The 57671-nt window shown below is 59.6% G+C and carries 49 protein-coding genes and 2 pseudogenes; 30 read left to right on the top strand and 21 right to left on the bottom strand.

Annotated features, from left to right (window positions below):
- Positions 1–275: pseudogene (locus tag GIW04_RS01565) on the top strand (hypothetical protein); the annotation flags it as partial.
- A 43-nt stretch (positions 276–318) separates the two neighbouring features.
- Here GIW04_RS01565 and GIW04_RS01570 read toward each other — a convergent pair.
- From GIW04_RS01570 to GIW04_RS01585, 4 genes are read right to left on the bottom strand one after another with little or no spacing between them, the layout of a single operon-like run.
- On the bottom strand, positions 319–1509 hold the full coding sequence (locus GIW04_RS01570; protein WP_003187734.1) for an LLM class flavin-dependent oxidoreductase: 1191 nt from the start codon (positions 1507–1509) through the stop codon (positions 319–321).
- 17 nt (positions 1510–1526) lie between these two features.
- A complete protein-coding gene (locus tag GIW04_RS01575) occupies positions 1527–2765 on the bottom strand; it encodes an MFS transporter (RefSeq protein ID WP_232964610.1) in 1239 nt (412 codons plus the stop codon).
- The gene (locus tag GIW04_RS01580) at positions 2758–3732 is read right to left on the bottom strand and encodes an LLM class oxidoreductase (protein ID WP_236301286.1); all 975 of its coding nucleotides are present in this window, start codon (positions 3730–3732) and stop codon (positions 2758–2760) included. The genes GIW04_RS01575 and GIW04_RS01580 overlap by 8 nt, the downstream gene beginning before the upstream one ends.
- Before the next feature lie 8 nt (positions 3733–3740).
- Positions 3741–5300, bottom strand: coding sequence for an MFS transporter (locus GIW04_RS01585; RefSeq protein WP_003187730.1), 1560 nt, complete (start codon positions 5298–5300; stop codon positions 3741–3743).
- 159 nt (positions 5301–5459) lie between these two features.
- Between GIW04_RS01585 and GIW04_RS01590 the strand changes: the two genes are divergently transcribed.
- Complete coding sequence (locus GIW04_RS01590) at positions 5460–6359, top strand: LysR substrate-binding domain-containing protein (protein ID WP_120247835.1); 900 nt, start codon at positions 5460–5462, stop codon at positions 6357–6359.
- Between the two features lie 116 nt (positions 6360–6475).
- Here GIW04_RS01590 and GIW04_RS01595 read toward each other — a convergent pair whose 3' ends face one another.
- Positions 6476–7792, bottom strand: coding sequence for an OprD family porin (locus GIW04_RS01595; protein ID WP_034134672.1), 1317 nt, complete (start codon positions 7790–7792; stop codon positions 6476–6478).
- Between the two features lie 408 nt (positions 7793–8200).
- On the opposite strand from GIW04_RS01595, the gene GIW04_RS01600 reads away from it, so the two are divergent.
- Complete coding sequence (locus GIW04_RS01600) at positions 8201–10276, top strand: TonB-dependent receptor (protein ID WP_057709552.1); 2076 nt, start codon at positions 8201–8203, stop codon at positions 10274–10276.
- 317 nt (positions 10277–10593) lie between these two features.
- Here the strand turns inward: GIW04_RS01600 and GIW04_RS01605 are convergent, their stop codons facing one another.
- The 3 genes from GIW04_RS01605 to GIW04_RS01615 form a co-directional block, all read right to left on the bottom strand.
- Positions 10594–10809, bottom strand: coding sequence for a hypothetical protein (locus GIW04_RS01605; RefSeq protein WP_003187725.1), 216 nt, complete (start codon positions 10807–10809; stop codon positions 10594–10596).
- Positions 10810–11044: 235 nt separating this feature from the next.
- Positions 11045–12151, bottom strand: a complete 1107-nt coding sequence (aguA, locus tag GIW04_RS01610; RefSeq protein ID WP_120247834.1) for an agmatine deiminase — start codon at positions 12149–12151, stop codon at positions 11045–11047.
- A 121-nt stretch (positions 12152–12272) separates the two neighbouring features.
- Entirely contained in the window at positions 12273–15182 is a 2910-nt protein-coding gene (locus tag GIW04_RS01615) for an aminotransferase (protein WP_120247833.1), read from the bottom strand.
- 151 nt (positions 15183–15333) lie between these two features.
- Here GIW04_RS01615 and rfbB point away from each other — a divergent pair, with 151 nt between their 5' ends.
- From rfbB to GIW04_RS01650, 7 genes are read left to right on the top strand one after another with little or no spacing between them, the layout of a single operon-like run.
- Positions 15334–16416 (top strand): dTDP-glucose 4,6-dehydratase, encoded by a 1083-nt coding sequence (gene rfbB, locus GIW04_RS01620; RefSeq protein WP_057709549.1) that lies wholly within the window; start codon positions 15334–15336, stop codon positions 16414–16416.
- The gene (rfbA, locus tag GIW04_RS01625) at positions 16413–17288 is read left to right on the top strand and encodes a glucose-1-phosphate thymidylyltransferase RfbA (protein WP_120247832.1); all 876 of its coding nucleotides are present in this window, start codon (positions 16413–16415) and stop codon (positions 17286–17288) included. Before rfbB ends, rfbA begins: the two co-directional genes overlap by 4 nt.
- The gene (gene rfbC, locus GIW04_RS01630; protein WP_120247831.1) at positions 17285–17830 is read left to right on the top strand and encodes a dTDP-4-dehydrorhamnose 3,5-epimerase; all 546 of its coding nucleotides are present in this window, start codon (positions 17285–17287) and stop codon (positions 17828–17830) included. The genes rfbA and rfbC overlap by 4 nt, the downstream gene beginning before the upstream one ends.
- An 8-nt stretch (positions 17831–17838) precedes the next feature.
- Complete coding sequence (gene rfbD / locus GIW04_RS01635; protein WP_169856575.1) at positions 17839–18708, top strand: dTDP-4-dehydrorhamnose reductase; 870 nt, start codon at positions 17839–17841, stop codon at positions 18706–18708.
- Positions 18709–18742: 34 nt separating this feature from the next.
- Positions 18743–20551, top strand: coding sequence for a sensor histidine kinase (locus tag GIW04_RS01640; protein ID WP_003187712.1), 1809 nt, complete (start codon positions 18743–18745; stop codon positions 20549–20551).
- A complete protein-coding gene (locus GIW04_RS01645) occupies positions 20548–21933 on the top strand; it encodes a sigma-54-dependent transcriptional regulator (protein WP_003187711.1) in 1386 nt (461 codons plus the stop codon). Before GIW04_RS01640 ends, GIW04_RS01645 begins: the two co-directional genes overlap by 4 nt.
- Positions 21934–21959: 26 nt before the next feature.
- Positions 21960–22415, top strand: a complete 456-nt coding sequence (locus tag GIW04_RS01650; RefSeq protein ID WP_003187710.1) for a thioesterase domain-containing protein — start codon at positions 21960–21962, stop codon at positions 22413–22415.
- A gap of 127 nt (positions 22416–22542) precedes the next feature.
- Here GIW04_RS01650 and cysQ read toward each other — a convergent pair whose 3' ends face one another.
- Together cysQ and nudE are read right to left on the bottom strand one after the other, a co-directional pair.
- Positions 22543–23379, bottom strand: coding sequence for a 3'(2'),5'-bisphosphate nucleotidase CysQ (cysQ, locus tag GIW04_RS01655; protein WP_057709548.1), 837 nt, complete (start codon positions 23377–23379; stop codon positions 22543–22545).
- The gene (nudE, locus tag GIW04_RS01660; RefSeq protein ID WP_032894100.1) at positions 23376–23942 is read right to left on the bottom strand and encodes an ADP compounds hydrolase NudE; all 567 of its coding nucleotides are present in this window, start codon (positions 23940–23942) and stop codon (positions 23376–23378) included. Before nudE ends, cysQ begins: the two co-directional genes overlap by 4 nt.
- 87 nt (positions 23943–24029) lie before the next feature.
- On the opposite strand from nudE, the gene yrfG reads away from it, so the two are divergent.
- Positions 24030–24695: a GMP/IMP nucleotidase gene (yrfG, locus tag GIW04_RS01665; protein WP_003187706.1), complete on the top strand. Its 666-nt coding sequence runs from the start codon at positions 24030–24032 to the stop codon at positions 24693–24695.
- A gap of 127 nt (positions 24696–24822) precedes the next feature.
- Here yrfG and lysM read toward each other — a convergent pair whose 3' ends face one another.
- Positions 24823–25263 (bottom strand): peptidoglycan-binding protein LysM, encoded by a 441-nt coding sequence (gene lysM / locus GIW04_RS01670; protein ID WP_003187704.1) that lies wholly within the window; start codon positions 25261–25263, stop codon positions 24823–24825.
- Positions 25264–25505: 242 nt separating this feature from the next.
- Between lysM and fdhD the strand changes: the two genes are divergently transcribed.
- The 3 genes and pseudogenes from fdhD to GIW04_RS01685 all read left to right on the top strand — a co-directional run bounded on the left by fdhD (position 25506) and on the right by GIW04_RS01685 (position 29513).
- Entirely contained in the window at positions 25506–26345 is an 840-nt protein-coding gene (gene fdhD / locus GIW04_RS01675; protein ID WP_003187702.1) for a formate dehydrogenase accessory sulfurtransferase FdhD, read from the top strand.
- Positions 26342–28690 carry an FdhF/YdeP family oxidoreductase gene (locus GIW04_RS01680; RefSeq protein ID WP_003187701.1) on the top strand — a complete coding sequence of 783 codons (2349 nt, stop codon included), beginning with the start codon at positions 26342–26344 and terminating at the stop codon, positions 28688–28690. Before fdhD ends, GIW04_RS01680 begins: the two co-directional genes overlap by 4 nt.
- 350 nt (positions 28691–29040) lie before the next feature.
- Positions 29041–29513 (top strand): annotated as a pseudogene (locus GIW04_RS01685) (glycine zipper domain-containing protein).
- Between the two features lie 146 nt (positions 29514–29659).
- Here the strand turns inward: GIW04_RS01685 and GIW04_RS01690 are convergent.
- From GIW04_RS01690 to GIW04_RS01700, 3 genes are all read right to left on the bottom strand, one after another.
- A complete protein-coding gene (locus tag GIW04_RS01690) occupies positions 29660–30091 on the bottom strand; it encodes an acyl-CoA thioesterase (protein ID WP_003187697.1) in 432 nt (143 codons plus the stop codon).
- 12 nt (positions 30092–30103) lie between these two features.
- Entirely contained in the window at positions 30104–32041 is a 1938-nt protein-coding gene (locus GIW04_RS01695) for a RecQ family ATP-dependent DNA helicase (protein WP_120247829.1), read from the bottom strand.
- Positions 32042–32266: 225 nt separating this feature from the next.
- The gene (locus GIW04_RS01700; protein WP_057709545.1) at positions 32267–33442 is read right to left on the bottom strand and encodes a tetratricopeptide repeat protein; all 1176 of its coding nucleotides are present in this window, start codon (positions 33440–33442) and stop codon (positions 32267–32269) included.
- 175 nt (positions 33443–33617) lie between these two features.
- Between GIW04_RS01700 and GIW04_RS01705 the strand changes: the two genes are divergently transcribed.
- From GIW04_RS01705 to GIW04_RS01725, 5 genes are all read left to right on the top strand, one after another.
- On the top strand, positions 33618–33788 hold the full coding sequence (locus tag GIW04_RS01705) for a YhfG family protein (protein ID WP_120247828.1): 171 nt from the start codon (positions 33618–33620) through the stop codon (positions 33786–33788).
- Positions 33788–34387, top strand: a complete 600-nt coding sequence (locus tag GIW04_RS01710; protein WP_034134658.1) for a putative adenosine monophosphate-protein transferase Fic — start codon at positions 33788–33790, stop codon at positions 34385–34387. The genes GIW04_RS01705 and GIW04_RS01710 overlap by 1 nt, the downstream gene beginning before the upstream one ends.
- A 300-nt stretch (positions 34388–34687) precedes the next feature.
- Complete coding sequence (locus GIW04_RS01715) at positions 34688–34984, top strand: hypothetical protein (RefSeq protein ID WP_034134657.1); 297 nt, start codon at positions 34688–34690, stop codon at positions 34982–34984.
- Positions 34985–35661: 677 nt separating this feature from the next.
- Positions 35662–36018 carry a DUF1493 family protein gene (locus GIW04_RS01720; RefSeq protein WP_003187689.1) on the top strand — a complete coding sequence of 119 codons (357 nt, stop codon included), beginning with the start codon at positions 35662–35664 and terminating at the stop codon, positions 36016–36018.
- Between the two features lie 159 nt (positions 36019–36177).
- Positions 36178–37041, top strand: a complete 864-nt coding sequence (locus GIW04_RS01725; protein WP_232964609.1) for a DMT family transporter — start codon at positions 36178–36180, stop codon at positions 37039–37041.
- 59 nt (positions 37042–37100) lie between these two features.
- Here GIW04_RS01725 and GIW04_RS01730 read toward each other — a convergent pair whose 3' ends face one another.
- Positions 37101–38642 carry a phosphoenolpyruvate carboxykinase gene (locus GIW04_RS01730; protein WP_003187687.1) on the bottom strand — a complete coding sequence of 514 codons (1542 nt, stop codon included), beginning with the start codon at positions 38640–38642 and terminating at the stop codon, positions 37101–37103.
- 179 nt (positions 38643–38821) lie between these two features.
- Positions 38822–39724 (bottom strand): Hsp33 family molecular chaperone HslO, encoded by a 903-nt coding sequence (gene hslO / locus GIW04_RS01735; RefSeq protein ID WP_003187686.1) that lies wholly within the window; start codon positions 39722–39724, stop codon positions 38822–38824.
- A 124-nt stretch (positions 39725–39848) separates the two neighbouring features.
- On the opposite strand from hslO, the gene GIW04_RS01740 reads away from it, so the two are divergent.
- Positions 39849–40652, top strand: coding sequence for a phosphatase PAP2 family protein (locus GIW04_RS01740; protein WP_094775498.1), 804 nt, complete (start codon positions 39849–39851; stop codon positions 40650–40652).
- 75 nt (positions 40653–40727) lie between these two features.
- Here the strand turns inward: GIW04_RS01740 and GIW04_RS01745 are convergent, their stop codons facing one another.
- A complete protein-coding gene (locus GIW04_RS01745; protein WP_120247826.1) occupies positions 40728–41135 on the bottom strand; it encodes an RNA-binding S4 domain-containing protein in 408 nt (135 codons plus the stop codon).
- Positions 41136–41251: 116 nt separating this feature from the next.
- On the opposite strand from GIW04_RS01745, the gene rimA reads away from it, so the two are divergent.
- The 3 genes from rimA to rimK are packed head-to-tail and all read left to right on the top strand — an operon-like array spanning position 41252 to position 43429.
- Positions 41252–42031 carry a S6 modification regulatory phosphodiesterase RimA gene (gene rimA / locus GIW04_RS01750; RefSeq protein ID WP_003187678.1) on the top strand — a complete coding sequence of 260 codons (780 nt, stop codon included), beginning with the start codon at positions 41252–41254 and terminating at the stop codon, positions 42029–42031.
- A gap of 13 nt (positions 42032–42044) precedes the next feature.
- On the top strand, positions 42045–42527 hold the full coding sequence (rimB, locus tag GIW04_RS01755; protein WP_003187676.1) for a retropepsin-like aspartic endopeptidase RimB: 483 nt from the start codon (positions 42045–42047) through the stop codon (positions 42525–42527).
- Positions 42524–43429 (top strand): 30S ribosomal protein S6--L-glutamate ligase, encoded by a 906-nt coding sequence (gene rimK, locus GIW04_RS01760; RefSeq protein ID WP_003187674.1) that lies wholly within the window; start codon positions 42524–42526, stop codon positions 43427–43429. The genes rimB and rimK overlap by 4 nt, the downstream gene beginning before the upstream one ends.
- A gap of 141 nt (positions 43430–43570) precedes the next feature.
- Here the strand turns inward: rimK and GIW04_RS01765 are convergent, their stop codons facing one another.
- Positions 43571–44884 carry an ATP-binding protein gene (locus GIW04_RS01765; RefSeq protein ID WP_003187671.1) on the bottom strand — a complete coding sequence of 438 codons (1314 nt, stop codon included), beginning with the start codon at positions 44882–44884 and terminating at the stop codon, positions 43571–43573.
- A gap of 117 nt (positions 44885–45001) precedes the next feature.
- Positions 45002–45742 (bottom strand): osmolarity response regulator transcription factor OmpR, encoded by a 741-nt coding sequence (gene ompR / locus GIW04_RS01770; protein WP_003187669.1) that lies wholly within the window; start codon positions 45740–45742, stop codon positions 45002–45004.
- A gap of 356 nt (positions 45743–46098) precedes the next feature.
- Here ompR and GIW04_RS01775 point away from each other — a divergent pair, with 356 nt between their 5' ends.
- The 7 genes from GIW04_RS01775 to tauD all read left to right on the top strand — a co-directional run bounded on the left by GIW04_RS01775 (position 46099) and on the right by tauD (position 54322).
- Complete coding sequence (locus GIW04_RS01775; protein WP_003187667.1) at positions 46099–48423, top strand: Tex family protein; 2325 nt, start codon at positions 46099–46101, stop codon at positions 48421–48423.
- Positions 48423–48806 carry a PaaI family thioesterase gene (locus tag GIW04_RS01780; RefSeq protein ID WP_003187664.1) on the top strand — a complete coding sequence of 128 codons (384 nt, stop codon included), beginning with the start codon at positions 48423–48425 and terminating at the stop codon, positions 48804–48806. Before GIW04_RS01775 ends, GIW04_RS01780 begins: the two co-directional genes overlap by 1 nt.
- Positions 48807–49020: 214 nt before the next feature.
- Complete coding sequence (gshA, locus tag GIW04_RS01785) at positions 49021–50604, top strand: glutamate--cysteine ligase (RefSeq protein WP_120247825.1); 1584 nt, start codon at positions 49021–49023, stop codon at positions 50602–50604.
- A 259-nt stretch (positions 50605–50863) separates the two neighbouring features.
- Positions 50864–51841, top strand: coding sequence for a taurine ABC transporter substrate-binding protein (gene tauA, locus GIW04_RS01790; RefSeq protein ID WP_120247824.1), 978 nt, complete (start codon positions 50864–50866; stop codon positions 51839–51841).
- A 17-nt stretch (positions 51842–51858) separates the two neighbouring features.
- Entirely contained in the window at positions 51859–52638 is a 780-nt protein-coding gene (tauB, locus tag GIW04_RS01795) for a taurine ABC transporter ATP-binding subunit (RefSeq protein WP_120247823.1), read from the top strand.
- A complete protein-coding gene (tauC, locus tag GIW04_RS01800) occupies positions 52635–53471 on the top strand; it encodes a taurine ABC transporter permease TauC (RefSeq protein ID WP_003187657.1) in 837 nt (278 codons plus the stop codon). Before tauB ends, tauC begins: the two co-directional genes overlap by 4 nt.
- Before the next feature lie 14 nt (positions 53472–53485).
- The gene (gene tauD / locus GIW04_RS01805) at positions 53486–54322 is read left to right on the top strand and encodes a taurine dioxygenase (RefSeq protein WP_094774347.1); all 837 of its coding nucleotides are present in this window, start codon (positions 53486–53488) and stop codon (positions 54320–54322) included.
- Positions 54323–54466: 144 nt separating this feature from the next.
- On the opposite strand, the gene mgrA is transcribed toward tauD, so the two are convergent.
- Both mgrA and betT read right to left on the bottom strand, forming a co-directional pair.
- A complete protein-coding gene (gene mgrA, locus GIW04_RS01810) occupies positions 54467–55504 on the bottom strand; it encodes an L-glyceraldehyde 3-phosphate reductase (protein WP_120247822.1) in 1038 nt (345 codons plus the stop codon).
- Between the two features lie 127 nt (positions 55505–55631).
- Complete coding sequence (gene betT, locus GIW04_RS01815; RefSeq protein WP_169856569.1) at positions 55632–57593, bottom strand: choline transporter BetT; 1962 nt, start codon at positions 57591–57593, stop codon at positions 55632–55634.
- Positions 57594–57671: the final 78 nt, after the last annotated feature.

Genomic DNA, 57671 nt, shown 5'->3' on the forward strand with positions numbered 1-57671 from the left:
GCCTGGACATGCCTGGCCCAGGACTCGCGCCGCGCGTGCATCGTTTCCATGTGAATCCCCTGCTGAAAAATACAGAGGATGCGGGCAGGGGTGCTCGAGGAGAAGGTGGGCGGGCTGGACGCTTACTCTACAGCTCAGATTTGGGCCAAACGAGCCAGATGGACGTCAACGACTGGCTCGAACAAAGCCAGCGGTGGTTTGACACGTTTGAGCTGGATAACGCTCGCCGCGTGCAGGTGACCCTTGCCAATCCGCAGAAAATGTTGGAGCTCTAAACGGGAGTTGGGCCCCCAGGTGCATTCGCCTGGGGGCCAGCGATCACACCATTTCCACAGCTTCGCGCGCCTCGTTGAGCACGGGCGATGCATCACTGAGGAACGGCTCGCGCAAACCTGCCGCTTCCATGAGCGGTTGAACGCCCGCTACGAAGTCCTTGATGCCTTGGTGGTAGTCCAACCAGGTGAGAGCGATGCCATCAATGCCCCAGTCTGAATATTTCTTGAAGAGCTCTACAATCTGTTCTGGCGTGCCCACTAACGGTACGCCGGCAAAACCGGCCTTGAAGTGGAAACGGAACCGAACCGCATCCTCGGGAGTGAAAATCCCGGTCTGAATGCCCAACTCGGTCGTGATGATGTCACATCCTTCATCGTCGCCCATTTGGTTGGCGTAATAATCCAGGTACGCCTCAGCTTCTTCCTGAGTGTCTTTTTGAACAACGTAGCCATAGCACCAGATCTTGAGGTCTCTGCCGAACTCATTTTTGGCCAGATCCTTGTAGGACGCGATCTGTTCACGCACCGCCGCTTCGCCATCCAAATGCTTGATGATCAAGAACGCCGCATCACAATGTTCTGCACAAAACCTTTTTCCACGTGGGGAGCCGCCAGCGTTGATAAGGTAAGGCTTGTTGAGTGGCTGTGGCTGAGAGATCGCGTCGCAGATCGTGAAGTACTCACCTTTGAAATCAAAAGGCGTCTGCTGCTGCCAGGCGTTCTGCGCGATGTGCAACCATTCCTCAGCGTAGTCATATCGCTTGTCGTGTTCCATCATGTGACCGCTGAACATCCTCATCTCAGCGCCGTACCAGCCACACAAAATATTCAGGCCAAATCGTCCGCCGCTGATGTGGTCAATCGTAACCGCCTGTTTGGCGGCAAACAGAGGGTGCACAGTGGGTAAGTGCGAGGTGGTGAACACTGCGATCTGATCGGTCAATGCGGCAATGCCCGCCGCCCAAGTGTAAGTTTCGTAACACACGCCACCGGTGTTGTTGGCACCACCAAAGCCTTTCCAACGGCCTACCGGAATGAACGCTTCAAACCCTGCCCGGTCCGCGTCTTTTGCAATTTCCAGATTGCCCGCCCAGTCATCCCCGCGAATCCGCTCGGGCGCATTCGTCACCGTACAGCCGCCCTCGGTGTTCGTAGAAAATACCCCTAGTTGCATCTTGTTACGACTGACACGCATTGGATTAGGTTTTACAGGGGTGGACTTTGTCGTGCGCATGATGACCTCCCAGGTCGTCAGTAGTGGTGAACTTCTTGCTTATTTCTCGCAACAAACCAGGCGGCGAGCAGGGCACAGCTAGCGAGCAGACCCGCCAGCGTATAAGCGCCGAAGGCCAAGTCAGTTCGATCGATCAGGAAACCTGTTGCTACAGGCAGCAGACCTGCAGGGACATAGCCCCCCATATTGAGCAATGCGTTAGCCTGCGCTCGCTTGTTGTCCGATATCCTTAACGCGATTAACGTCAATCCTCCCAACTGCCCCAGCCCCTGACCCGCACCCGCTAGCAAGGCGGCGATAATCAGGACGACGGGAGAGGAAATTGCTATCGCAGTGCAGATACCCAGCATCGAGAAGAAGGTCGCAGTGGCACTGAAATAGAAGATATTTTCCACAGTGCGTCGGCGCAGCGCCATCTGGACGACGAAAGCCGAGATGAACATTAGAAACGCAGTGGCTCCTGCCATCAGCGGCGTCTTGATGTTAAGCAGACTTGCCAATAGCGATGGCCCTAACGACAAGACAAATGAGGTCGCTGTAATGCCAGGACCGAACAGCGCGATTCCTAACAGTATGTGAAGGCGATGATGTCGCTCGACCGAAGGGAACCTCCATTTCGCATGGCCTCGTGGCAGGGCCTTATTGGCTTCGTCTGGCATCGTCCAGGCGATCAGGAAAGCGAGTGCAAGTATCCCTAGCTCCAAGGTAAACACCTTTTCGATCGGCTGACTTGCAAACGTGGCAAAGCTGCCAGCCAGCAAGGGCCCGAGACCTGCTCCCAGCACCATTGACATCGAGGCCACTAGCGAAGATAACCTTCGCCGCGGTAGACCTCCTTGATCCACCACACTTGCCATCCCCGCCGAGACAATGATCCCTACGGCAATACCTGTAAGCAGCCTTGCGAACAGCAAACTCTCCACCGATTCGGCGGACTTGAATAACCATGCAGCCGACATCGCGCAGACCAGGCCCGGCAGGAGTACCACCCTGCGCCCGTAGCGGTCAGAGACTTGCCCGGCAACCAGCAAACTGAGCAATAGCCCCAGAATATAGGCCGCGAATATTAACGTGAGGGTCGAAGATGCAAACCCGAGTTGCCCCTGCCACACGACATAGAGCGGGGTCGCGGTATTGGACAGAATAAACACCGACACCACCATCCAACCTGCCAGCCACATACGTAGCGGACTGCGTGGGACAACCATGCTTTGATTCAACAAGTCCTGAGCTGACGGCGCGTTTTGTTCAGACAAGGTTTGCTCCCTGGGCTGGAAAATGCGGCAGCACATATTCTGCTAGCTCCTGTAAGACATCTTTGGCAGGGCGACGTAACGGCTTCAGGTTCAATGCGACATGTGAAACACCTTGCGCTTGTTGTCGCTCCCACAAATCAATAAGCGCATTGCGTCCGGTGCTTATGCCTCGCCCCACCTTCAACGGAGCGTCGGGATTTTCTTCCAGATTGAAGAATGTCGCATAACCATATGGCTTGAACGTTCCTGGCGCAGAACAAGACCTCCACTGCTCAATCAAATTGGGCAGGCTGCCAAAGTCACTCTGGTGCCAGAGCCATCCATCCATATTCGACGCCAACCACTTCATGTCTTGACCACAACGGCCAACGGCAAGCATCGGCATTGCCGTAGACCAGGGCTTTGGAAGCAAATCCAGGGTGCCGTCGAGCCTGCCATAGTGGCAAAACTCGTACGTGGGAAACGCCTGTTGGGTCGCTATACGCAGCACTTCGCAACCCTCCCTGAAACGCTCTGCACGATTGTCGAACTCCCGGCTGAACGCTGGGTATTCGCTGGGCCGATCACCCGTTGAGAGCCCAAGCAGAAAGCGCCCCTGCAGTAACACATCAAGGGTCGCGGCTTGCTTGGCAACCATCAAGGGATCGCGCAACGTCAACACCACGCCGGCAGTGCCGATGCAGATACGTTGAGTAACCACGCCTAAGTGAGCGGCGTACACCAGCGGATCGAACATCTGCCCCGCGTCCCCGAACTCCGGGTCCAGCAAGGGCACGTCGCGCAGCCATATCGCGGAGAAACCCGCGATGTCGGCTTGGCGCGCCAGATCGACATGATCCTGCATGGTGGGTGCCATGCGATCGGGATACCCTTCCAGCGGCGCGATCAGCCCAAACGTAAGATGGCCAGGCGCAAACACACGTGAAAACGCAGGGTGAGTTCGATTGGAGTCGTCGCTCGTTTGCATCTGGCCAATCATTCGCCGTCACCCACGATCACCGGGCGGACTGCTTCCGCCGGCTGATGATCATGCGCGCTGACTCGACCCAGTGTTGCGTACACAGCAATGGCCGTCAGCACGCTCCCAGCCCCAAGGATGAACAGCAGGTGCCGAAACCCTTTCGCATACTCGAGGCGCAACAGCTCCGACTGCCCTGGCAGCTGATTACCTGCGCTGTGCAGATCGCCGAGCGCTGCCCGGCTGGAGGCTCCCATAATCTGATCCACAGCAAAATGGGTAGCGGCGTCGAACAGCCCCCATTGAATAAACGTCGCCAGCAACGCACCAGCGATGGCGATCGCTATTCCGTCGGCGGACACACGAACAGCGTTGAAAATGCCAGTCGCCATTCCCGCACGTTCTTTCTCCACCACGCTGACGGCCATCCCATCCATCAACCCCCAAGGCAGGCCAATGCCGATACCGATCAGCGCCATGGGCATCACTGCATTGCTGGCGCCGCTATCCAGCACAACACCCAGCCAGAACAGCCCGGCAGCCACCAACACCAGCCCGACTGCCGAGAGCATCCCTGAGGTGTAGTGACGCGCGAGCTGGGCCGCTAGAAACGGTACAAACAACAACGGTGCAGCCAACGCAATCATCATTTTTCCGGTTTGCAGGGCACTGAGTCCATCGACCCCGATAAATCGTGCCGGCAGCATGATAATGAGCACGACAAAAAAGAACGCCGGGCTGGCTGCAAGAATCTGCACGCCTACGAATTTGGCTTGTTTGAACAATGAAAGGTCGAGCATCGGGCTACTGACACGACGCTCAATCGCCACGAAGATCATGAACAGAACGATCGCGCCAGCGACACAGCCCAACACGATGGGACTGGCCCAACCATCCTCTGGCGCGAGAAGGACGCCATAGGTAAACAACGTCAATGCGGCCGTAAAGCTCAGAGCTCCCGGCCAATCCATACCGTTGTTAGCCGGATCTTTAGAGTCCGTCGCACTCACGCACACGAGCACGAAGCCCGCGATGCCTATCAATGCAGTAGCATGGAACGTCCACTTCCAACCTGCCGAGTCGACTAATACTCCCGCGGCCAGCGGGCCGAAGGCTAGCCCAATGCCGAACGTCGTACCGAGCAGACTGAATACTTTGGTGCGCTCTGCGCCGTGGAACACCTGGGCCAATGACGACATGGCGCCAGCGAACGCCGCTGCTCCGCCCAACCCCTGCACAAGGCGCAGGATGTCGATCTGCAAAACAGTCGAAGAAAAGGGAATAGCGACGGTAGACAACACGAAGATGACCAGGCCAATCAGCCATACCCGCTTGCGTCCATAGATATCCGTCAGGCTCCCCGCCGCCATCATGGCGCTGCCATAAGTAAGGATATAAGCGTTGACCACCCAACTGAGCTCTACAGCAGATCCACCCATGGCAGCACTGATGGAAGAGAGCACTACGGCTGGCCCGGTAAAGCAAAGCGGAATGAGTACGCCTGTGAGGCAAGCTGCGAAAAGCTGCAGCCACTTCAATAACGGGGGAGCCGTCTGAGCGCTGTGTGTTGAGTTCATCTGAATGGTTCCTTCATTGATATGCGCAGGTGTCGGTCCTTCGCGCACAGTTGTCTGCGGTGATCGGCCCATCCAAAGGTTAGGGCTTGCGTCTCCAAACAAAAACAGGCCTATAATCCGAACATATCGGACTCTTGTGTCCGCAGTGAGGGCCATCCGTTGGAGTCGCTTGGCAGCATTTCATTATTTGTATTGGTGGCTGAGACTCGAAGCTTTACCCAGGCAGGGAAACGATTGGGCATCTCTTCGTCGGGCGTCGGTAAAAGTATCGGTCGGCTGGAGGACAGGCTCGGGGTACGTCTTTTCCAGCGCAACACGCGAAGCATCGCCCTGACGCTGGAAGGCTCACTGTTTCTTGAACGCTGTCGACGAATACTTTCAGAGCTTGAAGCTGCAGAAATGGAGCTGAGCAACGCACGTGAAAAACCGAGGGGCAAATTGCGAATCAGCCTGCCTCTCGTCAGCGGCCTCGTCATGCCGGCAATCATTGAGTTCATGCGCACCTACCCGGAAATAGAACTCGACATCGACTTTTCTGATCGCATGGTCGACGTTATCGAGGAAGGTTTTGACGCCGTGTTACGCACAGGCGAGCCCACTGATTCGCGGCTGATTTCTAAACGGCTGGGGGGCTTCCAGCTGCAGATTGTGGCGTCTGCAGCCTATCTCGCAGCGTATGGAGTACCCAAACGCCCAGCGGATCTGGCCATGCATTCATGCCTGCTGCACAAGTTTCCTTCGACGGGAAAAGTGGAACCTTGGCCTTTACGCGTTGCGGCTGGAGAGCCGGATTTCGAGCTGCCTCAAACAATGGTGTGCAACACGACTGAAGTGATTGTCGATGTGGCTCGTTCAGGTTTGGGCGTTGCCTGCCTGCCTGATTTCATGACGACCCAATCCATCAAGAACGGCGAATTGGTGCAAGTGCTGACGGACTATACGGTTCATACCGGAGTCTTTCGGCTTGTATGGCCTTCCAGCAAACACCTTTCACTGAGGCTGCGAGTCTTCATAGACTTTATGCACAGTCAGCTATTTAACAGCGCTTTGAACGAATAATAAGCAGGTGGCGTATGTGCACCTCCAGGTCACCCGCTTAGCCGGCGCGCAATAAAAAAAACCCCGAACCAGTCGGGGTTTTTTATTGCCTGGCATCAGGCACGACATTCGATCAATTAGAAAACGTTGATCGGGTAGTCGGCGAACAGACGGATTTCGTTACCGCCTGTGTTGTACCCGCTGGCGTTGTCGGAAACGCGCAACCACGAGGCGCGAGCACGCAGGCTCAGGTCTTTGGCTGGTCCGCTCTGTACCACGTACTTGAACTGGTTCCAGATTTCACGCTCGGTACCATCGCCACGGCCGCTGCCGTCGTCGATGTTGGTACCGCGCACGTAGGCAATGTTGTAGGTCAGGCCCGGTACGCCGAAGGTGGCGAAATCGATGCCGTAACCTGCTTGCCAGGAGCGCTCGTCCTTGCCGTTGAAGTCGGACCAGTAGGAGTTGGCCAGCAAGATGGTATTGCCGCCGTCGCCGATGCCGCCAGCGTTGCGGTAGCCGCCGTACAGGTAGCCGGTGTCACCGGTGCTGCGCTGGTGAGCGAGGGTGAAGCTGTGCGCGCCAACGGCCCAAGTAGCGCCCAGGCTCCAGATCTTGTTGTCGCGAGCGTCCGCATCACCTTGGTTTTCCAGGGCGAAGCTGCGGTCCAGCTTGGTTTTGTAGCCGTTGAAGTCAAACGTCAGCGACTGCTTCTCTGGCAGGGCCAGCACGTAGTTGACGTTGACGTACTGCTTCTTCAGCACGTCCTGCATGTCGGAGGCGTACAGGGCAGCCGACAGGCTTTCGGTGAATTTGTAGCTACCACCAATGTAGTCGATGCTTTTCAGGCGGCCGCTGTCGGTGCCTTCCATGCTCTTGCGCGCTTCTTTGGTGAAATGACCCGCGTCCAGTTGCAGACCGGCGATCTCTTTAGAGACGATCGAAGTACCGGTGTAGGTTTCCGACAACAGACGAGAGTTGTCGTACTGCAGCACAGGCACAGCCGGGAACTGATCACCGTACTTGAGTACAGTGTTGGAAACGCGGAACTTCACGGCAGCGCCGCCTTTGGCCAGGTCGTGTGGTGCCGAGCCTGGGTTTCGCTGGCCGTTCTCATCAACAGTGCCGTTGCCCTGCTTGAAGAAGTCGATGCCGCCGGCGCCAGCGCGACCTTTACCACCGTCCAGGCGGATAGCGTATTGGCCAATCACATCCACACCCACACCCACGGTGCCTTGGGTGAAGCCGGACTCGAACTTGCCGATGAAGCCTTGGCCCCATTCAGCCTTGTCCTTCTCGCCATTTTTTTTGTCACGGCTGATGTAGGCGTTACGTGCTGCGATGTTCAGGTGGCTGTCTTCAACAAACCCCTTGGATTGCTCCTGGTCGTTTGCCATTGCTGTCGATGCGCTCAAAATCCCCAGAGCGATCAGACTCATCCGTTGCTTCAACATTTTCTTATATTCCTTATTACGGGTTGAGTACGCGCTGTGACACCAGGCTCCTATTGCTTTTTCTGGTGTCGACTTTGCCGGCAAAAAGAAGGCCCGCGGACGACTGAACTGCCGCGGGCCTTTTTTTATTGGATTAGTCATGGTGGTTAGCCACAGGCGTTGGGCGCAATCCTATGCGGGCGTTGAACTATGTGTCAATTTCGTGAATCGTCTGTATTTAGGCGATATTCGTCTAAGCGGCGAGCGAAGGCGCGGGGATGAAAGCCTGAAAAGCGCCTTGAAACCCCCTCGAAACACATTAAGTAACAAATCCTACAGGGTAGGCATTAGGGAATAGATAACGCGCGCAAATGCAAAGCATTACCATTCGCGCACAATTTTCCTGCCACGTCATTTGGATACACTCCCATGCCTGCCCCTCGCCTGACGCCCCTCTCCCTTGGGCTCTCTGTTCTGCTGTCTGCCGGTTTTGCCGGTGCGGCCACAGTCTTGCCTGAAACCTCGATCAGTGTGGAAGCAGACGAAGACGACCCACGGGTCAAGGAAACCAGCACCGCCACACGTACCGCGACGGCCGTTCGCTATGTGCCCCAGGCGATCGACTCAGTCAAAACCGAAAGCCTGCGCTCCTATGGCACCAACGACCTGGGCCAGGCCTTGAGCGGTATCCCCAACGTCAGCAGCGGCGCCGATACACGCTTTGACAGCCTGCGCATACGCGGCTTCGACGCCAGCAATGACTTCTATCTGGATGGCATTCGCGACGACAGCCAGTACGTGCGCGACCTGCATAACATCGAGCGTATCGAAGTGCTCAAGGGGCCGGCCGCCGTGCTTTACGGGCGAGGCGGCCAGGGCGGGATCGTCAACCGGGTGAGCAAAATGCCCACCCCAGGGCAAAAGTCCAGTATCGAAGCCCAAGGCGGCAGCAACGATTTGCGCAGCCTGTATGCCGACCTGAGCACCGACCCCACCGACAACATCAGCCTGCGCCTGAACATGGGCAACCAGGACAACAACAGCTTTCGCGATGGCGTCAGCGGCAACCGCCAGTTGTTCGCGCCATCGATGAGCTGGCAGCTCACTCCAGAGCTGAACTGGCTGGTGCAATACGAATACAGCCGCTACAACCGCACCCCAGACCGTGGCATTCCGGGCGTCAACGGGCGCCCGGCGGATGTGAGCCGCAGCACCACTTACTTTGATCACGGCGATTACATCGACGATAAGTCCCAGTCCCTGCGTTCCAAACTCGCCTACGAGCTCAATGCCGACTGGCAACTGCGCCATACCCTCGGCGTGTTCAAGCTCGACAGTGATTTCGACAATACCTACCAGACCGGTTACGAGCCGAAAACCAACAGCGTCACCCGCCAACACTGGCAGCAGGACCTGACCACCCGCAACGTGTTCAACAACCTGGAGCTGGAAGGCGGTTTCGACACCTTTGGCCTGGAACACCGCCTGCTCACCGGTATTGAGCTGGGCAGCCAGCGCCGCGATCCGAAGCTGTACTCCGCTCGGGATGGCAGAACAGTGCCGAGCCTGGACCTCAACCAGCCTAATCGCCGCCTGAGCCACACCGGGAGCATGCGACTGTCGAGTAACAACCACACCGAAGTCGAAAGCCGCGCCCTGTATGTGCAGGACCAACTGCGCCTGAACGACCAGTGGCAACTGCTGGGCGGGCTGCGTTACGACCGTTTCGAAGTGGACACCACCAACAAGCTGCTCGACATCCAACAGAACGTGAAAAGCCACAGCACCAGCCCGCGGGTCGGCCTGGTGTGGACGCCCCTGGAACACCACTCGTTCTATGCCTCGTGGAGCAAGACCTTCTCGCCAGCCGGCGGCGGCCTGATCGGCATCACGCCGAACGCCACCGGCAACGCCAACGACCTGAGCCCGGAACTGACCAAGCAAAAGGAAATCGGCGTGAAGAGCGACTGGTTCGACGAGCGCCTGAGCACCACCCTGGCCGTGTACGAACTGGAGCTCTACAACCGCCGCACCACCGACCCGCTGGACCGCACCATTACCCTGCTCACCGGCGAGCAACGCTCACGCGGCGTGGAGCTGACCGCCACCGGCAAGATCGTCGACAACTGGTATGTGCGCGGCGGCGTGGGCCTGCAGGACGCCAAGGTCGAGAAGGACAACAATGGCTTTGAGGGCAAACGTATCAGCGACGTGGCCAAGCGCAACGCCAGCCTGTTCATCACCTGGAAACCCCAGATGGGCTGGTACGCGGAAACCGGTTTGACCCTGGTGGGTGATCGTTATGCCGACAACCTCAACACTGTGGTGTTGCCGGGTTATGGCCGTTGGGACGCGCTGGCCGGGTTCCGTCAGAAAGAATGGGACGTGCGGGCAGCGCTGAACAATATCGCCGACAAAAACTACTACGCCTCGGCGACCAGTGCGGCGCAGATTCAACCGGGGGAGCCGCGAAGCCTGGTGGTCACCGGTACCTACAGCTTCTGACACGCCTCATGTGAAACAAAGCCAGCCCCCACACTGGTTAGGCATTGCCCACAACATCAGCGCCTGGCGCAGATCCCTGTGGGAGCGGGCTTGCCCGCGAAAGCGGTGTGCCAGTCACTGGATGTTTAACTGAACCACCGCCATCGCAGGCAAGCCAGCTCCCACACTGGTTAGGTAGTGCCCACAACATCAGCGCCTGGCGCAGATCCCTGTGGGAGCGGGCTTGCCCGCGAAAGCGGTGTGCTAGTCACTGAATGTTTAACTGAACCACCGCCATCGCAGGCAAGCCAGCTCCCACAGTTGGTTTCAGGTGTTCTTTAGTTGCTCATTACCTCGCACAACGCCTGCACCTCATCCTCCGTGAACAACCCCACCGGGTAGCGCTCACTCATCACGCTGCGCAAGTCAGGCGCTTGCCTGACCTGTCGCGAGCCGTTTGCCTTCAACCAGAGGGCCAGCGCATGGATGGCGTCACCGTCGACCCGCAAAGGGTGGAACGTACGCGTGTTCATCAGGTGGACATCGGCATTCATTTCAGCGCTCTCTCCTGCTGCGTGAGCGGCTAACTTACTCAAGGTTTGTGACAGAACTGCGCGGTCATCCCCCTTGGGCCACTGTAACCACAGCGATACAAGAGCTATGCCAATGTGCCCTGTTCATTGGCATACAGGCATGAAAAAGCCCGCGACCGGGCTGGGTCGCGGGCTTGCGGGGAGCACCGCAAGGGCGCAGTGCTCCTACGCCATCAAGGCGCTGTTACAACTGCACTCACTTTCGCTGCGGGGCGGGCTGCTGTTGGGTCAGGCAATGGATATTGCCCCCGCCCAGTAACAGTTCGCGACCCGGCACCATCACCACTTCATGCTGTGGGAACAGATTCTGCAGGATTTGCTTGGCCTGGTCGTCCAACGGGTCATCGAAGCTCGGCGCGATGATGCCGCCGTTGACGATCAGGAAGTTGACGTAGGAACCGGCCAACCGCACGGTCGGATTACGCTCCTGGCTGCCATCAACCAAATCTACCCCGGCGCATTCCTCCTCAGTGGCATACAGCGGACCCGGGATCGGCATTTTATGCACGATGAACGAGCGACCCTGGGCATCGGTGCTGCTTTGCAGCACATCCATGGCTGCGTGGCAGCGTGGGTAGTTCGGGTCTTGCGGGTCGTCGGTCCAGGCCAACAGCACTTCGCCCGGACGCACGTAGCAGCAGAAGTTATCCACATGGCCGTCGGTTTCGTCGTTGAACAGGCCGTCCGGCAACCAGATGATCTTATCCACAGCTAGGTTATCGCTGAGCACCGCCTCAATGGCCGCACGATCAAGGTGCGGGTTGCGGTTGCGGTTCAACAGGCACTCTTCGGTGGTGATCAGTGTGCCTTCGCCGTCGACATGAATCGAACCGCCTTCAAGCACAAAGCCTTCAGTGCGGTAACGCGGTGCGCGCTCCATCTCGAGGATCTTGCCTCCCACCTGGGAATCGCGGTTCCACGGCGAATACAGGCCGCCGTCAAAACCACCCCAGGCGTTGAAGTCCCAGTTCACACCCCGTACTTCACCACTGCCGTTGATCACGAAAGTCGGGCCGGTGTCGCGAACCCAGGCGTCGTCATTGGACATTTCCACCACGCGGATATTGGGCACGTCCAGGCGGGCACGGGCGTTTTCGTACTGGCCGGCGGAAACCGCGACGGTCACCGGCTCAAACCGCGCGATGGCCTTGGCCACCGCCACATGGGCCGCCTGCGCAGGCTTGCCGCCCAGGCGCCAGTTGTCTGGGCGCTCGGGCCAGATCATCCAGGTCTGAGTCTGGGGCGCCCATTCGGCAGGCATGTGAAAGCCATCGGCGCGAGGTGTGCTGTGCAAGGTGGTCATGGCGATCAGGGCTCCGAATGGGGTGAAGGGCAACTTTATAATGGATAAAAATCGGCTTTAACAGCCTAAAAATACGATAGGTGCTCAGTTCTGCAACAAATAGCCGATAACCATCGATAAATCACAGTTGCTCATCCAGCACTTTCGACAGCATGTCGACAAAGAAATCCACGCTGCGCCGGGAAGTGACCATCGGCGGCTTGATCTTGAGGATATTCAGGTAATCCCCCGTAGGCTGCATGAAAATCCCCAACTCACGCAGACGATCACACAACAAGGCGGTTTCTGCCGTCGCAGGTTCGAGGGTATGGCGATCACGCACCAGTTCAAGGCCCAGATAGAATCCCGAACCGTGTACAGCACCGACGAGTGAGTGGCGGTCGATCAATTTCTCCAGTCGTGCCTTGAAATGCCCGCCTACCACTTGGGCGTTTTCCCACAGCTTTTCCTCTTCCATCACGTCCAGCACTGCCATGCCGATCCGGCAACTGACCGGGCTGCCTCCCGATGACGAGAAGAAGTAACCCTCGGCCTCCAGCGCCTCGGCAATCTCTCGGCGGGTAATCACTGCGCCCAACGGCTGGCCGTTGCCCATGCCCTTGGCCATGGTAATGATGTCAGGCACCACACCCTGCTGTTCAAACCCCCAGAAGAAATGCCCCATGCGGCCGTAACCCACCTGCACTTCATCGGCGATGCACACGCCCCCCTGGGCACGCACCAAGCCATACACCTGTTGCAGGTAACCCGCTGGCAGGGAGATGCCACCGGCGTTGCCGTACACCGGTTCACAGATAAACCCGGCCAATTGACGCTGGCTCGCGGCGATTTTCGCCAGGTTATGCTCAACACTTCGTACATAGTCCGGCGCGCTGTCCGGCCCGCGGAATTCACCGCGGTAAGTATTGGGCGCGGTCACCGGGTGTACCCAATCCGGGCGGCTGCTCAAGGCCTGGGGGTTATCGGCAATCGAGGTGGACACGGCATCCGCCGCCACCGACCAGCCGTGGTAGGCCTCCAGCACGCTGAGCATGTCGCGCCCGCCGCTGTAGGCCCAGGCCAGGCGAATCGCCAGGTCATTGGCCTCGGTGCCGCTGTTGACCAGGAACACCCGGTCCATGCCCTCCGGCGCCAACGCCAGCAAGCGCTCGGAGAACTCGGCAATTGCCGCATAGTGAAACCGCGAGTTGGTGTTGAGCAACGACCACTGCCGCGCCGCCACCTCCGCCATGCGCGGGTGGCCATGGCCCAGCACGGCCACGTTGTTGAGCATGTCGAGGTAGGATCGGCCCTGCATATCGATCAGGTGGTTACGCCAGCCACGCTCGATACGCGGCGGGTCGGCGTAGTAGTGCTTCTGGGAGCGGGCAAAGCTGGCATCCCGCCGGGCCAGCAGGGCCTGCGGGTCCAGTTCGGGCTCAGCATCACAGGCCAGGCCCAACAGCGCCGAGGGTGACGGGCACAACGCCTGCCACGCCAACGCCCGGGAAGGTGTGCAGAACAGCGGCGGCTCAAGGTCGGCGCGGCATAACTGCACAGTCAACGGCGCCTGCACCTCGCCCAGCACCTGCCCTTTGACCAGCGTTGCGCCGGGCTTGAGTGACGTGCGCACGCCCCACAGGCGCAGGCTCAGCTCACTGTCGTGCAAGCACAGCAAGCCGTCGGCACCTTCGCGCAGCGTTCCCGCAAAGGGTGCTTCCAGAACCGTGCCGTGAGGCAGGTGCAGTTCGACATGCAGGGGTAATGTCTCGGGCTCTAGGGCACTGTCGGGGCGGGTGCGCGACAAGCGGTATTGCCCATAACGACTGGCCGCCAGCCCATCCACCGTCGCCGCTTGATCCAGCAAGCGCCGATCGATGCCGGGAGTTTCCCAATTGCCAGCCTCGAAATGCGGGCTGAGTACGCCCAGGTCGATCAGGGCGAACTCGCGCCCCACCAAGCCTGGCAATAAAGGCGCGAAGTCTTGGTTGGCGACGGGCGGTAATGTTTCACCGACGCTGCGCAGAATCGCCGCTTGCATGAGTTCAAAGGGCACCGACGTGGCGATATGGAAGATTTCCCACTCGTGTTCGGCGTTTTTCTTTAGATAAACGTTATCCGGGTCCAGGCATTGCTGCTGCTCACTGCTGAGCACCAACACTGCCGCGCGGGCGACGATCAACGGCCACAACACCTCCAACTCTTCGCGCTGCAACGGCGTGACCGCGTGGCAGGCCTGGATCGCCGGCAAGAGGGCAAACGGATCACCGTCGGCATGGTGCAACAGCGCCGCGCAGGTCACCGACAGGTCGGCAACTCGCCAGCTACGCACCAGATCGCCAAAATCGATCACGCCTTGTATACGCCAGTGCCGCTGGGCATCACGCTGCCACACCACATTGTCATCGGTGATATCCATGTGCACCGCTTGCCACGGCAGGTGTGCCGCCAACGGCTGGACATGCGCCTCGACCTGCCTGGCCACCTGCTCCAAAGCAGCACGCTGCGGCAGGTCGGGCAAGGTTGCCAGCAGGTGGTTGATCAATGCCTGCGCGTGGCGCGGGTCCCATTGCAGGGTGCGCTCCAGGCCAGGGTGTTCGAAACCTGCCAGCGCATGGCTCATTTGCCCGCACAGCTCACCAAAGCCTTCGATCACGGTGCGGCTCAGGTGGGGCAAATGCGTCAGGGGTTGGCCGTCGATATAGTCCAACAGCCGCAGGTGCAGGGTTTGGCCGTCGACGTTGACCGTCAGCAGTTCCTCGCCCTCCACTGTCTGGATGACCTTGGGCACGCGCAGGCCGGGGTGCGTGCCCAGGCTGTTGAGGGCCGCGTGCTGGGCCTGGAGTTCAACCGCGGCGTAGTCACCCCGGCAGACTTTCAGAACGAAACGGCCCTGCGTGCTGTCAATTCTGTAGTTGAGGTCTTGTTGACTGCCCAATGAGCGTAATTTGCCCGTCATTCCATAATGTCGTTCGAGCAGGCATGCTGCTTGCTCGGGGGTTACTTCTGGGCAAGGCAAGCTGGCACGGTGGGTCAACGTGGCTAACGACATTGTGACGACCTTTGTTTTTTCAGGCGTCTATATCGCCATTGTTCAGGGGCGATAATCAACCCCTTATGCTCACGGCGCTTGCGCCGGCCCGATTCACAACTCAAGCTATGCATCTTTCGCTTTATGTCCGTCTAAGGAAAAGGCCCTCGACATGCGCATTCTCATCACCGGCGGTGCCGGATTTATTGGCTCGGCCCTGATCCGGCACTTGATTCAACACACTGAGCATGAAGTGCTCAACCTGGACAAGCTGACTTACGCCGGCAACCTCGAGTCGCTGGCCAGCATCGCGTCCAACAGCCGCTATGAGTTTGTCCAGGCCGATATCATCGACCAGGCCACCGTCAGCGGCGTACTCGCACGCTTCGAACCTGATGCGATCATGCACTTGGCGGCCGAGTCCCATGTGGACCGCTCCATTGACGGTCCGTCGGATTTTATCCAGACCAACATCGTTGGCACCTACAGCCTGTTGGAAGCCACGCGCGCCTATTGGCAGAAGCTGGCAGAGCCGGCAAAAAGCGCGTTCCGTTTCCACCACATCTCCACTGACGAGGTGTATGGCGACCTGCACGGCGTGGACGACCTCTTCACCGAGACCACGCCGTACGCACCGAGCTCGCCGTATTCCGCGAGCAAGGCAGCGTCTGACCACCTGGTACGCGCCTGGCAGCGCACCTATGGCCTGCCAGTGCTGTTGACCAACTGCTCGAACAATTACGGGCCGTTCCACTTTCCTGAAAAATTGATCCCGCTGGTGATTCTCAACGCCCTGGCGGGCAAGCCACTGCCGGTGTATGGCGATGGTCTGCAGGTGCGTGACTGGCTGTTCGTCGAGGATCACGCCCGTGCACTGCTCAAAGTGGTGACCACTGGGGTTGTGGGCGAGACCTACAATATCGGCGGCCACAACGAACAGAAAAACATCGACGTGGTACGTGGCATTTGCGCCCTGCTGGAAGAACTGGCGCCACAACGCCCAGCCGGCGTGGAGAAATTCACCGACCTGATCACCTTCGTCAAGGATCGCCCAGGCCACGACCAACGCTACGCCATCGACGCCAGCAAGATCGAACGCGAACTGGGCTGGGTCCCGGAAGAAACCTTCGAGACCGGCCTGCGCAAAACCGTGCAGTGGTACCTCGATAACCTGGAATGGTGCCGCAGGGTCCAAGACGGTAGTTATCAAGGTGAACGACTGGGCAATACTGACGTGAAGGATTTGATCGCATGATGAAGGGAATTGTATTGGCCGGCGGTTCCGGCACGCGTTTGCACCCCATTACCCTGGGCGTGTCCAAACAGTTGTTGCCGGTGTATGACAAGCCGATGATTTACTACCCGATCTCGGTACTGATGCTGGCCGGGATCAAGGATATTCTGGTGATCTCCACGCCAGTGGACTTGCCGCAATACCAGAACCTGCTGGGCGATGGCAGCCAGTTTGGTGTGCGCTTCAGCTACGCGGAGCAGCCTTCGCCGGACGGCCTGGCCCAGGCATTTATCATCGGCGAAGAGTTCATTGGCGATGACCCTGTGTGCTTGATCCTGGGGGACAACATCTTCCACGGCCAGCATTTCGGCGATCAACTGCGCACTGCGGCCGAACGCCCTTCAGGCGCTACCGTGTTCGGCTACTGGGTCAAAGACCCTGAGCGTTTCGGTGTGATTGACTTCGATAGCGAAGGCCGCGCCCTGACCATTGAAGAAAAACCGGCTAAACCGAAGTCTCATTACGCGGTGACCGGCCTGTATTTCTACGACAACGACGTGATCAAGATCGCCAAGGCGGTCAAACCTTCGCCACGTGGCGAACTGGAGATCACCGACGTCAACAATGCTTACCTCAAGCGCGGCGATCTGCATGTTGAACGCTTCGGCCGTGGCTTTGCCTGGCTCGACACCGGCACCCATGACAGCCTGTTGGAAGCCTCGACCTACGTTCAGACCATCGAGCATCGCCAAGGCTTGAAAGTGGCTTGCCTGGAAGAGATCGCCTATGAAAACGGCTGGATCGACCGTGACTATCTGCTGGAACGCGCCAAATACTTTGGTAAGACCGGCTATGGTCAGTACCTGTATATGCTGGCTGGAAACACTAAATGAACGTGATCGCCACTGAACTGCCCGGTGTACTAATCATCGAGCCAAAGGTTTTTGGCGATGAGCGCGGTTTTTTTTATGAGAGCTTCAATGCGCGCGCGTTTGAAAAAGCCAGCGGATTACAACTGCAGTTTGTGCAAGACAATCACTCGCGCTCGCAAAAGGGCGTGCTGAGAGGACTTCACTACCAGGTAGAACACGCCCAAGGAAAACTAGTGCGTGTGACCGCCGGCGAAGTATTGGACGTGGCGGTGGATATCCGCCGCAGCTCGCCGCATTTCGGCAAGTGGGCCAGCGTGCGCCTATCGGCAGAAAATAACCGCCAGTTGTGGATTCCACCAGGCTTTGCCCATGGATTCGTCGTGCTGAGCGACTATGCCGAATTCCTCTACAAGACCACGGACTACTACACGCCGTCTGCGGAGCGTTGCATCCGTTGGGATGATACGGATCTCAACATCGATTGGCAGCTCAATGGCACGCCGACGCTGTCCGCCAAAGATCAAAACGGTAAAACCCTGAAAGACGCGGATTTATTTCTGTGATGGCGCCTCTGAAAATCCTCATCACCGGCCAACACGGCCAAGTCTCCCAGGAGCTGCAGGCGCGGCTCCAGAGCCTGGGCGAACTTATCGTCCTGGGCCGCGACCAGCTTGACCTGGCAGACGCAGACCTTATCCGCCAACAAGTGCGCGCCCATCGCCCTGGCCTGATCATCAACGCGGCGGCCCACACCGCCGTCGATCTGGCCGAGAGCGAACCGGACGCTGCGTTTGCCATCAATGCCATCGCCCCCGGCATCCTCGCCGAGGAAGCCAAGGCGCTGGGTATCCCGCTGATCCATTACTCGACCGACTACGTGTTCGACGGCAGCAAACCTGCCGCCTACACCGAAGACGACACGCCCAACCCATTGGGTGTCTACGGCCAGAGCAAGCTGGCGGGTGAGCAGGCGATTGCGGCTGTAGGTGGCCAGTACCTGATCTTGCGTACCAGTTGGGTCTATTCGAGCCATGGCAAGAATTTCCTGCTGACCATGCAGCGCCTGCTGCAGGAAAAACCGCAGATGCGCATCGTGGCCGACCAGATCGGTGCGCCGACCTGGGCCGGGACTATCGCCAACAGCACCCGTGTGCTGATCGAGCAGTGGCAGGCCGGTAAGGCAGGGGATTGGGGCGTTTACCACCTCACTGCCCAGGGTGAAACCTCGTGGTTCGGTTTTGCCGAAGCGATTGGCGAGCAACTGCGCGCCGAAGGCAAGGCCTGCGCCGAGCTGGAACCGATCCCTTCCAGCGCCTACCCGACCCCCGCCAAGCGCCCGCTGAACTCGCGCCTGGACTGCACGCGCCTGCAACAGCAATGGCACGTCAGCCAGCCACAGTGGCAGGACGCATTGCACGAGTGTCTTGCACAGCAGCACTAGGCATAATGCGCCTGTACCCACAGGCGCGACTTCCATGACCCCACCTCTTGCGCGAAGACCCCGCTGGCGCAGCCTAGCCCTGCTGGCTCTGTGCCTGGCGCCGCTGTTGTGGCCGCTGGAGCATTTGGCCGAGCGCTATTACCGCAGCGAGCTGGCCGGGCAAAACCGCCAGACCCTCGACCTCTACGTCGCCAACTTGTTGGGCACCCTGCATCGCTACGAAATACTGCCGCAAATCCTCGGTGACTTGCCGGCCCTGCGCACCGCATTGGACGCGCCCCACGTCAGCACCCACCTGGTCAGTGCCAACCAGTTGCTCAAGGACGTCGCCGCCCAGGCCGGGGTAGAGGTGATGTATTTGATGGACACCACCGGCAAGACCCTCGCCGCGTCCAACTGGGACAAACAAGACAGCTTTGTCGGGCGCAACTTCTCCTTCCGTCCGTATTTCAGCGAGGCCATGGCAGGGCGCCTGGGGCGCTTCTTCGGCCTGGGCACCACCTCGGCCAAGCGCGGCTACTTCTTCGCTGCCGCGGTACGTGACGGCGACACCATCATCGGCGTGCTGGTGGTGAAGGTCGACCTGGACCACACCGAAAGCCTCTGGGGCAATACCCCGGAACAACTGTTGGTCACCGACCATAACGGCGTGGTGATCCTCACCTCACGCCCGCAATGGCGATTCCGCGCCACTCGGCCACTGACTGCCGAAGAACGCGAGGCCATCGTTGCCATCCAGCCCTACCCCACCCGCGACCCGCAGCCGCTGAGCCTCAGCAGCAGCGCCTGGCTGCGCCAATCCACGGCCATCGCCGAGACCGGCTGGAACGTGGAAATCCTCGCGCCGCGCTCGCTGATCAACCGTCCGGTGCGCACGGTCGTCGCCGTAGGCGGCGCCACGTTGTTGGTGCTGATGCTGTTGCTGGGGTTGCTGATGCAGCGCCGCCGGCACTACCTGGAACGCATCGCCTTCGAAGCCAAGGCCCGCCGCGAGTTGGAGATGCGCGTGGCCGAGCGTACCAGCGACCTGGAGGGCCTGAACCGGCGCCTGAAACAGGAAGTGCTGGAGCGCGAGCATGCCCAGCAAGAACTGGTGCGCGCCCAGGACGACTTGGTCCAGGCCGGTAAACTCTCGGCGCTGGGCACCATGTCGGCGAGTATCAGCCATGAATTGAATCAGCCACTGGCGGCGATTCGCAGCTATGCCGAAAACGCCGAAATCCTACTCGACCATGAGCGCACCAACGACGCCCGCGGCAACCTCAAGCTGATCAGCGAATTGACCGGGCGCATGGCCTCGATCATCGCCCACCTGCGCGCATTCGCCCGCCGCGACCGGCATGCGCCGGAGAGCGTGGCTTTGCAACCGGCGCTCGACGACGCCCTGGCATTGCTGGCCAAGCGTCGGCGTTCGATGGAGGTGGAGTTGATCCGCGACCTGCCAGAGGCGACCTTGTGGGTGCAGGCAGGTGAAACTCGCCTGCGCCAGGTGCTGGGTAACTTGCTGGCCAATGCTCTGGACGCCCTCACCGAAAAAGGCCCGCCACGCAAACTGTGGCTGAGTGCCGAAACCACGCCCCAAGGCGTCAACTTGTATATTCGCGACAACGGCCCGGGCTTTTGCATGGAAGCCCTGGGCCGCGCCAGCGAGCCTTTCTACACCACCAAGACGCGCACCCAAGGCCTGGGCCTGGGCCTGGCGATCTGCGACACCCTGATGCGCGCCTTTGGCGGCGAACTGTCGTTTGCCAACCACAAGGAAGGCGGCGCGCTGTTAACCTTGAAATTGCGTGCCGGCTCGCCGGGCGTCAGTCTGCAACCGTCCGAGGACCGCAGTGTATGAGTATCGACAACTCGATTCAGGTGGTATTGATCGACGACGATCCACACCTGCGTCAGGCCCTGTGCCAGACCCTGGACCTGGCCGGCCTGAAAGTCCTGCCCCTGGGCGAAGCCAACGGGCTCACCACACGCCTGTCCCGCGACTGGCCGGGCGTGGTGGTCAGCGACATCCGCATGCCCGGCATGGACGGCCTGGAACTGTTGACCGAATTGCACGGCCAGGACCCCGACCTGCCGGTGCTGCTGATCACCGGCCACGGCGACGTACCGCTGGCGGTGCAGGCCATGCGTGCCGGTGCCTATGACTTCCTGGAAAAACCCTTCGCCAGTGACGCGCTGCTCGACAGCGTGCGTCGTGCCCTGGCCCTGCGCCGGCTGGTACTGGACAACCGCAGCCTGCGCCTGGCCCTCAGCGACCGCCAGCAACTGAGCACGCGCCTGGTAGGGCACTCGCCACAGATGTTGCGCCTGCGCGAGCAAATCGGTGCGCTGGCCGCAACCAAGGCCGATGTGCTGATCCTCGGCGAAACCGGGGCGGGCAAGGAGGTCGTCGCCCGCGCCCTGCACGACCTCTCAAGCCGACGCAGCGGCCCGTTTGTGGCGATCAACGCCGGGGCCCTGGCGGAATCGGTGGTGGAAAGCGAACTGTTCGGCCATGAACCCGGCGCGTTTACCGGCGCGCAGAAGCGCCGCATCGGCAAGTTCGAGTTTGCCAATGGCGGCACGCTGTTTCTGGATGAAATTGAAAGCATGAGCCTGGATGTACAGGTCAAGTTGCTGCGTCTTTTACAGGAGCGCGTAGTGGAACGCCTGGGTGGCAATCAGCTGATCCCGCTGGATATCCGCATTATCGCCGCCACCAAGGAAGACCTGCGCCAGGCCGCTGACCAGGGCCGTTTCCGTGCCGACTTGTATTACCGCCTCAATGTGGCGCCGCTGCGCATCCCACCGCTACGTGAACGGGGTGAAGATGCGCTGATGCTGTTCCAGCACTTCGCCGACGAGGCCAGCAGCCGTCACGGCCTGCCCTTGCACGAACTGCAACCGGGCCAGCGCGCGCTGTTGCTGCGCCACAGCTGGCCGGGCAATGTGCGGGAATTGCAAAACGCCGCGGAGCGTTTCGCCCTCGGCCTGGAGCTGGCCCTGGACAACACCCAGGATCATCCCGCCGCCGGCGTGCTGACCTCCACGCCAGGAGGCCTGAGCGAGCAAGTCGAACAGTTCGAAAAAAGCCTGATCGCCGCCGAACTGACCCGCCCCCACAGCTCCGTGCGCAGCCTCGCCGAAGCCTTGGGCGTGCCGCGCAAAACCTTGCATGACAAACTGCGCAAACACGGCCTGAACTTCGCCGACAGTGCCAGCCAGAGCGCCGACGACGAATGACATCGTCCACCCACGAAGAGGCCGCCATGAGCCGCGACAGCCGTTACCTGGAATCCATCCTTCACCATGACATCCCACTCACCCGGGAAATGGGCCTCAGGGTGCTCGACTGGCAACACGACCAACTGCAACTGCACCTGCCGTTGCAAGCCAATATCAACCACAAGAGCACCATGTTCGGCGGCAGCCTCTACTGCGGCGCCGTGCTGGCAGGTTGGGGTTGGCTGCACCTGAAGCTGCGTGAAGCCGGGATTGAGGACGGGCACATCGTGATTCAGGAAGGGCAGATCAGCTACCCACTGCCGGTGACCCAGGACGCGACAGCCATTTGCGCGGCGCCGCAGGAGAAGGTGTGGAAGCGCTTTGTGGCGACCTATCAGCGCTATGGGCGGGCGCGGTTGGCGCTGGAGACGTGGATTGTGAATGAAGGCAGTGAAGAGCATGCCGTCGTCTTTACCGGCCAGTACGTGCTGCATCGCTAGCAGCCACTCCATAACGCTAATGTGGGAGCTGGCTTGCCTGCGATAGCGGTGGATCAGCCAATACCTGTACGACTGACACTCCGCCATCGCGGGCAAGCCCGCTCCCACATTTTGCTCTGCAGTGATCTTAAGATCTGGCCAGGGTCAACAGCCGATCACGCCAGGCGGCCTTGGCTGGCAATGCCAGAAAGAACGGGTTCAGCAACGACTCCCGCGCCGGGTAGCTGAACGGCTTGCCATTCAACTCCAACACTTCGCCCCCCGCCCCTTCCAATACACCCTGGGCCGCTGCGGTATCCCACTGCGACGTCGGCGCCAGGCGCGGATAACAATCGGCACTGCCCTCGGCTAATAAACAAAACTTCAACGAACTGCCGATATTCGCCAATTTCAACTCACCCAAACCCTCGCTCAAACCCTCCAGCAAGCGCTCCTGCTCAGGGCTGGTATGACGACGGCTGGCCACTACGGTAAAGGCTTCGCCCGCAGCCCTGGTCTGGCGCACTTGAATCTGCTTGGGCGCGGCATTGACGTCCGACCGCCAAGCCCCCAGGCCCGCGCCGCCGAAGTAGCAACGGCCAGTGGTCGGTATCGACACCACGCCGAACACCACACGGCCCTGTTCGATCAATGCAATATTGACGGTGAATTCTTCACTGCCGGAAATGAATTCCTTGGTGCCATCCAGGGGATCCACCAACCACCAGCGCTGCCAGCCGGCACGCACACGCTGATCGATATCGGCGTCCTCTTCAGACAACACTGGAATACTTGGGTCCAGCGCGGTGAGGCCTGCGAGAATCAGATGGTGGGCAGCCAGGTCGGCAGCCGTCACGGGTGAATCGTCCGCCTTGGAGGTCACGGCTACATCGGCACGCCAGTACGGCAGGATAGCTTCACCGGCCTGGCGCGCCAGCTCAATGACCGGGGCGATAAACGGATGGCCTAAAAACAGTTCGCTCATGCGTTGAACGCTCCACGCTGGGTCAACAGGTCTCTTACAAGATACAGCGCAGCCAGGGCACGACCTTCGCTGAACTGCTCGTTTTGCGCCAGCGCCGACAGCTCACGCAGGTTGACCCGGTCTACCCGCATCGGTTCGGGCTCATCACCTTCAAGGCGCTCTTCGTAAAGATCGGTAGCCAACACCACCTGGATCTTCTGGCTCATATAGCCGGGCGACAATGACAGCTCGGTGATGTGCTCCAACTGCCGTGCGCCATAGCCGGCCTCTTCCTTGAGTTCGCGGTCTGCCGCTGCAAGCACGTCTTCGCCGGGCTCGATCAGGCCTTTGGGTAATGACAATTCATATTCGTCAGTGCCGCCGCAGTATTCTTCCACCAGCAATGCATGATCTTCATCGATCATCGCTACAATCATCACGGCGCCGTAGCCCGTGCCACGCCCGACAAGACGCTCGTAGGTGCGCTCAACGCCATTGGAAAAGCGCAATTGCACTTCCTCCACGCGGAACAAACGGCTACTGGCAACTATTTCGCGGGCGAGGACAGTGGGTTTCTGGCGCATAAACGGCTCCTTGGCGTGATCGGGTTACTATACCGTGGCTTTTCCGATTGTCTGTGTCGGATATCTTTACTTACATGAGACCCCACCATGCCCTCTCTGCCCTGGCACGCCATCGACACCGTCCTGCTGGACATGGACGGCACCCTGCTCGACCTGCATTACGACAACCACTTCTGGATGGAGCACCTGCCCCAGCGCTACGCCGAGCTGCACGGTGTGAGCCAGGCCATGGCCGAGATGGAGCTGCAACCGCTGTTTGAGCGTAACGCCGGACAGTTGCAATGGTATTGCCTGGATTTCTGGAGCACCGAACTCAAGATTCCGGTGCGCGAACTCAAACTGGAAACCGCCCACCTGATCGCCCTGCGCCCGGATGCCGATACGTTCCTGGCGGCGATCAAACAGGCCGGCAAGCGCGTGATCATGATCACCAACGCTCATCGTGATTCGCTGTCATTGAAGTTGGAACGCATTGAACTGGCGCCGTATTTCGAGCGATTGATCAGCTCTCACGACTACGGTTTTCCCAAGGAGAACCCGCAATTCTGGCAAGCCTTGCAAGCGGATATCCAGTTTGATCCGGCCCGTAGCCTGTTTATAGATGACACTTTGCCGATCCTGCGCAGCGCTCGGGATTTCGGTGTCGGTCATTTGCTGGCAGTGAAGGAGCCTGATAGCAAGAAAGGACCAAAGGACACCGCAGAATTTGCAGCCGTCGGGGATTATCGAGAACTTATTACCGGGCTTATGTAGGAGCGAGCTTGCTCGCGAAAAACGTCAACGATAACGCGTGCTTCCTGGATAAACGCGGTGCCTGTGAGTTTTTCGCGAGCAAGCTCGCTCCTACAAAAGGGCGAGCTTCCTCATTTTATCCTGCGTATTACTCAGGGATACGCAGTGTCTGGCCTGGATAGATTTTGTCCGGGTGCGACAACAGTGGCTTGTTAGCCTCGAAAATCTTATTGTACTGGTTGGCGTTACCGTACACCGCCAGGGAAATCGCGCTGAGGGTATCGCCCTTTTTCACTACAACGAAACGAGCAGCGGTAACCGCAGGGCCAGTGACAGTGATCTGGTCATCCACACTTGCCACGCCGGCAATGTTGCCCAGCGCCAACAGGATCTTCTCTTTCTCTTCCTGCGTGGCCACTTCACCGGTCACCGTGACCTTGTCGCCATCCACCGTGGTCTGCACGTTTGGATTACCCAGGCCCACCTTGCTCACATGCTCCTTCAACTGCTCACTGGCGTTCGCATTACCCGGCGTCAACAGGTCGACGATCTTTTCGCCGGCTTCTTTGATAAAGCTAAAAATACTCATGGTGCGCTCTCCTTGGGATTTAATTTCCAGATGCCCAAGACTAGACCAGTCCTGCCGACTTGGGTTCCAGACTGGCTAAAGACTCAAAAGTATCCCAATCAACCCTACCTGGAATAAGCCCGACGAAAACGCCGGTGAACCTTGATCGACGCCCTCTATCAATAGATCAATACTGGCGATTAGACGTGACCCTTTGTCGCGCCTAGTCTAAACACTGATCAATCCGCCGGTGGTACTGCCCCATGAACGCCAAGCGCCCTCACTGCGCGGCGCCCGCTCTTGAATCGACCGCGCCCGTCGCCAGCCAGAGCTATCACTATTGCAATCTTGAACACACAGAAGTCGCCAGCACTGCGCTGGCCGAAGAAGTGGCGTTGGCGATTGCCTATAACGATATCAGCCAGGCGGTGATGCTGGTGACGCCTACGGACCTGGAAGACTTCATTGTAGGGTTCAGCCTCGGCAGCGGCATTATCACCGACGTTAACGACATTTATGACCTGAAAATCAGCGGTTCAGGCGCAGCCCAGTACGCCCAGGTACAGGTTTCCAGCCGTGCGTTCTGGAACCTCAAGCAGCAACGCCGCCAATTGGCGGGCACCAGCGGCTGTGGCCTGTGTGGCGTGGAAGCGGTAGAGCAAGCATTGCCCGACCTCCAGGTACTGCCCGGCGCGCCCTTGCCGCCGGCGCAGTGGCTCGATGGCCTGCGCCAGCGTATCAGCGCATTCCAACCCCTGGGCCAACACAGCGGTGCCGTGCATGCGGCAGTGTTTATGAATAGCCAGGGCGAATTGCTGATGGGTCGCGAAGACATCGGCCGGCATAACGCTCTGGATAAATTGATTGGCGCGTTGATCCGCCAAAAGATTCCGACCGACGGCGGCCTGGCGATTGTTACCAGCCGCTGCAGCCTGGAATTGATTCAGAAAGTCTTGCGCGCGGGCATCCAGACCCTGGTCAGCCTGTCGTCGCCCACCGGCCTGGCCCTGCAATGGGCGCGCCGGCACAACCTCAACCTCATCCACCTGCCGCAAAAAAGCGCGCCACGGGTCTATAGCCCTGCGATGGAGCACCAGCCATGAGCCTTCACCACCAAGCCGACCAGACCCCAACCCCACGCTACAAGCCCTACAAAGGCCCAGCCGGTGGCTGGGGCGCCCTGATCAGCGTGGCGCAAGCCTGGCTGACCAGCGACAACGCCCTGAAAAACCTGCGCATGATGCTCAAGACCAACCAGAACGGCGGCTTCGACTGCCCGGGCTGCGCCTGGGGCGACTCACCGGAAAGCGGCATGGTCAAGTTCTGCGAAAACGGCGCCAAGGCAGTCAACTGGGAAGCCACCAAGCGCCGCGTCGATGCGGCCTTCTTCGCCAAGCACAGCGTCACGGCTTTGCTGGAACAAAGCGACTATTGGCTGGAATATCAGGGCCGCCTGACCGAGCCGATGCGCTATGACGCCCAGACCGATCGCTACACGCCCATCAGTTGGGAAGCCGCCTTCGACCTGGTCGGCAAGCACCTCAACGCGTTGCCCAGCCCGAACATGGCCGAGTTCTACACCTCGGGCCGCGCCAGCAACGAAGCTGCCTACCTGTACCAGCTGTTTGTACGCGCCTATGGCACCAACAACTTCCCGGACTGCTCCAACATGTGCCACGAAGCCAGCGGTGTAGCCCTGGCGCAGAGCGTGGGCGTGGGCAAAGGCACCGTGACCTTTGATGACTTCGAGCATGCCGATGCCATTTTCGTCTGGGGCCAGAACCCTGGCACCAACCACCCACGCATGCTCGAGCCTCTGCGCGAAGCGGTGAAGCGCGGCGCCCAGGTGGTGTGTATCAACCCACTGAAAGAGCGCGGCCTGGAGCGCTTCCAGCACCCCCAACATCCGCTGGAAATGCTCACCAACGGCGACAAGCCAACCAACACCGCCTACTTCCGCCCGGCATTGGGTGGCGACATGGCGATCTTGCGTGGCATGGCCAAATTCCTGCTGCTGTGGGAACGCCAAGCCCTGGCCGAAGGCAAGGAAGCAGTGTTCGACCACGACTTCCTCAACGAACACACCGCCAACGTCCTGGAATACCTGGGCCAGATCGACGACACCTCCTGGGAGGAAATCGTCGAGCAGTCCGGCCTGACCCTGGTGGAGATCGAGCAAGCGGCGCGCATGTACGCCAAAGGCAAGAATGTGATCATGTGCTGGGCGATGGGGATTACCCAGCACCGACACTCGGTGCCGACCATCCAGGAAATCGCCAACCTGATGCTGCTGCGCGGCAATATTGGCCGCCCAGGCGCAGGGCTGTGCCCGGTGCGTGGCCACAGTAACGTGCAGGGCGACCGCACCATGGGCATCAACGAACGCCCACCGGCGGCGTTTCTGGACGCGCTGGAGCGACGTTTCCAGTTCCAGGTGCCGCGAGACAACGGCCACAACGTGGTGGAAGCGATTCACGCCATGCTTGAAGGCCGCTCCAAAGTCTTTATCGGCCTGGGCGGCAACTTTGCCCAAGCCACGCCAGACAGCACGCGCACCTTCGAAGCGCTGCGCAATTGCGACCTGACCGTGCAGATCAGCACCAAGCTCAACCGCAGCCACCTGATGCACGGTAAAGACGCGTTGATCCTGCCGTGCCTGGGCCGCACCGACATCGACATTCAGGCCGACGGCCCGCAAGCGGTGACGGTGGAAGACTCGTTCAGCATGGTCCACGGCTCCAACGGCCAACTGCAACCGTTGTCGAAACTGATGAAGTCCGAGCCGGCGATCCTGGCGGGCATTGCTGCCGCCACCCTGGGCAGCAAGCCCGTGGATTGGAACTGGCTGGTGGCTGACTACGGGCGCATCCGCGACCTGATCGCCGACACCATCCCAGGCTTCAAGGACTTCAACGAGAAGATCAAACACCCAGGTGGCTTCTACCTGGGCAACTCCGCCGGCGCACGCCGTTGGAACACCCCGTCGGGCCGCGCCAACTTCCGCCCGAACATCTTGCCCAAAGACCTGATCCACGAACGCACCCACGCCACGGGCCGGGTGCCGGACCTGATCATGCAGTCGATGCGCTCCCATGATCAGTACAACACCACCATCTATGGCCTGGACGACCGTTATCGCGGGGTCAAAGGCCAGCGTGACGTGCTGTTCGTCAACGAAGCCGACATCATCCGCCTGGGCTTCAAGCCGGGGCAGAAGGCAGACATCGTGTCGCTGTGGGAAGACGGTCGTGAGCGCCGTGTGAAAGGCTTTACGCTGCTGGCGTTTGATATTCCGGCGGGTCAGGCGGCGGCTTACTACCCGGAAGTGAACCCGTTGGTGCCATTGGAAAGCACTGGCGACGGTAGCCATACGCCAACGTCGAAGTTTGTTGCGATTCGCTTGGAAGCGGCGAGTGACAGTGGGTTGATCATGGCGCGCTCGGCCTGACTTGATCCGAGATATGTGTTGCTTGAACTACCGCTTTCGCGGGCAAGCCCGCTCCCACATTAGATCGGTTCACACATTCTCAATTGTGAACCCATCCCCGTGTGGGAGCGGGCTTGCCCGCGAAGAGGCCAGCACAATCACCGCACATTCTGCAGGCACAAAAAAAGGGCCGCTTTTGCATAAAAGCGGCCCTTCCGAAGTAGTTAAAGACCTGTAAAAACGACTTAAGTTCCCGATACAAAACAGTAACTTAGCAAATTGTATACAACCTCTGCCGCCGGTCGGATTTCGATTGTCAGCGGCTCGATACAACCTCAGGATCGCGCCGTCATCCCTTGAGGTTTCCCTGAATGAAGTTCTCCTCGATTCTCTTGTTGTCCCTTGGCCTGGTCAGTGGCGCAGCCATGGCTGGCGGCACCACCGAAGCCGGTGTAGGCGGCGCATTGGGTGGGGTTCTAGGTTCCGTTGTCGGCCAGCAGTTGGGCGGCAATACCGGTTCGACCATCGGCGCGGCGCTGGCGGTAGCGCGGTCGGCGCAGACAAGCGTAGCCGTGGCGAAGCCGCCATCGGTGGCGCACTGGGCGCAGCCGGCGGCAACGTCTTGGGTCGCAGCGTCGGCGGCAGTACCGGTGCATTGGTCGGCTCAGCAGCCGGCGGTGGCGCGGGCGGCGCGCTGGGCAACTACATGGGTAACGAAAGTGATCGCGACAGCCGCCATTACCGCGATCGCGACCGTGACGATCGTCGCTACTACCGCGATGGCCACCCAGGCCGCGGCCATGCCTATGGGCATCGCAAGAACAAGCATCGTTATCGCGACTGATCAATACGTGCTCTGACGAACACATCCAGTGTGGGAGCCGGGCTTGCCCGCGATAGCAGTGAATCAGGTTTAGAGGTATTGCCTGATACTGCGCCATCGCGGGCAAGCCCGACTCCCACATTTGGTCTGGGTTGCTTGTAGGTGCCTCAAACCAACAAGCGCTGCATCGCCTCGCGCAACATCCCCGGAATCGGCACTGGCTGGTTCGACGCTCGGTCCACAAACACATGGACAAAGCGCCCCGCCGCACACGCCTCCTGCTCGCCCGCCTTGAATACCGCCAGTTCATACTGCACCGAGCTATTGCCCAGCTTGCCTACCCGCAGGCCGATTTCAATGCGCTCAGGGAAAGCAATCGAGGCGAAGTAATCGCAGGCCGAACTCACCACAAACCCCACCACCTCACCGTCATGAATATCCAGCCCGCCCTGTTCGATCAGGTAGGTATTAACGGCGGTGTCGAAGAAGCTGTAGTAGGTGACGTTATTCACATGGCCGTAGGCATCGTTGTCGTGCCAACGCGTGGTGATCGGCTGGAAGTGGCGGTAATCGTCGCGCACAGGCGTTGAGTCAGGCATCGGCAAGTCTCGTCAAAGTTGATCCAATTGAGCATGGGCCCAGTCGCGCACCTCGGCGTAGGGATAGTCTTCCAGCGCAGCAAAACCGGGAATGCCCCGCGCCTTCAACTTGGTAAACAACGGTACGCTGATACCGCCAAGAAAACGCGTCAAACGCTCCGCATTCGGCAATTGCCCCGTGTACTCATGATGCCTGTGGATAAAATCACCGCACAGCCCCATGAAGTTTTTATCCACAAGCGACGGCAGGCTCGGCGGTGCCGGCAGATGGGCAACCTGGCCGTAGCACACCGAACAATGCCCGCAACGCTGGGGCGCATTTTCATCATCAAAGTAGCGCGCCAGGCGTTGCCCCAGGCAGTGCTCAGTGGCGAACAGGTCGAGCATAGTGTGGATCCGCGCGACCTCCGTCACCTCATGCTGCTTGAAGCCTGTGTATAACTCGGCGCTTAACGCGTGCGGGTCGAAATGAGTGTCGAGCAAACTGTAGACCTCAGTCATCTGCTTGCTTTCGAGCTCGATCAGGCCCTGCTCCTGAAAATAATCCAGTGCCTTCACCACCCGGCTACGCTCGGCATTGTGCTGTTGATAAAGTGCATCGAAATCGACCGTCGCCCAGGTTTTAGCGCGCTTGCACACCTGGATGATCGCCGCGACAAACTGCTGCCGTTCGCCAGAAAAGCGCGCCAGCAAGGCCTCGGGCTCGATCAGGTATTTGAACCGGTATTCCGCATAAAACGCATAGCGCGGTGCGATCACGCCCTTGAGCTCCAATTGCACCAGGAGCGTCTTGAGCGGCAGCTCGCGAATATTGCTGTGGTCCGACAGCGACCTGAGCAAGAACTCCCACTGCCCTTCGCTACGCGCGGCCTGCAACTCCTCCAGCACACGACGAATGCCTTCCTGCTCCGGCGTGTCACCGTACACAAAGTTTTCCAGCACATTGAGGCTGTCGCGGTTGGCCAACACCAGGCAATCCGACGGCTGCCCGTCACGCCCGGCGCGGCCGATCTCCTGGCTGTAGTTCTCGATGGACTTGGGCAAGTCGAAGTGCACGACATTGCGGATGTCACTCTTGTCGATGCCCATGCCAAACGCGATGGTTGCGACAATGCAATTGGAACGCCCGCCCATGAAACGCTGCTGGATGCCTTCGCGCTTTTCGTGGGGTAACCCCGCGTGATAAGCCTCGGCCTGAATGCCGTGGCGGTTCAGATGCTCGGCAATCTGCTCGGCGGTTTTCTGCAAGGTGACGTAGACGATACTCGGCTGGTTGGCCCGCGCTTTCATCCACTCCACCAGCCTGCGGCGTTTGTCGTGGCCGCTGACCGGTTCCACCAGCAGGTTGAGGTTGGAGCGATAGAAGCCCGTGGTCACCACATCCTCGGCAGCAATGGCGAACTTGGCCTGCATGTCGGCGATCACCTTGGGTGTGGCCGTGGCCGTCAGCAATAGCGCCTGCGGGATGTTGAACTGGCGCTGGTAGTCCGGCAGTTTCAAATAATCCGGGCGGAAGTTGTGGCCCCATTCGGAAATACAGTGCGCCTCGTCCACCACCAGCAACGAGATCTGCACGCTGTTCAGGAAATTACGGAAACGCTCGTTCTTCAAACGCTCCACGGAAATCATCAGGATCTTGAGCTCGCCCGATCGCGCACGGGCCATGACATCATTGGCTTCATCACGGCTCTGGGCCGAATCGATACTGCCCGCCGAAATGCCATGGCGCTGCAGGAAACCCAACTGGTCCTGCATCAATGCCAGCAACGGCGACACCACCAGCGTCAGGTGCGGCAGCAACACGGCCGACAACTGGTAACACAAGGATTTGCCCGACCCCGTAGGGAAAATGGCGGCGGCAGAACGCCCAGCCAGCACGGCGCTGACCGTCTCTTCCTGGCCCAAGCGAAAGTGTGGGTAACCAAAGACCTGCTGGAGGGTGTCGTGCATAAGGCTGTCACTCCATTGACCGCTGAACGTGGCTTAAAAACGTAGCCCAGTAAGTTCGGCGAATCGAGAAAGGTCGCAAGGAAAAAAGAGACAGGATGATACACAGGGGGAGGGATGGCCCAGGGCCGAAGTGGGAATTTTCCGAGAAAGTAGCAGGACGTAGCAGACAAAAATGTGGGAGCTGGCGGGCCCTCCCCCACATTTCACAACCGAGCTACAGCTGAATCAGCGGTTCTGCACCCGCTCAATCGCCGTGTCATACACCGGGTTGGCCTTTTGCTCTTTGGCCAACTGGTAATGACGCAACGCATCCGGGAACTGGCCGGCCGCTTCATAGATGCGTGCAATGTTGTAGTAGGCACCGGCACGCACGGTCGCGGCATTGGTACCGGTGGCCAGGGCGATAGCCTTGCGGTTGGCCCAGATCGACTCCGCAGTATTGCCGGCTTTCTGATACGCCAGGCCCAGGTTGCCGTAAGCCTTGCCGAAGCTGTTATCCAGCTCGATGGCTTGACGGAAGAAGTCGATGGACTGGTCCAGGTTACCGGCCTGGTAGGCCGCTTCGCCCTTGAGGTTCAGCTTTTTCGCATCGGCCTGTACCGACGAGCTCACCGTCACGGCGGTGACGGCCACGCTGTCATCCAGCAACGGCTTGACCTCGTTGAGCACATCTTCGGCGCCGACTCTCACGCCGGTGAAGGTATTGATGTCCTGGAAGTCACCACTGCCGGTCATGCGGAATACGGTCCAAAGGTTGCCGGTGCGGTTCTGCGGCACATAGTAGGTGCGTACCAGGGATTGCCCCATATACACGAACACCTTGGCCTCACTGTTGGACAACTCGCTGGAGGTGGGAGAGCCGCTGTTGGAATAGTCGTGCACGGCATAGACGTAGCTTTCGCCGTAATGCTTTTTCTGCAGGGTGATGGTCTCCGGGCCATAGCTGTCGGTGTCATCCACGTCCAGTTCGGCGTCGGTGCCCTTTTTATTGTTGAAGAAGATGTTATTGCCGGGGAAGATCATATGGGAATCGAGGTCACGCGGAGCCTTGCCCCAGGTCAACACCACACGCAGGCCGTCGAGGTTTTCCATCACCGGGCTGATGGCATAGGTCATGCCCTTGCACGGGCACTTCACCACCAGGTTGGAATAGCCAGGCTTCTTGATGATCAGCAGGTTGCTGGCATCGTCAGCCGCCTCACTGGTCAGCGTGACCTGGCCTTGCGCGTTGGTACGGCCCACCACGTTCTGTGCGCCGTTACGTTGCAGCAAAACTTCGGCATCGGCGATTTTCTGGTCCTTGACCACCGCGCTCAGCACCTCAATCGGCAACTGCTCGGCCTGGACAGAAAACGCCACCGCACACAAAGACATCGCCGAGGCGACACGCAGCAAACCCATGCTTAACTCCCTTTAAGTAGTGGGCGGAATCGCCCTACAAGATTTTGCGGTGAAACATACGCTGAAATGAGCTCGCTGGCAGATTTTTTATACAGATTGTGACGGGGTTTTTATCCCGCCTACCGAGCTACGCATTGCGCTACAATCAAGCCTTGCTTTCCAAGAGGACGCAGCGATGAGCGAACTGACGTTTGAGCAAAAACAGGATCACTATCACAAGATCCGCCGTTCCAATTACCTGGCCAGCCTGCGCCTGGAAGGGTTCGATACCCAACCGACCGACGTCGAAAAACCCCTGCCGACACGCGAAGCCGTCCTTGCCAAGTACCGCAACACCTCACGCTGATGCTCGACAAATACGGGGTGGGCCAGGACCCGTACTGCTATCCCAGTAGCAGCATCCTGCGCAACCGCCTCGATTTACTCGATGAAGCACGCCTGCACCAGGCCGAGCGGGAATTATCCGAAATCGCCATAGGCAACCTTCCACTCTTTCCGCCGCCCTACGACCTTGATCGCCTGCAACACATTCACCGCATACTGTTCGGTGACATTTATGACTGGGCCGGCGAACTGCGCAGCGTCAACATCCAGAAAGGCGACACGCTGTTTTGCACCCCGGAGCGTATTCCACCAGAAGCGGCGAAAATCGTCCGGCATATGCAAGACGCCAATTGGTATGTCGGTGCGACTCAGGCTGATCTTGTGCGCCAAATCGCTGAAGCTTATGGCGACCTGAACGTCATTCACCCCTTCCGCGAGGGGAATGGACGGGCGCAGCGGATCCTGTTTGAACAGATCATCGTGAATGCGGGGTTTTCGGTGAATTGGTGGCTGGTAAAACATGCGGCCTGGATACCCGCGAATATTGACGCGGTGGCGTGTGACTATCGGGGATTGGAAGCGATTTTTGAGCGGTGTATCGGTAGGCCTCTGAGTGCTTGATCGAACTTCGAACGACTAAACTATCTGTTTATTGCTCGAGAACAAACTCACTTTTAAGGTTCGGCTCGTCGCTGCCAATTCAGCGACCGGGTTTGGTCACCTGAAAACAGCACACATAAGTGCCATTACTTGCCTTGCGAGCGTCTATCGTCTCGTAACGCACTGCTATGGCGGCTGTGTGTGGGACGTCTTCGGACGTGTCGGATTGCTGTTTCCGGCTGGCCAACCCGCGCACAGTCCGCCACCCACCGTTTGGCCACGGTGATGTCGGTTACCTAACAGCAAACCGAGTACGTTCAAATGCAAATACCTGAAACGATGGACCGCTATCGTCAGCTACGCACCAACTTCACCGCCACCCACCCTCTTGTCATAGACACTGCAGCCAAAGCTGAAGATATCCAATCGGCCGCCCACCAGCGTATCCGCGCTGCCAGCGACTTACTGGAAACCTTCTCCTGCCTGACCTTCGACCACGCCGACCTCAAAGACATTTCCCACATCATTAATGCGCTGTACCTGCTCGTTCAGGACGGCTGTGATTTGTTGGAAGCCGCGCAACACGTTCAGCTGCAACCTGAACAAGCGCAAGTCTAAGCAACACCTGTGTAGGAGCGAGCTTGCTCGCGAAAATCGCCAACGATGACGCGGTAAATCAGAAAAAACGCGGCGCCCCTGAGTTTTTCGCGAGCAAGCTCGCTCCTACAATTGATCAGCTTTACCCATTACATCGTTGCAAGCCATAAATGCCGGAGGCTTTTGTAAGACACCGCCAAACGTCACGTCGTCCGTTTCCCAAACTGCTTCAAATACCCGTTCAACCCTCTATACCAGTTACGCGTAGCCGACTGAAAATAACCTCCTATCAACTTGATTTATCGCAGGATCCGCAACTTTCACAGCGCAGACATCGTCATTGGCCTGGATGCTCAGGTCAGCGGTGGCATAGGCCCGCAGCGCTCAAGCGTCTCAATGCATGTGTACTCCAGATGAATTTTAGTCAATGGCTTTACCTACAAACAGCGCTATTATTCGCTCTCCATCTGCTGCTGTATTACAAAATCACTGACTGCACGTTAAGAACGCGTTTCGCCGTTACCTTCATCGTAACGGGACTGCTTCTGTTGTTCTGGCTACCCTACATCGCCATTGTCCTGAACATTCAACTTCTTCCCCTGGCCTTGTTTTTGATAGGCTTGGCTCTCTTCATCACGCGAAACAAATACCGCCTGCAACGTAAAAAGCCTCCTCACCCACTCCTACGCACCCCAACCATGAACCTGGCCCCCAACTTCCCCGAAGACCCTGTCATGCAGCAACTCCTGCAATTGCTGCATGAAGAAATCGGTCTGCCGAAACACAAGACCATTAGCCTGCAAACCTCGCTCAACTTCGACCTTGCTTGCGATGGCGTTGAGGCCAAGCAATTCATGGAGGCGCTGGAACAGGATTTCCGGGTCGACCTAAGCGACTACGACGCTTATCGTTACTTCCAGCCGCCGGTGTTCGACGTGTTCCTGAAGCGTCGCGCCAAAGGCCGTGGCGACAAGATCCCGTTGACCATCGGCATGCTCTACCTGGCGATCAAGACCCATAGCTGGGACACGCAAACGCTGGAAAACCTTAGCTGACCTGAGCAACACTGAGCACAAAATGTGGGATCGGGCTTGCTCGCGAATGCGGCGTGTCAGCCAATATTTACGTTACAGATACATTGCATTCGCGAGCAAGCCCGATCCCACATTGGGACTGCGCCAAGCTGGCGATCGGTATACAAACAAGGACCTTACATGGACGTAACAATGGGCCTGCTGGCCGCCCTGCTCTGGGGCGGCACGGACTTTCTGGTGGGCCTCAACGCCCGCGCCGTTGGCGTTAAACGCGCAGTGTATTTCGGCCAAGCGCTTGGCTTTTTGATCATGACGCTCCTGCTGGTCATTTTCCCGGCCTTCTTTTTCAAATCCCTTGGTGCGCCTTTAAGCGTCTGGCTCCTGGGTATCGCCGCCGCCCTGCTGACGGTGTCCGGCGCGCTTGCGCTGTCCAAAGCCTTTGCCTTGGGCAAAGCGGCCATCGTCGCGCCGCTGGTGACGTCGTATGGAGTGGTGACCACTCTGCTGTCCTGGGCCAGCGGTGAGCACATCAGCCTGGTACAACTGGGCTGCATCGCTTTGTGCGTGATCGGCGTTGTGCTGTCCAGCATCCACGAGGACAACGGTACGCCCCACAACAACCCGCGCCTGTCGATTGCCTACGCCATGTTCGCCGCAACCTTGTACGGCACCAGTTTCTGGCTGCAAGGCCGCTACACACTGCCGGCGTTGGGGCCGATCAGCATGTTGTGGCTGGGTTACCTCGTGGGCCTGTGCGTGCTGGTGGTGATGGTGCTGAAGATCAAGGATGGCCTGAAGATCCCGCCACTGAAAAACTGCGCGACGTTGACCGGTGCGAGCTTGATGAACCTCGGCGGGTTCTCGGCGTTTTCGTGGGGCGCGATGGCCGGCTCGGTGTCGGTGGTGACGGTGATCAGTACGCTGTCGGGAGGGATTGCGGCGATCCTGGGGTTTGTGTTTTTCAAGGAACGATTGTCAGCGGTGCAGGTGGCAGGCGTCGTGCTGGTGCTGGTCGGTGCAGTGGTACTGCACATCGCCGACTAATCGTTCGCCCATAAAAAAGCCGCCTGCTTAAGAGGCGGCTTTTTTACAACCAGCGAATCTTACAACTTAGGACCCGCCGCCTTGATCGCATCGCTGACTTCAAACTTCTTGAAGTTTTCGATGAACAGGCCAGCCAGCGCCTTCGCCGCTTCGTCGTAGGCAGCCTTGTCAGCCCAGGTGTTGCGTGGGTTCAACAGGCCGGTTTCAACGCCCGGTACGGCCAATGGCACGTCGAGGTTGATGGTGTCCAGGTGTTCGGTTTGCGCACCGATCAACGCGCCGCTCTGGATCGCTGCAATCACGCCGCGAGTGGTCGGGATGTTGAAGCGTTTGCCGACGCCGTAGCCGCCGCCGGTCCAGCCGGTGTTGACCAGGTAGACCTTGGAGCCGAAACCACGGATGCGCTTGATCAGAAGCTCTGCGTATTCGCCGGCCGGGCGCGGGAAGAACGGTGCGCCGAAGCAGGTGGAGAACGTCGACTTGATGCCGCTGCCCGAACCCATTTCGGTCGAGCCCACCAGAGCGGTGTAGCCGGACAGGAAGTGGTAGGCCGCTTGTTCTTCGCTGAGGATCGACACAGGCGGCAGTACGCCGGTCAGGTCGCAAGTCAGGAAGATCACCGCGTTTGGCTCGCCGCCCAGGTTCTTTTCGGAACGCTTGGCAACGTGCTCCAGCGGGTAGGCGGCACGGCTGTTCTGGGTCAGGCTGACGTCGGCGTAGTCGGCGTGCTTGGCCTCGTCGATCACGACGTTTTCCAGCACCGCGCCATGCTTGATGGCTTTCCAGATAACGGGCTCGTTCTTCTCGGACAGGTCGATGCACTTGGCATAGCAACCGCCTTCGATGTTGAACACCACGCCTTCGCCCCAGCCGTGCTCGTCGTCACCGATCAGGTAACGGCTTTCGTCGGCCGACAGGGTGGTCTTGCCAGTGCCGGACAGACCAAAGAACAGGGTCACGTCGCCTGCTTCGCCAATGTTGGCGGCGCAGTGCATTGGCAGCACGTCAGCAGCCGGCAGCAGGAAGTTCTGGACCGAGAACATGGCTTTTTTCATTTCACCGGCGTAACGCATGCCGGCAATCAGTACTTTTTTCTGGGCGAAGTTGAGGATCACGCAACCGTCGGAGTTGGTGCCGTCACGCTCTGGCACGCACTCGAAGTTGGCCACGTTGAGCACTTGCCACTCGTCACGACCGGCCGGGTTGTACTGGGCCGGGTTGATGAACAGGCAACGACCGAACAGGTTCTGCCAGGCAGTCTGGGTGGTCATTTTCACGGCCAGGTAGTGGTCTTCTGCAGCCCCTACGTGAACATGGGAAACGAAATGCTCTTGCGCGTTGTTGAAGGCCTCGACGCGAGCCCACAGAGCATCGAACTTGTCGGCCGGGAACTTGCGGTTGATCGGGCCCCAGGCAATGGCGTCCTGGGTGGAAGGCTCTTCAACGATGAAACGGTCAACCGGCGAACGACCGGTGCGATGACCGGTTTCTACGACCAGCGCGCCAGTATCGGCAAGCACGCCTTCACCGCGCTGCAGGGCTTCTTTGACCAGATCGTCAACACTCAGATCGGTGTATACGGCGTTATTGGCTTGCGTCATGAGGTTCCCCGTCGGCCTATGGCCGAGTGCTCCAAACGTTTTGTAGTAGAAAGTTGCGCACTACTACCGCGAAAAAAGTGGGCCGGATTATGCCAGAAAAGCCCAAAAAGAGTAGGGCCCTCCCGTCAGAACACCTCTAATCCGGCGTTTGTCAGGTGATTTACCTGTGCTTAAACGTTTTAGTGGCGGGTGTCGGAAGGGGTGTCGCTGCCTGCGCCAGCGAACAATTGCGCTACATCAGCCGCATCGAACAGGTAGCGCTGGTTGCAGAACTGGCAGTCGATCTCGATATGGCCGCCGTGTTCCACCACCAGATTTTGCGCATCTTCCAGGCCCAGACTGACCAGCGCGTTGCCGGAACGCTCGCGCGAGCAGCTGCAATTGAAGCGCAGGCCTTGTGCGTCGAACAGGCGCACGGCTTCTTCGTGGTAGAGGCGGTGCAGGATGGTTTCGTTGTCCAGGCCCAGCAGTTCTTCGGCCTTCAAGGTGTCGGCCAGGGCGATGATATGCCGCCAGCTTTCGGCACGGTCATCCTCATCCTTGATGCGATCGGCCGGCAGTTGTTGCACCAGCAAACCGCGAGCGCGCTTGCCGTCGGCGTTAAGCCAGAACTTGGTGCCCACTTGCTGGGACATGACGAAGTAGTTGGTGAAGCATTCCGACAGGGTCTGGCCGTCGAGGTCGACAATACCCTGGTAGCGCTGGCCTTCGGTCGGGTCGACAGTCAGTGCCAGGACGCCGTTGGGCATCAGGTCGGCCAGGGTAGCGTCTGCAGCAATCTGCTCAGCGTCATAACGAGCCAGGCCACGGATCTCGCGCTCGCTCGAGCACTCGATCATCAACATGGGCACCGGCCCTTCGGAACGCGCCTGCAAGATCAGCAAACCGTCGAACTTCATGGTGCCCACCAGCAGCGCCGCGGCGGCCATCAACTCGCCGAGCAATTGCGCGACCGGCTCCGGATAGGCGTGTTTGGCAAGGACTTCGGCATAGCTGAGCTCCAACGAAACCATCTCGCCGCGGGCATCGCTCTCATCGAAGATGAAGCGTTGGGTGAAGTCGGTATCCGGTAGATCAGTCATAGGTCTGGGTATCTGAAGTGATGACAAAATGATTACAAGGTTTATAAAATTAAACGCTTTAGCACCATCTTGGTGCGACTTCTCCTGAATTCAAGGAGCACAATAGAGCGATGAGGGACAGTTTATGAACAATCCGGGTTTGTTCCAAGCCAACTGGAACCTCCGGCGATGGGCTCTTTGCAATCTACTCGCTATCGGGCTGCTGTGTTTTTGGCTGTGGCCCACGGGCCAGATGCTCTGTGTAATTTTCGACGAGTGGCTGTTTCACCTGCTCAATGGCCCATTGGCCACAAACTCGACCTGGTTGCATGTATGGGCCGTGGCCAGCCTGCGGCCGTTTGATGCAGTGGTCGGCGTGATCTTGCTGGCACTGCTGATTCGCGGCGACTGGGTGTTCAAGGCCGTGCAGGTGCGCCAGGCGTTTTTTGGCTTCCTTGGCATCCTGCTGCTGTTGCTGTTTATCCGCATGCTGTTCTCCAAACTCGCGGCGCACATGGGCTGGCAGCACAGTAGCCCGTCGATGGTCATCAGCGGCGCGATTCAAATGAGCGACTTTTTCCCAGGGCTGGAGAAAACCTGGGAATTGAAGGACCGTTCGAGCCAGAGCTTCCCCGGCGACCACGCTTCGGTGCTGTTGATCTGGGGGATGTTCATGACCGTATTTGCCAAGCGCATCGGCCAGGTGCTGGTGATCTGGGGCCTGGCGCTGCTGTTCATGATGCCGCGGCTGGTCGCGGGCGCGCATTGGGGACAGGACGACTACATCGGTGGCGTACTGCTGGCGCTGCTGGCGTTGGGCTGGGGATATTACACGCCGTTTGCGGCGAAGGTGTCGGGCGCCTTGTTGCGCATGACGGCGCCGCTTTTCGGGCTACTGAGCAAGTTGCCCGTTATTGGGCGGTTGAGTGTGATGCGCACAACTGCGTAACTCCTCAGGGCTAAAAGTGGGAGCGGGCTTGCTTGCTCCCACTTTTGATCGAGTTTGCATAGGCGATTCGTGCAATCAATCGTCATTGCCGCTGCCGCGGAATTTGAACAGATCGCGGCGCTGCTTCTTGCTCGGCTTGCCATCGGTGGTCAAGCCTGAAGCACCCGCCTTGCGCATGGCCGCAGCGTTCTCACGCTTGGCGATACTGGCTTCGGTTTCCGCATACAGCGCCTGCGCTTCAGGCGCGCCGCGGCGTACGATGGAAAGTGCCTGCACCACGATGGTTTTTTCATCAAAACCTGTACGAATCTGATACTCGTCACCGACGAGTGGTTCCTTGCCCGGTTTGCAGCGCTCGCCGCGATGGTGCACCTTGCCGCTCTCTATAGCCGCCTTGGCCAGGGCGCGGGTCTTGTAGAACCGGGCTGCCCACAACCACTTGTCCAACCGGACCTTCTCTTGCTCTTCCTGCTTTTGAGCCACTTGAATTCCTCGCTCTGAAAAATGTCGCAACTTTACCGTTGAAACCCTTCGACGCATAAACCCCAAGGCTCACCTAAGATACGCCAGGTAGCACCCTGTTTTCGCGAGGATACGCCGTGACCGACTTTCCTATTTCACTCACCTCGCCCAACCAGCGGTGCGTGGGTTGCCAGCAAAGCGAGCCGCTGGGGTTCGATTTTGCGTTCGCCTACCAGCCTATCGTAGACCTGCGCGATCATTCTATTTTCGCCCACGAAGCCTTGGTGCGCGGTACACAGGGAGAGGGCGCGCTGTCGGTGCTGGCTCAGGTCAACGAAACCAATCGCTACCGCTTCGACCAGCGCTGCCGGACCAAGGCCATCGCCGGTGCCGCCGCCCTGGGTATGCAGACTCACCTTTCCATCAACTTCATGCCCAATGCCGTATATCGCCCGGAGCTGTGTATCCGCAGCACTCTGGAGGCCGCCCGGGCGCACAATTTCCCACTGGACCGGCTGATTTTCGAGACCCTGGAAAGCGAGCATGTAGATAACTATCGCCATTTGACGAATATTCTGCGTGAATACCGCGAATTCGGCTTCAAGACCGCCATCGACGACTTCGGTGCGGGCTATTCGGGGCTGAACCTGCTGGCCGATTTCCAACCTGATTTGATCAAGCTCGACATGGCGCTGATTCGCGATGTCGACCAGGATCGTGTCCGTCAGGTGATCGTCCGGGGGATTGTCACAATCTGTGAGCAGTTGGGGGTTACTGTCATCGCCGAAGGCATCGAAAGTGCCGGCGAGCGCGACTTCCTATCCGACTGCGGAATATTTCTGATGCAGGGTTTCTGGTTCGCCAAGCCTGCATTCAAAGCGTTGGCTGAGGTATCTCCTCAAGCCTGGGCAAATTGACCGGTTAACCCTATTGAAGACATTTGACCATTTGACCGTTGTAGGTCTGCGTGAGTGGGTGGCACTTCCCGACTTGGGAGTGGCGGGCCTGCGCGCGAAGATCGACACCGGCGCCAGCACCTCAAGCCTGCACGCCACCGATATCGAGCCCTTTGAGCGCGACGGTGAAAAGTGGGTGCGTTTTACCGCTCACCTTGGCAGCGTGGTGCAACTGCGTCACCGCCGCTGTGAAGCGCCCCTGGTGACGATGAAAACCATCAAGAGCTCCAACGGCCATGCGCAGGTGCGCTACGTGATCAGTACCACCCTGGCCCTGGGTGATCGGGTATGGCGGGTGGAGTTCACCCTCGCCTGTCGCAAAGCCATGCGTTACCGCCTGCTACTGGGCTCCAAGGCGCTGATTGACGGCCAGTTGGTGGTCAATCCGGGCCTCAAGTACGTTCAAGACAAGCCGGTGTTCCCGGTCTCCACTATTTCTGCCCCAGGTGCTGCATGAAGATTGCTGTGCTGTCGCGAAACCCGCGTCTGTATTCCACCCGCCGCCTGGTCGAGGCCGGCACTGAGCGTGGCCATGAAATGGTAGTGATCGACACGTTGCGTGCCTACATGAACATTGCCAGTCACAAGCCGCAGATCCACTACCGAGGCAAACCCCTGGAAGGCTTTGATGCGGTGATCCCGCGTATCGGCGCTTCGGTGACGTTTTATGGCTGCGCGGTGTTGCGTCAGTTTGAAATGATGGGGGTGTTTCCGCTGAATGAATCCGTGGCCATTGCGCGCTCGCGGGACAAGCTGCGCTCCCTGCAACTGCTGTCGCGCCGGGGCATCGGCCTGCCGGTCACCGGTTTTGCCCACTCCCCGGATGACATTCCCGACCTGATCGAGATGGTCAACGGCGCACCGCTGGTGATCAAGGTGCTGGAAGGTACCCAGGGCATCGGCGTGGTGCTGTGTGAAACAGCAACGGCAGCGGAGTCGGTGATCGAGGCGTTCATGGGCCTCAAGCAGAACATCATGGTGCAGGAATACATCAAGGAAGCTGGCGGCGCGGACATTCGCTGCTTCGTGGTGGGCGATAAGGTGATTGCGGCCATGAAGCGCCAGGCCAAGCCCGGTGAGTTCCGCTCCAACCTGCACCGTGGCGGCAGCGCCAGCCTGATCAAGATCACCCCGGAAGAACGCATGACCGCGCTGCGGGCGGCCAAGGTGATGGGGCTGAGTGTGGCGGGTGTGGACATCCTGCGCTCCAACCATGGCCCGCTGGTGATGGAAGTGAACTCATCGCCAGGCCTGGAAGGGATCGAGACCACCACCGGTAAGGATGTGGCGGGGATCATCATTCAGCATCTGGAGAAGAACGGCGGGCCGAATATGACTCGGACCAAGGGCAAGGGCTGAAGACCCCCACCTACCACCCATCACAAAACACCTGTGGGAGCTGGCTTGCCTGCGATAGCGGTAGCTCAGTCAACAACGATGTTGAATGTGCCGTCCTCATTGCAGGCAAGCCAGCTCCCACATTTGCATTCATATTGCTTGTTAGACAGCGTCTCTAGGCAACATCAACCCCAGCGGCAGCCGCACTCGTGCTTCCAACCCACCGCCTTCCCGGTTGCGCAACTCAACATTGCCGCCATGCATCGACGCAATCCGCCGCACAATAGCCAACCCCAACCCGGTGCCCTTGCCACCTCGGGCTCGGTCGCCACGGGTGAAGGGGTTGAAGATACCTTCCAGTTCCGCCGGATCGATTCCTGTGCCACGGTCCATCACGCTCAGCACCACGTAAGGGGCGGCACTGTCGCCAGAAACGTACGCCGCCACTTCTACATCGGAACCGGCATGGTGCAAGGCGTTGCCAATCAAGTTGTTCAGCAGGCGCTTCATCGACACCCGGCGTAAGGCGAACGGCTGGATCGGCTCCAGGCGCGTGCGCACCTGCTCACCGTTCTGGTTATAGGGCGCAACCACCTCACGCACGAGGTCGGTGAGGTCGACCTCCTCGACCACCTCATCCCGCCCGTCGCGGATGAACGCCAGGAACTGGTCCAGGATGGCGTCCATGTCTTCGATGTCGCGCACCATGTCATCGGTGAGGTCGGTATGGTCACCCATCAGTTCCAGGGACAAACGCAATCGCGTCAAGGGTGTGCGCAAGTCATGGGACACGCCCGCCAGCATCAACTCGCGCTCGCGTCCGGCCTGTTCGACATCTTCCGCCATCTGGTTGAAGGCGCCGTACACCTCCGTCATCTCACTAGGGGTGTCGCTGACCGGCAGGCGCACACTGCGCCCCTGGCCCAGTTGGCGAGCGGCAAACACCAGGCGTTTGAGGGGTTGGTTGAGCTGGCGGACGAAAATCCACGCAGACGCCGTTGAGAGCAAGCCAATGGCCAGGAACCAACCCAACACGTTCCAGATTTTTTGCCCGCGCAGCGGGTGCGGATAAAGCGGAACCTTGATCCACGCATCCCCCAGGCTGGGCGCTCGCACCCACAACGCAGGCGAAACATGCATACGCAGGCGCACTTCGGTGTCGGCGCCCAATTCGGCCTGCATCTGGCGCTGGTAAATTTCGCTGTAAGGCCAATGTTGTTCGCCTTCAGGCACACCGGCGCCGTCAACCCGAGTCAGGGTCGATGCCTTGGCTACCTTTTCGCGGTTCTCAGGGTCTACCGCCCAATAACCACGCAACGTCAGGGCGACGCCATGGCTGTACTGCCGGTCTACCAGCACGTCTTCGTTCATCAGCAGATAAACCAGCGTAAGTGCCTTGGAAAACAGAACGACAATAAGCACCAGCCAGAGGGTGCGGGAGAAGAAACTTTGTGGGAACCACAGCGGGGTTTTCATAGATGAAAGCTGCACACCTTGCAGGAACGAGCGGTGCTCGCAGAATTGCAGACGCCGGGCATCCCGTCGACCCTCATGGAGTCAAACGCCAGGATACCCGCCCCTGCAAATCATCGGTCACTTGGTTGCGGTGCCATCCGGCACGAACACATAACCCACACCCCATACCGTCTGGATATACCGCGGCTTGGACGGGTCCGGCTCGATCATCCGGCGCAGTCGGGAAATCTGCACATCAATGGAGCGCTCCAAGGCGTCCCACTCCCGGCCACGGGCCAGGTTCATCAGCTTGTCACGGGTCAGCGGTTGGCGAGCGTTCATCACCAAGGCCTTGAGCACTGCGAATTCACCGGTGGTGAGCATGTGTACTTCTTCACCGCGTTTGAGCTCACGGGTGGCCAGCGACAGTTCGTAGTCGCCAAAGGTGACGCTTTCGTCTTCGCTGCCCGGTGCGCCCGGTACCGCCGGTGCCTGGCGACGCAACACGGCCTTGACCCGCGCCATCAGCTCATCAGGGTTGAACGGCTTGGCCAGGTAGTCATCAGCACCCAGTTCCAGGCCTTTGATACGGCTCAGTTCATCGCCCTTGGCAGTGAGCATGATGATCGGGATCTGGTTGTTCGCACCGCGCAGGCGCTTGCACGCGGTGAGGCCGTCTTCGCCGGGCAGCATCAGGTCGAGTACGACCAGGTTGAAGACTTCACGCCCCAAAAGGCGATCCATCTGCTCGGTGTTCGGCACCGCGCGGGCACGGTAGCCCTTGGAGTTGAAAAAACGCTCCAGCAGGCTGCTCAGCCCGGGATCGTCATCAACGATGAGAATTTTTTCGCCTTCAGCAGTTTGTGCGGTGCTGCTCATTGGATGCTCCTCTTATCTCGGCGCGCATTATGGCGTAGCTGCCGTTATACGCACCGTGTGCATTGTTAGCAGATTTTTCATCTACTGCCAGCGAACCCGCGCCCTACAACCTCCGGCGCAGTACCCCCCAATGGCAGAACGCTGGTTATAATGCGGCGCCTGCGTGCAGGGCAACGTCAGATCGTTACCGTTTACTGCCGGGCTTTTTTTACCCGCTTGTCGTGAATTTTTCGATTTCGAGGGTCAATAGCCAGCCTCTTGACCCAGGCAGCGGCGCCAGTCGGGCCGCTCAACCAGCCTCGCCGTGCCTTGTTTAACGGGCCGGCGCGCTGATTTTAAGAATTTCAGGTGGTTTTATGGACAGCATCAACAGCCGCATCGCCGAGGAACTCGGCGTACGCCCACAACAGGTCGAAGCGGCCGTCGCTCTACTGGATGAAGGCTCCACGGTGCCTTTCATCGCCCGTTACCGAAAAGAAGTGACCGGCAGCCTCGACGACACCCAATTGCGGCACCTGGAAGAGCGCCTGCGCTACCTGCGAGAACTCGACGAACGGCGTATCAGCATCCTCGCCAGCATCGAGGAACAGGGCAAGTTGACCCCTCAACTGGAACGCGACATCAAGCTCGCCGACACCAAGACCCGCCTCGAAGACCTTTACCTGCCATACAAACAGAAACGTCGTACAAAGGGCCAGATCGCCCTGGAAGCCGGCCTGGGTGATTTGGCCGATGGCCTGTTCAACGACCCGTCGCTGACGCCAGAAACTGAAGCCACGCGCTTCATCGACGCTGAAAAAGGCGTCGCCGACGTCAAGGCCGCCCTCGAAGGGGCCAAGTACATCCTGATGGAGCGCTTCGCCGAAAACGCCAGCCTCCTGGAAAAACTGCGTACCTACCTCAAGCAAGAAGCCATCCTCAGCGCCCGCGTCATCGCCGGCAAAGAGGAAGAAGGCGCCAAGTTCCGCGACTACTTCGAACACGACGAGCCGCTCAAAAGCATGCCGTCCCACCGCGCCCTGGCGATTTTCCGCGGCCGCAACGAAGGCATTCTCAGCTCCGCGTTGAAAGTCGGTGACGAGCTGCCGGGCACCATGCACCCGTGCGAAGGCATGATTGGTCAACAATTCGGCATCCAGAACCAGAACCGCCCGGCAGACAAATGGCTCGGCGAAGTGGTGCGCTGGACCTGGAAGGTCAAGCTCTACACCCACCTTGAAACCGACCTGCTCGGCGAGCTGCGCGACGGCGCCGAAACCGAGGCAATCAACGTGTTCGCCCACAACCTGCACGACCTGCTGTTGGCAGCACCAGCCGGCCCGCGTGCCACCCTGGGCCTCGACCCGGGCCTGCGCACCGGTTGCAAGGTCGCGGTGGTCGACGCCACCGGCAAACTGCTGGACCACGCCACGGTGTACCCGCACGTTCCGCACAACAAGTGGGACCAGACCCTGGCGATCCTCGCCGCCCTGTGCGCCAAGCACGCGGTGGACCTGATCGCCATCGGCAACGGCACCGCCAGCCGCGAAACCGACAAGCTGGCCGCCGAGCTGATCAAAAAATACCCAGCCATGAAGATGACCAAGGTCATGGTCTCCGAAGCAGGCGCTTCGGTGTACTCGGCGTCGGAGCTGGCGTCCAAGGAATTCCCGGACCTCGACGTGTCGATCCGTGGCGCGGTGTCCATCGCCCGTCGCCTGCAAGACCCGCTGGCCGAACTGGTGAAGATCGACCCTAAATCCATCGGCGTCGGCCAGTACCAGCACGACGTGTCACAGCTCAAACTGGCACGCGGCCTGGATGCGGTGGTGGAAGACTGCGTAAACGCCGTGGGCGTGGATGTGAACACCGCGTCCGTCGCCCTGCTGGCGCGAATCTCCGGCCTCAACGCCACCCTGGCGCAGAACATCGTCAGCCATCGCGACGAAAACGGCGCGTTCAAAACCCGTGCTGCACTGAAAAAAGTCGCACGCCTGGGTGAAAAAACTTTTGAACAGGCTGCTGGTTTCCTACGCGTAATGAACGGCGACAACCCGCTGGACGCCTCTGCGGTTCACCCGGAAGCCTACCCGTTGGTGCAACGCATTGCCGCCGAGACCGACCGCGATATCCGTTCGTTGATCGGCGATGCCGCGTTCCTCAAGCGCCTGGACCCGAAGAAGTACACCGACGAAACCTTCGGTGTGCCGACCATCACCGACATCCTGCAAGAGCTGGAGAAACCGGGTCGCGACCCGCGGCCCGAGTTCAAGACCGCGGAGTTCCAAGACGGCGTCGAAGACCTCAAGGACCTGCAACCGGGCATGATCCTCGAAGGCGTGGTGACTAACGTGACCAACTTCGGCGCATTCGTGGACATCGGCGTGCATCAGGACGGTTTGGTGCATATCTCCGCGCTTTCGGAGAAGTTCATCAAGGACCCACGTGAAGCGGTGAAAGCTGGTGACGTGGTTAAGGTCAAGGTCATGGAAGTGGACATCCCGCGTAAACGCGTGGGCCTGTCGATGCGCATGAGCGACACCCCCGGCGAGAAAATCGACGGTGCCCGTGGCGCACGCCCAGGTTCGGCGCCACGCCAGTCGCAGAACAACGCGCCGCGCAAAGAAACCGCGACTGCCGCGCCGAGCAACAACGCCATGGCGTCGCTGTTTGCCAACGCTAAACAGCTGAAGAAGCGCTGATGCAGATCCCGGCCGGTTTGACCCAGAGCGCCTTCAGCGAACTGATCGGCTGCCGCCTGCAACGCCTGGAAGAGGGCGTTGCAGAGGTGGCCCTGACCCTGGAGCCGCACCTGCGCAACCGCGCGGGCAAGCTCCATGGCGGGGCGATTTTCAGCTTGGTGGACATCACCATGGGCCTGGCGTGTTCCAGCGCTCATGGTTTTGACCAGCAGAGCGCCACCATCGAATGCAAGATCAACTATATCCGCGCCGTGGAAGACGGTGAGGTGTTGTGCACCAGCCGAGTAATCCACACTGGTCGCCGCACCCTGGTGGTCGAGGCCGACGTGTACCAAGGCGAAAGACTTGTCGCAAAAGCACAGGGCACGTTCGCTGTCCTATAGCTCCCCACCCCCGATTTGAGTTAATTTCGGCGCTACGATAACAGCGTCGGAATTTTCTCGCTGCGCTGTAGCCCAATTCATGGAGTGAAGTCGGCAAATTCAGAGCGGGTCAAATCGACTCAAAACCAGGCGATCACGCCAGTTTCCACTTCACCCTTGTAGACCGTCCTGCCCACCCCCATATTGGGGCGACTGACGCGTGAAGGAATCCAACTTGAGCGAACTTCTCAACCGCCGCCTGGCCCTGCTCGGCAAGCGCGAACACCTCTCCCTGCTAGAGCAGTGCTTGCACGGCATCGAGCGCGAATGCCTGCGCGTCACCAGTGAGGGTCGCCTGGCACAAACGCCACACCCCGAAGCATTGGGCGCCGCGTTGACCAACGAACAGATCACCACTGACTACTCGGAATCTCTGCTGGAGTTCATCACCCCAGCCCTGCCCAACCCGGCCGAGACCCTGAGCAGCCTGGACAAGATCCATCGCTTTGCCTACTCCAAGCTGGGCAGCGAATACCTCTGGAGCCCCTCGATGCCGTGCCCGTTGCCGGCCGAGGAAGATATACCGATTGCCTACTACGGCACCTCCAATATCGGTCAGCTCAAGTACGTGTACCGCAAGGGCCTGGCCCTGCGTTACGGCAAGACCATGCAGTGCATCGCAGGCATCCACTACAACTTTTCCCTCCCGGAAGCGTTGTGGCCGTTGCTCAAGGAAACAGAAGGGTTCGTCGGCACCGACCGTGACTATCAGTCCACGGCCTACATCGCGCTGATCCGTAATTTCCGACGCTACAGTTGGCTGTTGATGTACCTGTTCGGTGCCTCGCCCGCCCTAGACGCCGGCTTCTTACGCGGGCGCTCGCACCAGCTTGAAGTCCTCGACGCCGACACCCTGTACCTGCCCTACGCCACCAGCCTGCGCATGAGCGACCTGGGTTACCAGAGCAATGCCCAGGCCGGCCTGACGCCGTGCTACAACGACTTGGCCAGCTACACCGATAGCCTGCGCGAAGCGGTGGCAACGCCCTACGCGCCGTACGTTGAAGTCGGCACGCACAAGGATGGCGAGTGGGTGCAGCTGAACACCAACATCCTGCAGATCGAAAACGAGTACTACTCCAACATCCGTCCCAAGCGCGTGACCTACACTGGCGAGCGGCCGATCCAGGCGTTGATGGCCCGCGGCATCCAGTACATCGAAGTGCGCTGCCTGGACATCAACCCGTTCTTGCCGATGGGTATCGACCTGCCGGAATCACGTTTCCTCGACGCGTTCCTGCTGTACTGCGCACTGAACGACAGCCCGCTGTTCGCCAACAACGAGTGCGGCAACGCCAGCTCCAACTTCCTCAGCGTGGTCAAGGAAGGCCGCCGTCCGGGCCTGCAATTGCAGCGTGACGGCCAGCCGGTGGACATGAAGGAGTGGGCGGCCGAGTTGCTGGAGAAGATTGCCCCGCTGGCCGCCCTGCTCGATCAGAGCCATGGCATCACCGAACATAGCGAGGCACTGGACGCCCAGTTGGCCAAGGTCAAGGACCCGTCCCTGACGCCCTCGGCCCAGGTGTTGGCAGCCATGGCTGAGCGCAAGGAAAGCTTTGCGCAGTTCTCCCTGCGTCAAAGCGAAGTGCATGCTGAATACTTCCGCAAGGAGCCTTTGGCGCCTGACGAACAAGCGCGCTTTGAAGAACTGGCCCGTGCGTCGCTGGCGCAACAGGCGGAGCTGGAGCAGAACGAAGTGGGCGATTTCGATGTGTTTGTCGGCTCGTACCAGGCAAGCATCCTGGCCATCAGCAACTAACCTCAGGCTCGCTCCCCTGTGGGAGCTGGCTTGTGTGGGAGCTGGCTTGCCTGCGATATCGGTGGGTCAGCAACCCACCTGTTGACTGATACACCGCTATCGCAGGCAAGCCAGCTCCCACATTATTCTGCCAGCCTGAAAACAGGCTTCGCCATTTACCCTCATAAGCTAATTCGAAAAAGTTATTTATTTTCGAGTTCTTAGATCATTTAGTCTCCTCTCACGCCGACCCTCGGCCGCCTGATTGAGGAGCTTCCCCTTGAAACTGCTGATCCCTCTGCGCCTGTTGGCCGCATTGTCCCTGGCCGGTGCCAGCCTGTTTGCCCAGGCGGCGGATGTGACCATTGCGTACCAGACCACCGTAGACCCGGCCAAAGTCGCCCAAGCCGACGGCGCCTATGAAAAGGCCACCAACGCCAAGATCGACTGGCGTAAATTCGACAATGGCGCCGACATCATCGCCGCCATCGCGTCCGGCGACGTGCAGATCGGCTATCTCGGTTCCAGCCCACTGACTGCCGCAATAACCCGCAAAGTCCCGGTGCAAACTTTCCTCGTCGCCACCCAGATCGGTGGCGCCGAAGCCCTGGTGGCCCGTAACGGTTCGGGGATCAACAGCCCTGAGGATCTGGTCGGCAAAAAAATCGCTGTGCCCTTCGTTTCCACCGGCCACTACAGCCTGCTCGCCGCCCTGAAACACTGGAACATCGACCCGGCCAAAGTCACCATCCTCAACCTCGCCCCGCCGGCCATCATCGCCGCCTGGAAGCGCGGTGATATCGACGCCACCTACGTGTGGGACCCGGCTCTGGGGGTGGCCAAAGAAACCGGCAAGGTGCTGATTACCTCCGGCGAACTGGCCAAGTTCGGCGCGCCGACGTTCGATGCATGGATCGTGCGCAAGGATTTTGCCGAGAAGCACCCAGAGATCGTCACCGCCTTCGCCAAAGTCACTCTGGATGCCTACGCCGCTTACCGCAAAGACCCACAAGCCTGGCTTTCCGATACCGGCAACGTCGACAAACTGGTGAAACTCTCCGGCGCCAAGGCCAGCGACATCCCCTTGCTACTGCAAGGCAACGTCTACCCGTTGGCCCCCGACCAGGTAACCCTGTTGGGCGCGCCGACCACCAAGGCTGTCACCGACACCGCTGCGTTCCTCAAGGAACAGGGCAAGGTCGATGCCGTGCTGCCCGACTACGCCCCTTACGTCAGCGCCAAGTTCATCACCAACTGACCCAGGAGTTCACTGCGATGGCCTTGCTACAACTGGAGCGCATCAGCGCACAGTACCCAGGCGCCCCGGAACCGGTACTGTCCGATATTTCACTGGAGCTTGGGCCCCAGCAATTGCTGGTTGCCCTTGGCCCCTCCGGCAGTGGCAAGACGTCGTTGTTGAACCTGATTGCCGGCTTCGTCGAACCGTCTGCCGGGCGTATCACCCTTGATGGCGTGCCGGTCAAAGGCCCCAGCGCCGAGCGCGGCGTGGTGTTTCAGGACGATGCCCTGCTGCCCTGGCAGGACGTGCTGGCCAATGTGGCTTTCGGCCTGGAACTGGCCGGCGTGCCCAAGGCGCAGCGCGAAGTACGCGCCCGCGAATTGCTCGCGCTGGTGGACCTGGCCGGTTTCGACAGCCGGCGCATCTGGCAACTCTCCGGCGGCCAGAAACAGCGCGTCGGCCTTGCCCGCGCCTTGGCGGCCGACCCTCGCGTATTACTGATGGACGAACCCTTCGGCGCCCTGGATGCCTTCACCCGTGAACAGATGCAGGAGTTGCTGCTGCAAGTGTGGCGGCGCACGGCCAAGCCGGTGTTCCTGATTACCCACGACATTGAAGAGGCGGTATTTCTCGCCACCGACCTGATCTTGCTCGCGCCCAACCCCGGCCAGATCGTTGAGCGGTTGCAGCTGGACTTCGGCCAACGGTATGCCGCCGGAGAATCGGCCCGCGCCATCAAGTCCGACCCACGCTTTATCGAAACCCGCGAACACGTGCTGGGCAAAGTGTTCTCCCAAAGGCAGGTGTACGCATGAGCAGCTACGAACTTCCCGCCACGGCCAACAAGCCGGTGGCACCTGCCGTTATCCCGGTACGCCGCAGCCTGAGCACGCGCTGGATCAGCGTACTGACCCTGGTCGCTCTGCTTGCCTTGTGGTGGGCGGTGACCGCCACCGGTTTGATCGAACCTTTGTTCCTGCCGCCACCGTCCGCCGTGTTGCAAAAAGGCTGGCTGTTGGCGACCACCGGCTACATGGATTCCACCTTGTGGCAGCACCTGGGAGCTAGCCTGAGCCGCATCGGCCTGGGCCTGGGCTTTGCGGTGCTGACCGCCGTGCCGGTGGGGATTGCCATCGGTGCCAACCGCATTGCCCGAGGCATTTTCGATCCGTTGATCGAGTTCTACCGGCCAATTCCGCCGCTGGCCTACCTGCCGCTGATCGTGATCTGGTGCGGCATTGGCGAGCTGTCCAAGGTGCTGCTGATTTACCTGGCAATTTTCGCCCCGATCGCCATCGCGACCGCAACCGGGGTGCGCACCGTCGACCCCGCCAAGCTGCGGGCTGCGCAGTCGCTGGGCGCCACCCGCGCACAACTGATTCGCCATGTGATCCTGCCCAGCGCCCTGCCCGATATCCTCACCGGTGTGCGCATCGGCCTGGGCGTGGGCTGGTCGACTCTGGTGGCGGCCGAGTTGATTGCCGCCACCAGTGGCCTGGGCTTCATGGTGCAGTCGGCGGCGCAGTTTCTGGTCACTGATGTGGTGGTGCTGGGGATCCTGGTGATCGCCCTGATCGCCTTCGCCATGGAAATGGGCCTGCGCGCCCTGCAGCGTAAATTAGTGCCCTGGCATGGCCAGGCACACTGAGTGAAGAATCTACAATGAGCAGCCTGACCGTTACCCCATTAAGTACCGCCCTGGGCGCCCAGATCAGTGGCGTCGACATCACTCAGCCGCTGGCCCCTGAACAGCGCGACGCCATTGAACAGGCGTTGCTCGACTATTCGGTGCTGTTCTTCCGTGACCAGCCGATCACCCCTGCGCAACAGGCACGGTTCGCGGCAAACTTTGGCGACCTGCACATCCACCCGATCTACCCCAACGTGCCGGAACAGCCCGAAGTGCTGATCCTCGACACCGCCGTCACGGATGTGCGTGATAACGCGGTGTGGCATACCGACGTGACCTTCCTGCCCACGCCGGCCCTGGGCGCTGTGCTCAGCGCCAAGCTGCTGCCAGCCTTCGGCGGCGATACCTTGTGGGCGAGTGGGATTGCGGCGTATGAGGCGTTGTCCGAGCCGTTGAAGCGCTTGCTCGATGGCCTCACCGCCACACACGATTTCACCAAGTCGTTCCCGCTGGAGCGCTTTGGCAACACCGCCGAAGACCTTGTGCGCTGGGAAGCAACCCGCAAGAAAAACCCGCCGCTATCGCACCCGGTCGTGCGCACGCACCCGGTGAGTGGGCGTAAATCGCTGTTCGTCAGCGACGGCTTCACCACTCGAATCAATGAACTGGAACCGGCCGAAAGCGAGGCCATTCTCAAGCTGCTGTTCACCCACGCCACCCGCCCGGAATTCACCATTCGCTGGCGCTGGCAGGAGAATGACGTGGCGTTCTGGGATAACCGCGTTACCCAGCATTACGCCGTGGATGACTACCGGCCGCAGCGGCGGGTGATGCACCGGGCGACGATTCTTGGGGATGTGCCGTTCTGACGCTTGGCGACAGATCGTTCCCACGCTCTGCGTGGGAATGCCTCCTGTGATGCTCTGCGTCACGACTTTAGAGCGGACGCCGAGCGTCCGGGCTGCATTCCCACGCAGAGCGTGGGAACGATCAGAGGGCCTGCTTTTTCAAGGTTATTCGGCGGTGGATGGCTTTTCCCACAAGTTGATCCCGCCTTCCTGCGCAAACCGATCAATCTCCGCCAATTCTTCTGCACTGAAGCTCAAGTTCTTCAACGCCCCGACGTTTTCGATAATCTGCTCCGGCCGGCTCGCGCCGATCAGCGCACTGGTTACCCGTGGATCACGTAATGTCCACGCCAGCGCCAACTGGGCCAGGCTCTGGCCACGGCGCTTGGCGATTTCATTCAGGCCGCGTACATGGGCGATGTTGGCTTCGGACAGGTGCTGGGCCTGCAACGAGCCACCACCCGGACGGTTCACCCGCGCATCGGCCGGTACGCCGTTGAGGTATTTATCGGTCAACAAACCCTGGGCCAGCGGCGTGAAGGCGATCACCCCGGCGCCGAGTTCTTCAGTGGTGTCCAGCAGGTCTTTTTCCACCCAACGGTTGAGCAGGTTGTAGGCCGGCTGGTGGATCAACAACGGCACTTTCCACTCGTTGAGCAACGCTGCGATTTCGCGGGTTTTAACCCCGGAGTAAGACGAGATACCGATGTACAACGCCTTGCCTTGTTGCACGGCAGTGGCCAGGGCGCTGGCGGTCTCTTCCAGGGGCGTGTCGGGGTCGAAGCGGTGCGAGTAGAAAATATCTACATAATCGACGCCCAGGCGTTGCAGGCTCTGGTCCAGGCTCGCCAATACGTATTTACGCGACCCGCCACCCTGGCCGTAAGGGCCGGGCCACATGTCCCACCCGGCTTTGCTGGAGATGATCAACTCGTCGCGATAGTGCTTGAAGTCTTCGCGCAGCAACCGACCGAAATTGATCTCGGCGCTGCCGTAGGGCGGGCCGTAGTTGTTGGCCAGGTCGAAGTGGTTGATACCCAGGTCGAACGCGGTGCGCAGCAAAGCGCGCTGGGTGTCGATCGGGGTGCTGTCGCCAAAGTTGTGCCACAACCCCAGGGACAGTGCCGACAGCACCAGTCCACTGCGGCCTACGCGGCGATAAGGAATAGATTCATAGCGGTTTTCGGCAGCAATGTACGTCATCGAATCCTCTCTTGATCTAGGGCAAATAAGGCCCGGGAATAGGCATATTCCCGGGCCTTTTAAGCAGCTGAATCGCTTAAGTCTGCCTCTTCCTTTTACAGCAAAGACCTACTTGAGAGGAACGCTATCAGCGCACCATGTGCAAGAACTGCAGATGGCGCTCGTACTGGTCGAGGATGTCATTGATGATCTGCTCCTTGGTGTAGCCCACCAGGTCATAGTCCTGGCTGCCCTCACTCAAGTGCACTTCGGCCCGATAGTAGCGGCGGTTGTTGATCTCTTTCTTGCCAATGCCGCCCAAGGCGAACGACGGTGTGAAGTAGCCACGCATCTGCACCTGGTAGATGAACGGGCGTTCTTCGCCATGGCCAATTTCGAGGCTGACGCTGTCGTTGGACGGGTCGGGCTGGGTCACCACCGTAAGGCCCTTCTCGACAAACACTGCGGTCACTTCCTCAATCGCCGGGCGCACCGTGGTGTCGAGGAAACGGTACACCTCATCGCGGGATGGGAAATGCACCGCCTGGCTCAAACGCTGGCGCCAGCCACCTCGGCCTTTGCGCGAAGCGGAGATCGGCGCCAGGGAATGCAACTGCGCAATCTGCTTTTGCGACTCCAGGTAGAACGCCTTGTGCAACCCCCACATCATCAGCAGCAGGATCAGCGAGAACGGCAGCGAGGTCAGTACCACCGCCGACTTGAGCGAGTCGATACTGCCGGCGAACAGCAACGCACTGGTGACCAAGGCGGTCATCGCGCCCCAGAACACACGCAGCCACTTCGGCCCGTCTTCGTCAGCGTTGCCGCCTTTGGACGACAGGGTGGAGAGCACCACAGTGCCGGAGTCAGCCGAGGTCACGAAGAACACAAAGCTGATGAACACCGTGACCGCGATCACGGTCTTGCTCCACGGGTAGGTTTCCAGCAGCAGGTAGAGGCTCATCGATGGGTCATCGATCGCCGACTGGCCCAGTGCTGCCATGCCATGGTTGAGCACCTGATCGATGGCGCTGTTACCGAAGATCGACATCCACGCCAGGGTGAAGCCCAGCGGAATCAGCAGCACGCCAAACACGAATTCGCGGATGGTGCGGCCACGGGAAATGCGCGCGATAAACAGGCCCACGAACGGCGACCATGCGATCCACCAGGCCCAATAGAACACCGTCCAGCCGCCCAGCCAGTCGCTCGGCTCGTTGTAGGCGTACACATCAAAACTCTTGGTGGGCAACGCGCCCAAATAGTCACCGATGTTCTGGATCAAGGTGTTGAGCAGGTGCTGGGTAGGCCCGGCGAACAACACGAACAGCAGCAGCGCACAGGCCAGCAGCATGTTGATGTCGGACATCACCCGCACGCCCTTGTCGACGCCGGCCACGGCCACGATGATCGCCGCGCCCATCATCAACGTAATCAGGCCCACCTGGATCCACTGGGTATGGGCAATGCCAAACAGGTAGTCCAGGCCAGAGTTGAGGTGCAGCACGCCAAAGCCCATGTCGGCGCCCAGGCCGAACACCGTGGCAATGATGCCAAAGCCATCCACCGCGTAACCGATAGGGCCATTGATGCGCTTGCCGATCAGCGGGTACAGCGCCGAGCGCAACGCCAGCGGCAGGTTATGCCGGTAAGCGAAATACGCCAGGGCCATGCCGACAAACGCGAACACGCCCCAGCCATGCAGGCCCCAATGCAGGAACAACACCTGCATGGCCTGGCGCGCCGCATCGGCGTTCATTGCTTCGCCCTGGGGCGGCTGCACCAAGTGCGTCAGCGGCTCCGAGACGCAAAAGAAAAACAGCGTGATGCTGATCCCGGCGGCGAACAACATGCCGGCCCAGGACAGGTAACTGAATTCGGGCTCGTCGTGGTCGGCACCGAGTTTTATCTTGCCGTAGCCCGATAGCGCGGTGACCACCACGAAGACCAGATACAGGGTCATCGCCAGCATGTAGTACCAGCCGACCGTGTTGGCCGCCCAGTTTTGCGCCGCCAGCAACCAGGCACCGGCCTGTTGCGGGATAGCGATGACAGTGATGCCAAACAGCAGGATGACGGTCGCGGCAAAGTAGAAAACGGGCGCATTCATGCGCACCATGCCGCTGGAAGGGGTGGACGATGCACTCATGAACGATGCACCTCAAGGTTGCGGGATATGGCTGTAAAA

Origin of the sequence: Pseudomonas sp. PA-4-8C (assembly GCF_021606625.1) — a bacterium.
GTDB lineage: Bacteria > Pseudomonadota > Gammaproteobacteria > Pseudomonadales > Pseudomonadaceae > Aquipseudomonas > Aquipseudomonas lactis.

Coding starts and splice junctions, on each gene's coding strand:
- GIW04_RS01570 (WP_003187734.1), bottom strand. CDS start 1,509: ATGCGCACGACAAAGTCCACCCCTGTAAAACCTAATCCAATGCGTGTC.
- GIW04_RS01580 (WP_236301286.1), bottom strand. CDS start 3,732: ATGCAAACGAGCGACGACTCCAATCGAACTCACCCTGCGTTTTCACGT.
- GIW04_RS01585 (WP_003187730.1), bottom strand. CDS start 5,300: ATGAACTCAACACACAGCGCTCAGACGGCTCCCCCGTTATTGAAGTGG.
- GIW04_RS01595 (WP_034134672.1), bottom strand. CDS start 7,792: ATGTTGAAGCAACGGATGAGTCTGATCGCTCTGGGGATTTTGAGCGCA.
- GIW04_RS01600 (WP_057709552.1), top strand. CDS start 8,201: ATGCCTGCCCCTCGCCTGACGCCCCTCTCCCTTGGGCTCTCTGTTCTG.
- GIW04_RS01605 (WP_003187725.1), bottom strand. CDS start 10,809: ATGAATGCCGATGTCCACCTGATGAACACGCGTACGTTCCACCCTTTG.
- aguA (WP_120247834.1), bottom strand. CDS start 12,151: ATGACCACCTTGCACAGCACACCTCGCGCCGATGGCTTTCACATGCCT.
- GIW04_RS01615 (WP_120247833.1), bottom strand. CDS start 15,182: ATGTCGTTAGCCACGTTGACCCACCGTGCCAGCTTGCCTTGCCCAGAA.
- rfbB (WP_057709549.1), top strand. CDS start 15,334: ATGCGCATTCTCATCACCGGCGGTGCCGGATTTATTGGCTCGGCCCTG.
- rfbA (WP_120247832.1), top strand. CDS start 16,413: ATGATGAAGGGAATTGTATTGGCCGGCGGTTCCGGCACGCGTTTGCAC.
- rfbC (WP_120247831.1), top strand. CDS start 17,285: ATGAACGTGATCGCCACTGAACTGCCCGGTGTACTAATCATCGAGCCA.
- GIW04_RS01640 (WP_003187712.1), top strand. CDS start 18,743: ATGACCCCACCTCTTGCGCGAAGACCCCGCTGGCGCAGCCTAGCCCTG.
- GIW04_RS01645 (WP_003187711.1), top strand. CDS start 20,548: ATGAGTATCGACAACTCGATTCAGGTGGTATTGATCGACGACGATCCA.
- GIW04_RS01650 (WP_003187710.1), top strand. CDS start 21,960: ATGAGCCGCGACAGCCGTTACCTGGAATCCATCCTTCACCATGACATC.
- cysQ (WP_057709548.1), bottom strand. CDS start 23,379: ATGAGCGAACTGTTTTTAGGCCATCCGTTTATCGCCCCGGTCATTGAG.
- nudE (WP_032894100.1), bottom strand. CDS start 23,942: ATGCGCCAGAAACCCACTGTCCTCGCCCGCGAAATAGTTGCCAGTAGC.
- yrfG (WP_003187706.1), top strand. CDS start 24,030: ATGCCCTCTCTGCCCTGGCACGCCATCGACACCGTCCTGCTGGACATG.
- lysM (WP_003187704.1), bottom strand. CDS start 25,263: ATGAGTATTTTTAGCTTTATCAAAGAAGCCGGCGAAAAGATCGTCGAC.
- fdhD (WP_003187702.1), top strand. CDS start 25,506: ATGAACGCCAAGCGCCCTCACTGCGCGGCGCCCGCTCTTGAATCGACC.
- GIW04_RS01680 (WP_003187701.1), top strand. CDS start 26,342: ATGAGCCTTCACCACCAAGCCGACCAGACCCCAACCCCACGCTACAAG.
- GIW04_RS01690 (WP_003187697.1), bottom strand. CDS start 30,091: ATGCCTGACTCAACGCCTGTGCGCGACGATTACCGCCACTTCCAGCCG.
- GIW04_RS01695 (WP_120247829.1), bottom strand. CDS start 32,041: ATGCACGACACCCTCCAGCAGGTCTTTGGTTACCCACACTTTCGCTTG.
- GIW04_RS01700 (WP_057709545.1), bottom strand. CDS start 33,442: ATGGGTTTGCTGCGTGTCGCCTCGGCGATGTCTTTGTGTGCGGTGGCG.
- GIW04_RS01705 (WP_120247828.1), top strand. CDS start 33,618: ATGAGCGAACTGACGTTTGAGCAAAAACAGGATCACTATCACAAGATC.
- GIW04_RS01710 (WP_034134658.1), top strand. CDS start 33,788: ATGCTCGACAAATACGGGGTGGGCCAGGACCCGTACTGCTATCCCAGT.
- GIW04_RS01715 (WP_034134657.1), top strand. CDS start 34,688: ATGCAAATACCTGAAACGATGGACCGCTATCGTCAGCTACGCACCAAC.
- GIW04_RS01720 (WP_003187689.1), top strand. CDS start 35,662: ATGAACCTGGCCCCCAACTTCCCCGAAGACCCTGTCATGCAGCAACTC.
- GIW04_RS01725 (WP_232964609.1), top strand. CDS start 36,178: ATGGACGTAACAATGGGCCTGCTGGCCGCCCTGCTCTGGGGCGGCACG.
- GIW04_RS01730 (WP_003187687.1), bottom strand. CDS start 38,642: ATGACGCAAGCCAATAACGCCGTATACACCGATCTGAGTGTTGACGAT.
- hslO (WP_003187686.1), bottom strand. CDS start 39,724: ATGACTGATCTACCGGATACCGACTTCACCCAACGCTTCATCTTCGAT.
- GIW04_RS01740 (WP_094775498.1), top strand. CDS start 39,849: ATGAACAATCCGGGTTTGTTCCAAGCCAACTGGAACCTCCGGCGATGG.
- rimK (WP_003187674.1), top strand. CDS start 42,524: ATGAAGATTGCTGTGCTGTCGCGAAACCCGCGTCTGTATTCCACCCGC.
- GIW04_RS01765 (WP_003187671.1), bottom strand. CDS start 44,884: ATGAAAACCCCGCTGTGGTTCCCACAAAGTTTCTTCTCCCGCACCCTC.
- ompR (WP_003187669.1), bottom strand. CDS start 45,742: ATGAGCAGCACCGCACAAACTGCTGAAGGCGAAAAAATTCTCATCGTT.
- GIW04_RS01775 (WP_003187667.1), top strand. CDS start 46,099: ATGGACAGCATCAACAGCCGCATCGCCGAGGAACTCGGCGTACGCCCA.
- GIW04_RS01780 (WP_003187664.1), top strand. CDS start 48,423: ATGCAGATCCCGGCCGGTTTGACCCAGAGCGCCTTCAGCGAACTGATC.
- tauB (WP_120247823.1), top strand. CDS start 51,859: ATGGCCTTGCTACAACTGGAGCGCATCAGCGCACAGTACCCAGGCGCC.
- tauC (WP_003187657.1), top strand. CDS start 52,635: ATGAGCAGCTACGAACTTCCCGCCACGGCCAACAAGCCGGTGGCACCT.
- tauD (WP_094774347.1), top strand. CDS start 53,486: ATGAGCAGCCTGACCGTTACCCCATTAAGTACCGCCCTGGGCGCCCAG.
- mgrA (WP_120247822.1), bottom strand. CDS start 55,504: ATGACGTACATTGCTGCCGAAAACCGCTATGAATCTATTCCTTATCGC.
- betT (WP_169856569.1), bottom strand. CDS start 57,593: ATGAATGCGCCCGTTTTCTACTTTGCCGCGACCGTCATCCTGCTGTTT.